This window comes from Bradyrhizobium sp. 154 (assembly GCF_023073875.1).
Classification (GTDB): Bacteria; Pseudomonadota; Alphaproteobacteria; order Rhizobiales; family Xanthobacteraceae; genus Bradyrhizobium.
In genome coordinates, this window is record NZ_JADPKG010000044.1 from 114087 (window position 1) to 170460 (window position 56374).

Consider the following 56374-nt stretch of genomic DNA (forward strand, 5'->3'; position numbering starts at 1 on the left):
GCTCCGCAGCGCAAGCTCGCCAACGAGAAGCCGAAGGGCGAGACGGTCGACTACGACACCCTGATTAAGTCGTGGCCGGCCACTCCGCCCAAGCGCGCGGAAGCGAAGTAAGCAGCGTCTCATAACAACGAAGGCCGGGAGCAATCCCGGCCTTTTTCTTTTTGGTGAGTTGGGCTCACTGCCTCCGCACCGTCACTGCGAGCCACCGGGTCCGCGCGAAGCGCGGCCCGATGACAGGCTCCGCGAAGCAAGCCGGAGTCTTTCCGCGGAGGCAGTCTGGATTGCTTCGTCGCTTCGCTCCTCGCAATGATGGAGAATGGGGCTACGGCGCAGCCTTACTCCGCCAGCTCAGCCGCGAGCGTCGGATAGTCCGTGTATCCTTTCGCGCCGCCGCCGTAGAACGTGGTCTTGTCCCAGTCGTTCAGGGCCGCGCCCTGCTTCAGCCGTTCGACCAGGTCGGGGTTGGAGATGAACGGCTTGCCGAAGGCGATGAGATCGGCCGCATTCGCGTCCAGCACCTTGTTCGCGAGATCGAAGCCGTAGCCGTTATTGGCGATATAGGCGCCCGAAAAGCGCTTGCGCAAGGACGCATAGTCGAACGGTGCGAAGTCCCGCGGTCCGCCGGTGGCGCCTTCGACGACGTGGAGATAGACCAGCTTGAGCGCGCTGAGACCGTCGACGATGTGATCGAACAGAGCTTGCGGATTGCTGTCGGAGATGTCGTTGGCAGGCGTCACCGGTGAGATGCGAATGCCGGTGCGATCGCTGCCGGCTTCAGCCGCGACGGCTCTGGAGACCTCAAGCATCAACCGCGCACGTTTCTCGATGGAGCCACCATAGGGGTCGGTTCGCTTGTTGGCGCCGTCCTTGGCGAACTGATCGAGCAGATAGCCGTTGGCGCCGTGGATCTCGACGCCGTCGAAGCCGGCTTCGAGCGCATTCTTCGCGGCGCGCTTGAAGTCGTCGATGATCCCAGGAATTTCGGACAGATCGAGCGCGCGCGGCTCGGAGACGTCGGCGAAGCCGCCGTTGACGAAGGTCTTGCCCTTGGCGCGGATTGCGCTCGGCGCCACGGGGGCTGCGCCATTCGCCTGGAGGTCGACATGCGAGATGCGGCCGACATGCCAGAGTTGGATGAAGATCTTGCCGCCGCGCTCATGGACGCGGTCGGTGACCTTGCGCCAGCCGGCCACCTGGTCTTTGGAATAGATGCCGGGCGTGTCCTGGTAGCCCTGGCCCTGCTGCGAGACCTGGCTCGCTTCGGTGATCAGGAGCCCCGCGGAAGCGCGCTGGCCGTAATAATCGGCCGCGAGCGGACCAGGTACGAACGTGCCGGGCGCAGCACGGTTGCGCGTCAGCGGCGCCATCACCAGGCGATTGGCCAGCGTGATCGGGCCGAGCTTGTAGGAGGCAAACAATTTGGTCGGACGGCTCATGGGAATGCTTCCAGGCAATGAGAGGTCACGAACACTTGTGCATCGCGATAACAGGCGCAAGGGAGGAGCCATACGGAAAGTGCAGGCGAGCTGCGCGGCGAGCTCTGCGCAGCATGGATCATGTGCAAATTCGGCCGCGGCGGCAGATTCGATCTCCTGCCGCAGCCGCTTGCATTGTCGAGGTTAGTTCGCGCCGAGGAAATCGCGCTTGCCGATTTCGACGCCGTTGTGGCGCAAAATGCCATGGGCGGTCGTGGCGTGGAAATAGAAGTTCGGCAGCGAAAACGAGCTCAGGAATTGCTGGCCCTTCATGGTGATGGATTTGTCCGGACCGGCCGGGAAGGTGACGTCCTTGACGTCGGCCCCTTCGAACTGCTCGGGCTTGAACGACTTCACGTAATCGATGGTCTTGGCCAGCCGCTGCTTCAGCTCTGCGAAGCTGGTCTCGGTGTCGGGCGTTGCGGGCACCTCGCTATGGGTGAGCCGGGCACAGCCCTTGGCGGCGAAATCGCTGACGAGCTGGACCTGCTTCGACAGCGGCAGCATGTCCGGAAACAGGCGTGATCCGAGCAGGACGCTGGGGTCGATCTTTTTGGCCGCACAATGTGCCTCCGCCTTGGTGAGCAGGCCGGTGAGGCTGTTCAGGATTTGCAAATAGGCGGGGACGACGGCGTCGTAGAAGGACATGTGATGCTCGCTTCAATGGGAGGGAATCTCAGGAGAAAACCTGAGCGACTCACATGGGAACGTCATGGAAAAATACAATCGCGGAAGCAGCTTGTGCGATGCGAAAATTCTCCTTCGATGGCTCGTGGTGCTTTAGCCGCCACATCTCTCGCTGTCATGCCGCGCGAAGGCGGACGATCCCGTACTCCGAGACGATTGTGATTGGGCAGAGGCGCTGCGGCGTACTGGATGGCCGGCCGGAGCCTGTCATCGGGCTCGCCGAAAAAGGAGACCCGGTGGCGGGGCATGACGGCGAGTTAGGCTCTCTTATCTCACCATGCCCGCCGGCTGCGCCTGCGCCGTGCCGCCGCGCATGCGGGCCAAGAGCTCCGTGGTCGGCCAGGAATCGGCCGGCAGACCGTGCTTGATCTGCATCGCCTTGACGGCCGCGCGGCTCTGCTGGCCCAGCACGCCATCGATCTTGCCGACATTGAAGCCGGCACTCACCAGGAGCTGCTGCAATTCCTTGAGCTCGTTGAACGGCAGCTGCGCCACCGGCGCCGTTGGCTTGCGCATCGGCCGGGCGCCAGCGATGCGCGAGGCGAGATAGCCTGCCGTGGTCGAGTAGATCAGCGAGTTATTCCATTCGGTATAAGCCGCGAAATTCGGGTAGGCCATGAACGCCGGCCCAAAGCGTCCCATCGGCAGCAGCACGGAGGCGGCGAGATTGTCGTTCGGCAGCGGACGTCCGTCAGGGTAGGTGACTCCGAGCTGCGCCCATGTCGAGCGCGGCTCCCGCACGTTGAGATCGGTCTTGTCCCACGGCAGGTTTGGCGGCACCTTGATCTCCTCCAGCCACGGCTCGCCGCGCCGCCACTTCAATCCGTTGGCGATGTAATTCGCGGTCGAGCCGATCACGTCGGCTCCCGAGCGCAATAGGTCGCGCCGCCCGTCGCCGTCATAGTCGACGGCGTAGTTGACGTAATGCACGGGCAGGAACTGCGTCTGCCCGAGCTCACCGGCCCAGGAGCCGATCATCTCGTCGGGATGCAGATCGCCGCGGTCGATGATCTTCAGCGCGGCGATGGTCTCGTTGACGAACATCTCCGAGCGGCGGCAATCATACGCGAGCGACACCAGCGATTTCAGCGTCGGCAGGTTGCCCATGTTGGCGCCGAAATCGCTTTCCAGCCCCCAGAACGCGGCGATGACGGCCGGCGGCACGCCATATTCCTTCTCGGCGCGCGCGAATGCGGCCGCGTATTGCTTGATGTGCTGCTGGCCGTTCTGCATGCGATAGGGCGCGGCCATGCGGCCGGCAAATTCGGTGAAGAGCTGGCCAAACACACGCTGGCCGCGGTCACGGTTCACGATGCCCTGGTCGTAGATGAGATAGGGCGAAGCCTCCGCGATCGTGCGCTGCGATACGCCCGCAGCCATCGCCTGTTGCTTCACGTCGGCCAGGAAGCGATCGAAGCTCGCGCCATTGTGGCACGACGCCGCGCGCGGCGAGGGAGCCTTCGGCACTGCGGGCTTGGCGGGAGGTGGAAGCATTTGGGCCGAGGCGGTGGCGGAGCATGCGAGGAGCGCGACGGCCGCGATCAGAAATCGGGTCTGGACCATGGGGGTTCCGGCGGGGAAGGGGCAGGCGTGGATTCGACAGAAGTCTAGGCGAAGTGATGGCCTCAGGCCATCCTTCCTTGCCGCCCTTTCCATGCCCCGTCAGCCCAGGGAATACGAGCGGGCGTCGCACGAGGCCTAGCCGAACAGCCGCAGCAGCAGCGCCTTGCCGACCGGCAGCGCCCTCACGCCCCGATAGGCCCGAACATATTCGCCGGCATAGAACGCCCTGATCGCATGCACGCGCGTATCCATGCCTTCCTCGAAGCGCACGGCGAATCCATCCGCAGTCCATCGCACCACGATCGCCGCGATCGAGCGGCCATAGATCCGGCATTCGATCGTGCTTCCGGGCGCCGGCCGATCGGGATCGATCAGTCGGGCGCCGGTGATGGAGATGTCGGCGAGCCGCGCGAGATGCGACCGGCCATCCTGGCGCAGCAGGACCGGTTCATTGCGATTGAACCGCTCCGCCTTGCGCTTGCGCGGCTGCTCGATGCAGACGAAGCAGACCACGGTGAGAATGAGCGCGTTGTAAAGGCTCCAGGCCAGCGCCAGTCCGCCATAAGCGATGTTCTCGCCGCGAAGGTGCAGGATGAAGGCATAGGCGATGGCCGAGAGCGTGATGAGAAGGGCGGTGCCATAGAGCCGCAGCAGCGGCCATTCGACGAATCGTCTGTCGCGGTCGCCGCCTTTCGCGGTGACCTTGAATTTGTGACCTTTCGGCTTCAACAGGCCGGCCGCAACCGCCTTGAGCACGGCGGGCGCGGCGATGAGCTGCGAGACGTCCGTCATCATGGCGAGCGAACGGCCGCGCGACAGCCAGGCCATGCTGAGACCATTCCAGACATAGAACGGCAGGAAGACGCGCAATAATTCGGTGAGATCGGCCCGGACCGCCTTGATTCCGAACAGCAGGAACAGCCAGGGCACCACGAGGCCGGCCACCTTCGATGGGTAGACCGCGGCCCAGCTCATGAAGGCGTCGATCAGCGAGAGCCGATCGATCAAGGGCAGCCTTGAGTCCCGCGAGAGTGGTCCGCTGCGGCCGCGCACGATCTGCATCAAGCCGAGACACCAGCGGGCGCGCTGGGTGATGTATTCCTTCAGGCCTTCCGGCGCGAGCCCGATCGTCAGGCGCTCGTTGAGATAGATCGTGTTGAGGCCGCGTTCCTTCAGGCGCAGGGTGACGAGGTAGTCTTCGGTCACCGAGTCAGTCGGAAACCCGCCGATCTGCACCAGTCCGGTATAGCGAATGAGGGATGAGGTGCCGCAGCAAAACGCGACCCCCCAGGCGTCTTTCGCCGGCAGCAGGATGTCGAAGAAGAAGCGTTGCTCGTCGGGCCAGACGTCAGTCGCGGCAAGGTTGGTCTGGATCGGGTCGGGATTGATGAAGTGCTGCGGCGTCTGCACCACGCCGACCGAAGCATCGTCCATGAGCGAGATGGTGCGCGCGAGGAAGTCGGGCCGCGGCACGAAGTCCGCGTCGAGGATGGCCACGAAGTCGGGCCGCTCCGGCAGCGCGCCGACATGCCTGAGCGCATGGTTGATGTTGCCGGCCTTGGCGTGGTGGTTGTCGGGCCGCGTGAGATAATGGCAGCCGAGCTCGCGCGAAAGGCGCCCCAGCCAGGGCCGTCGGCCATCGTCGAGCACCCAGACGCGGTAGTTGCCGTACGCCATGCCGGTCGCGCCGATGATCGTGCGCTCGAGGATCGATCGTTCCTCGTTGTAGGTGCAGATGAAGACGTCGATCAACGGCGCGCGCGGGTCGGTGGCACGGCCATCGATCCTCGCCGCGCCCGTGCGATCGAGCGTCCGGCTCAGGAACAGCAGGGACAACGCGACTGCGACCAGCGAGGCCGCCTCCAGCAGCATGAAGGGATAGCCGATCACCGCATCAACAGTCAGATGCGGCGGCGGGAGCGTCGCCGTGACCCGCCAATAGAGATAGCGCAGCAGCAACGCCACCGACATGACGGCCAGCAGCGAGCGAGCCATCGTGCTGTCGCGCCTGAGCAGCGGCACGATCGCCATGAAGGCGCCGAGCGCAATCAGGCCAGGCGTCAGCGCCGTCGTCACGGCGTGGTCTCATGCCGGGCGAACACGACGCGGCCGGTGCGCCCCACGGTGCAAGCGCGGGCCGCAGCGTCGCGTGATGCCACGGTCACGCGATAGGGCTCCTTGCTCAGCGCATCCGGATTGATCGCGAGATTGGCGGGCGCGCCGGCGGCGCCGGTCAGATTGATCACGGTGCCGGAGATCGGCTCGCCGCCGTCATTCGGCTCGAAGGTGGCGCGGTCGCCGAGCTGCAGGTGGTTGTAGACGTTTTCGGTGACGTTGGCAGTGATGACGGCGCCGCTGCAATCGAGCACCTTGAGCAGGGGCTGGCCGGCCTGCACGTCCTCGCCCGGCGAGGTCATCATCTCCCAGACCCGCCCTGTGACCGGTGTCGTGATGTTGGCCTCTGAGAGATCCGCGAAGCGGACCTCTTCGACGATGAGCTCGTTGGCGAGCCAGGAGATCTCGGTGTCGATTCGTGCGAGGTCGGCTTCGAGGTCGCTGGCGCGCTGGCGCATCTCTTCCTCGCGCTGCACCGAGCTTGGCCGGTCGTTGTAGCTGTCGCCGAGGAACGAGCCGTTCTGTGCCGCGGCGAGCTCCACCTTGGTGGCGTCCAGCCGCTTGCGCGCACCGAGTTCGGTCTGCTGTGACACCGAGAGCTCGCGCGTCAGACGCGCCAGCTCGACGGTCGAAACGTTGCCGGATTTCGCTAGCGAGGAGGCGCGGTCGACGGCGGCGCTGGCCTCGTCGCGCCGCGCGGCGGCCGCCTCGATCGAGGTCTGGATCTCCGCAATGCGCGCCTCGAGCTGGAGCACGCGTCCGTCGCGGAATTGCGTCGCCTGCCGCGCAAGATCCTTTTGTGCGGCCTGGGCCGAGGCAAGCTTGGCAGCAAGGCTCGGCCGCTCGTTTTCAAGGCGCGATTTCTGCCGCCGGAGATCGTCGAGCCGGGTGCGATCGCTGCGCGAATTCACGACGCGCAGGACCACGGTTCCCGCGTCGAGCTTGGTCTGGTCGGTGATGCGCTGCGCAGCTGCCACACGGCCGCCGATCGGCGTACGCAAGGTGACGAGCCGGGAATTCAGCACCGCCTCGACGCTCGAATTCTCCCAGATCGCGCGTAGCGGCAGCCAGCCGAACACTGCGATGATGGCGAGCCCGATGGCAATCTTGGCCCCGCGCCGCAGATGGGGCCAGCGCGGCGGCGGTTCCGGCGCCGTTTGCGCATCGGGCGCGTGGCCGGGCTCGTCATTGGCGAACATCTGCTCGTACAGCGCCTCCTGCAAGCCCTTCGCGTCAGTCTTGCTCTCGTGAGGGGAGGGAGTGGATGCGGGGTCGACGGAAGCGGCGCGTGAGCGGTCCATCATGGCGGTCACCTTGCTGACGGGATGCCAACGGAACCGGTCAATGCACAAGAACCGTGCGCCGTGCCCGGTGAGCGCGGATTAAGCCAATGCTGCGCTTTCCAGGTTGCTAAGCGCCCACGTGTGTTTTTGCGTAAATCTCCGTCAAGGTTTAGGGGCGGGGGAAAGGCTGGCCGCACTGCCATCGATCTGCGGCCGGGCGACGCACGAACCTTGCGGTCACAGGCAGCATTCATACCTCGTTGGAGCCGGCCAGAGGCTCGCCCGCGGCCGCGCCAGGAGACGGCCATGAACTATCTTCGTACCGCAATGCTGCTCGCAGGCCTCACTGCCCTGTTCATGGGCGTGGGGTATCTGATCGGCGGTGCCTCGGGCGCCATGATCGCGCTCGTCATTGCCGCCGCGACCAATCTCTTCACCTACTGGAACTCTGACCGCATGGTGCTCTCGATGTACGGCGCCCATGAGGTCGACCGTGCCAGCGCGCCGGAGTTGGTCGGCCTCGTCGCCGAGCTTGCGGGCCGCGCCGGCCTGCCGATGCCGCGCGTGTTCCTGATGGACGAGGCTCAGCCCAACGCGTTCGCGACCGGCCGCAACCCGGAGAACGCCGCGGTGGCCGTCACCACCGGCCTGGTGAACCAGCTCAGCCGCGAGGAGCTCGCCGGCGTGATCGCGCACGAGCTGGCGCATATCAAACATCACGACACGCTTCTGATGACGATCACCGCGACGATCGCCGGCGCGATCTCTATGCTGGCGCAGTTTGGCATGTTTTTCGGCGGCAATCGCGACAACAACAACGGTCTGGGCATCGTCGGCTCGATCCTGATGATGATCCTTGCCCCGCTCGGCGCCATGCTGGTGCAGATGGCGATCAGCCGCACCCGCGAATATGCCGCCGACAATCTCGGTGCGCGCATCGTGGGACAGCCGATGTGGCTGGCGTCCGCGTTGGTGAAGATCGAGGGCGCCGCGCATCAGGTGCCGAACTTCGAGGCGGAGCGGAATCCCGCGACCGCGCACATGTTCATCATCAATCCGCTGTCGGGCCACGGCGTCGACAATCTGTTCGCCACGCATCCCTCGACCCAGAACCGCATCGCGGCGCTTCAACAGCTCGCGGCCGAACTCGGCGCGCGGTCAGCGCCGTCGCTCGGCGCTAACGAGAACTATCCGCCGCGAAGCCCGTGGGGCCGCTCCTCTTCGCGCGGTCCTTGGGGCTGATGCGGCACACCGGCTGGAAATTGCGCTCTGTTTTGTGACCTGGCGCACACAGGATCCCCGGCGCCGGTGTTAACATCCCGGCGAGACCACTTCTTCGAAAGGGGATGCGTGACCGGCCCTCTGCCGGTCACCGTCGAAGATGACCAGAGCTGCCGTACCATTGCTGATCGTCCTTTGCGTGCTTATTGGGCTGTCCACGCACATGGTCGTCAATTGCGGCGACGAGGACGATCCCGACATCTGCTCGGCCGTGATCGGCTTCTCGCCGCTGCGCGGCTCGCTGATCGCGTTCGCCTATGAGGGGCGCGGACGGATCGCGCTGCGCCATGGCGACTTCAGGCGGGCGATCGCCGATTTCGATGAGGCCATTCATCTCAATCCCAACCGCGCCTCACTCTATCGAGACCGCGCGCTGGCGCGCCGGCAGAACGGTGATCTGGAGCTTGCGATTGCGGATTATGACGAGGTGATCGCGCATGACCCCAAGCTCGCCGCGCCCTATCACCAGCGCGGTCTCGCGCTCGCCGCCAAAGGCGATCTCGACCGCGCCATCCTGAGCTACAACACGGCGGTCCGCCTCGACCCCTCGGACGCGCAGGCCCGCCTCGACCGCGGCTTTGCATTCCTCGCCCGCGGCCAGACCGACGACGCACGGGCCGATTTCGAGGCCGCGCTGGCGCTGCCGCCCGGCAAGGACGGCCGCACCCATGAGGCGGCACGTGCCAAGCTCGCCGAACTCGCCAGCGCCGAGCCGACTCGGCTCGCCGCGCCGAGAAGGTGAGCTGATTACTTCGCCTTCTTGGCTTTGGCCTTCTTCGCCTTCGCAGCCTTCTTCACCGGCTTCTCCTTCGCCGTCTTCTCCACCTTTGCCGCGGCCGGCGTGCTGGCGGCGAGGCGCATGGCGCGGGCGTAGCTGTCGGCGACGTTGTCCGCGGACATCTGGAGGCGCTTGGCGGCGGCGGTGGCCTGCTCCAGGGTGGCCTTGGCCATCATCTTGAAGCGGTCGCTGGTCTCCTTGCCCTTGGCCTTGGCGGCAAGGCCGTTGAAGCGATCCCGCCGCTGCTTGGCGCGGGTCATCAGGCCCGTATGCAGTTGTCTGGCCAGTTGCCGGATCACGACATCCAGGTCGGCGTCCGCCATGTTGTTCTATCCCCTTCGAAAACAATATCGATGCGGGCGGGACTATGCAGATCGGCCCCCACCTTGGCAATTCCCGCTGAGCCGCCATCCGCAGCTTCCGGTTTACAAAACAAAAAAGCCGCGCATTTTGCGCGGCTCTGATGTCATCTGGCGCAGGAAGCGCGACGTCAGCCTCACTTCAGCGAGGCGACCGGACCGCTTGGGGCTGCAGGGTCGGGGTCGAAGCCGAACACGCCGACCAGGTATTTGTAATAGTCCGGCAACTTTTCCTTGAGCGCCTCGCGAGACTTCGGATCGTGGAATTCGCTCTTGCCGGCCAGGAAGATGCTCGCGGTCACGGCAAAGAACTCCATGGGATTCTTCATCGCATAGGATTCCCTGGGCAGCAGGTCCTTGGACTTGGCCAGGACGTAATAGGCGATCACGCCCTTGTTGGCGTAGCCGTCCGGCAACAGCCGCGCGTGGTAGGCATGCAGGAGCTCGTGCAGCAGCACAGCCTCCTTCTCGTAACGCATCATGTCGGGCCGCAGCATGATCACGCCGAGCCCCGAATCGACCGCGAGATCGACCGCATTCGGATTGGTCCAGCGCTGCTTGTCCGGATCCCAGACCGTCAGCGTCCGGGGAGCGCTGCGCTGGATGTCCGGTGTGACCCTGCCGTAGCAGGCGGTCGCGGCACCTTCGTCGAGGCAGGCCAGCTCGCTCGCGACGATCGGAACGGTGTGGAAGAAGCGCAGCACGCGCGGCGACAGGCCGACGCCTTCGACCACGTCGATCTGGCTCTTCAGATTGCTGGTGAGCTTGTCGACATCCTTGCGGTCGCGATTCTCGGACAAATCGAACATGTAGCCGCGGTAGCTCTGGAAGCCCGGCGGCAGCGGCTGCGCTGCGTCAGTCGACGCATCGAGCGATCCGGCAATGGATGGATTGGCGAAGAGCGCGCCGACGATGGTTGCGGTCAGCAGCAACGCAATGCGCATGATGAACCCCCTGATCTCACCTCGCCCGGCAGGATAAGCCACCGTTGTTCGCGAAACGTGAGTGGGGCAAGACTAAGGCACCGATGTTGAGGCGTGCTTAATCCTTGGTTGCAGATCGCGGCGTCGGATTAGGGCGAGGTTAACCAAGCGTGGATCGGCGGCGCGCTTCGGCGTAACATCCACTCCGGGCACCAGGCCCTTACATCAGTAGCCGGAAGGAGGATGTCATGTATGCCGCCATCCGTCAGGCCAAGGCGAAAAGCGGGAGCGCTGAAGAGCTGGCGCGCCGCATCAAGGACGGCGCCGTCCCGATCATCAGCGACGTCGATGGTTTCCGCGCTTATTACGTCGTCTATGCCGGCGACGACACGGTGACCGCGATCTCGATCTTCGACAAGTTCGAACAGGCGGAGGAGGCGAACCGGCGCGCGATCGCCTGGATCGAGAAGGATCTGGCTCCGCTGCTCGCGGGACATGCGAGCGCTGCGGCCGGGCCGGTGATCGTGCATACGCTGGCGTAGGCGGCGGGGCGCGTTAGAGCTCTATCTTCAACTGGCATGCCCCGCCTTCGCGGGCGACGACAGGAGGACGTGGCGCGCGCCATTGGCCAAATGCACCCTGCGCCCCACTGCTCCCGGCTTCACAATTCCCGTGCATTCGAGAAGGCGAAACTCGACACCCGCCGCGTCGTCTCATCCAGGATCAGGGTGCGCGTGATCGGCGGCTCGGCACGCTGGGCGCAGTTTTCGCGCTCACAGAGACGGCAGTTGACGCCGATCGGCGTGCCCTCGGTCTTCTCCAGGTCGATGCCCGCAGCGTAGGTCAGGCGCGCGGCGTGACGGATCTCGCAGCCGAGGCCGATGGCGAAACGCGGTTGCGGCAGCGGGTGCGGCGCGACGGGGCGGCGCACCATCTGCGCGATCGAGAAATAGCGCGTGCCATCGGGAAGCTCGATCACCTGCTTGAGCAGGCGGTCCGGCGTGTCGAAGGTCGAGTGCACGTTCCACAAGGGGCAGGTGCCGCCGAATTTGGAGAACGGGAACGTGCCGGAGGAGAAGCGCTTCGAGACGTTGCCGGCATTGTCGACGCGCAAGAGAAAGAACGGAATGCCGCGCGCGTTGGGCCGCTGCAGAGTGGTGAGGCGGTGGCAGACCTGCTCGAAACCGGAATTGAAGCGCTGCGCCAGCACCTGGATGTCGTAATTGAGCGCCTCGGCCGCGGCGAGGAACGCCGGGTAGGGCATCATGACGGCGGCTGCAAAATAATTGCCGAGCGTGATGCGGAACAGCCGCCGCGGCGCGTCGTCGAGCGGGCCGGATCGGCCGATGATAGTCTCGAAATGCTGCGCGCATTCACCTAAGCCGAGCTGGAAGGCGAGCTGGAACGCACGGCCGGGCGGGTCGACCAGCTCGGAGATCAGGAGTTGACGGCGATGGCGATCGAACCGCCGCAGCGTCTCGCGCATCACGTCGACGGGCATGATGCGGGTCTGGATCGAATGCTTTTCGCGCAAGCGCGCGGCCAGCGCCGCGTAGAGCCCTTCGGCCGGCACGTTCAGCTCATCGCGAAGGTTTTCCGCGGCCTGCTCCAGCTCCGGGAAATAGTTGCGATTGGCCTCGATCAGTTCGCGTACGCGCTCGACCGGATTGGCCTCATAACGCGTGCCGACGTCGCGGTCGGCCATTTGCGCGGCCGCCAGCGTCTCGCCCTGGCGCGCTTCGGTATAGGCGGCATAGAGCCGTTGCAGCGCATGAGTCACGCCGGGGCAAAGCTCGGCGAGGTCGCGCAGCTCCTGCTTGGGCACGTCGATCTGGCGGAACAAGGGATCGGAGAAGATTTCGTTGAGCTCGGCGAAGAAGCGGTCCTCATCGGCAGTGGCGAGGTCGCGCAGGTCGAGGTCATAGGTCTCGGCCAGCCGCAGCAGGATCTGCGCGGTCACCGGGCGCTGGTTGCGCTCGATCAGGTTGACATAGCTCGGCGAGATCGAGAGCCCCTCGGCGATCTGGGTCTGCGACAGCCCCAATTGCTGCCGGATCCTCCGAAAGCGCGGGCCGACGAACAGTTTCTTCCCGGAGAACAGTTTCTTCCCGGAATCGACGGGCATTTCTCAGGACTCCGTAGGCATCAAGGACAGTCTTGATGACCTATAATTTACAAAATTTACAAAGTAACATGTATTACATGTTCTTATGTTACATGACATCACCAATAAGAAACAAGCCATCTATACGAAGTTTCTGTTTTCGCGTTTAGCTCCTGACACGCATTTCGCAATGCATTGTCAAGAATGTCGATGGCTCGCCATCGACCGCGAAAGGATCAGGCACATGAACTATCAGCCCCGCGGCATCAGCACCCTCCTGCGCCCGGCTTCGTATCAGAGCGAGATCGAGGCGGCTCAGGCGCTCCTTGAGACCCAGCCGACCTGGAACGGGGTGAAGGCCGAGGCCGTCGCACGCATGCGCCTGCAGAACCGTTTCAAGACCGGCCTCGATATCGCCCGCTACACCGCCGCGCTGATGCGGGCCGACATGGCCGCCTATGACGGCGACCCCACCAAGTACACCCAGTCGCTCGGCTGCTGGCACGGCTTCATCGCGCAGCAGAAGCTGATCTCGGTCAAGAAGCACTTTGGCAAGACCGATCGCACCTACCTGTATTTGTCGGGCTGGATGATCGCCGCGCTGCGCTCCGAGTTCGGCCCGCTGCCCGACCAGTCGATGCACGAGAAGACCTCGGTGCCCGCCCTGATCGAGGAGCTCTACACTTTCCTGCGCCAGGCCGACTCGCGCGAGCTCAACGATATCTTCCGCGCGCTCGACAAGGCCCGCAAGGAAGGCGACAAGGTCAGGGAGAAGGAGCTGATCGAGAAGATCGACAACTTCCAGACCCATGTCGTGCCCGTCATCGCCGACATCGACGCCGGCTTCGGCAATGCGGAGGCGACCTATCTGCTTGCCAAGAAGATGATCGAAGCGGGCGCCTGCGCGCTCCAGATCGAGAACCAGGTCTCCGACGAGAAGCAGTGCGGCCACCAGGACGGCAAGGTCACCGTGCCGCATGACGTCTTCCTCGCGAAGATCCGCGCCTGCCGCCACGCCTTCCTCGAGCTCGGCGTCGAAGACGGCGTCGTCGTGACCCGCACCGACTCGCTCGGCGCCGGCTTGACGCAGCAGATCGCCGTCAGCCACAGGCCCGGCGACATCGGCGACCAGTACAACAGCTTCCTGGATTGCGAGGAAGTGACGGCGGAGAACGCCAGGAACGGCGACGTCATCATCAACCGCAACGGCAAGATGATGCGTCCGAAGCGGCTGCCCTCCAACCTCTACCAGTTCCGCCCGGGCACCGGCGAAGACCGCTGCGTACTGGACTGTATCACCTCGCTTCAGAACGGCGCCGACCTGCTCTGGATCGAGACCGAGAAGCCGCATATCGAGCAGATCGCCAAGATGGTCGACCGCATCCGCAAGGTGGTTCCGAACGCGAAGCTGGCCTACAACAACTCGCCGTCGTTCAACTGGACCCTCAACTTCCGTTGGCAGGTCTACGATGCGATGAAGGAAGCCGGCAAGGACGTCAGCCAGTACAACCGTGCCGAGCTGATGAAGGCGGAATATGACGACACGCCGCTGGCGAAGGAAGCCGACGAGCGCATCCGCACCTTCCAGGCGGATTCGGCCAAGCGTGCCGGCATCTTCCACCATCTGATCACGTTGCCGACCTATCACACGGCGGCGCTGTCGACCGACAATCTGGCGCGGGAATACTTCGGCGAGCAGGGCATGCTCGGCTACGTCAAGAACGTCCAGCGCGCCGAGATCCGTCAGGGCATCGCCTGCGTGAAGCATCAGAACATGGCCGGCTCCGATATCGGCGACGACCACAAGGAGTACTTCGCCGGCGAAGCTGCCCTGAAGGCGGGCGGCGCCCACAACACGATGAACCAGTTCGGCTAACGCATCACGCACTTCGACAGGAGACTGACATGACCAAAGGCAGCAATTTCTGGGTGATCGGCGGCGAGTTCGGTTCGATGAACTTCCACAAGCTCGTGGAAGGCTCGGCTCAGGTCAAAGGTCCGTTCAAGACCCGCAAGGAAGCCGAAGACTGCTGGCGCGAGGTGTCGGAAGAGAGCCGCTACAAGGCCGGCGTCCGCTTCTCCATCGTGGAGGAGCCTTCGCGGGTCTCGGCCTAAGGATTCCGGCTGCCGATCTAACTAAGACGTCCAAGGACGGATGGTCCCATCCAGGCCTTAGCCTGGGTGGGATCGTCTGTTTTTGGCACAGGTGAAACGTCTGTGGGCGCCGTAAGTATCTGGAATTGTGGACCCTTTGCGGGCGCTGTGGTTGCTGATAGGTTAATTCCCGTGTTTGAGGACGAGGCCGACAATGTCAGAGCCCGAAACCAGCGGGATTCATCCCAGCCAGCCGCGCCCGGTGCGGCTGCGCGATGCACTGTTGCGCGCCCGGATCGAGGCCGCCGACCGGACCGGCGTGGTCGTCGACCTCAGAGATGCCGAGGTGGCCCGGCTGGAGATCCTCAACGACGCGCTCGATCCTCTGTTCGCGCAGGTGCCGGAGCAGATCGAGCTGTTCGACCGTGGCATCAGCCAGGGCGATACGCCGAGGCTCTGGATCGACGTCGTCGCCCACATCTTGATGGGGCGTGACAAGCGGATGTACCGCTTCGTCCAGGACACCCGCTTCGGCCGCATCGTGCTCGCCGAATCGCACGACACCGCCGTTATCGTCGAGGCCGTCACCGACTATGTCGCGCGCCGCATGATCGAGCGCGAGCGCGCGATGGTGGTGCCGCCCGAGCCGAAGCCCGCCGCCGCGCCGCCGCGCCGCTCGCGCGTGTGGCCGTTCCTGTTCGGCTTCATCCTCGGCGCCGCGGCGCTGTTCGGCCTCGCTGTGCTGGCCGCCTTGCGGAGCTGGTGAGGCTCTCTCCGTCGTCATTCCCGGGCATGCGAAGCATGAGCGCCGGAATCTACCGGGCCACAGCGCATGCGGGTGAATGGATTCTCTGATGCGCAATTGCGCATCAGAGCTCGCCTGCCGCGCGCCCCCGGAAAATGACGATGGCCTCAAATCAACCGCGCATGCTTGATCTGCCCGATCTGAAATCCAGCGCCCAGGCTCCGCACCGTCTGCTCGCAGCGCCAGCCGGAATTGTCCTTTTCGATTGTGAACAGGTTATACGCCGCCGCCGGGTAACGTCCGTGCGCGAGCGCCGAGGCGGAAGGCACGCCGAGTGCGGGAATGTTGCCGTTCGGGCCCTCGAACCACATCGTCGAATGAATGTGGTCGTGCCCGTGCAGAATCAGCTCGACGCCATGCCGTTTCAACAGTGCCAGCAGCTCGGCCGCGTCCGTCATCCGCTTCTGGCGCGCGACGGATCTCAGCGGATGGTGCACCAGCAGCACGCGGAAGACGTCTTCCGCCGCGAGCCGCTCGAGCACCTCTGCGAGGGCCGCGAGCTGATCGCGCCCGAGCGTGCCCGTCGCCATCAGCGGCAGGGTCGGCACCGCCGTGGACAGGCTGATCAGCGCGAGCGGCCCGCGCCGGCGCACGGCGGGGAAGGCTGCGGTATCGGGCGTATCCGCGGCGATGTAGTGCAGGAACGTCTCGCCGAAGCGATGGCGCGTCGCGCTGACATAGGCGTCGTGATTGCCGGGAATCGCGGTGACGCGGTCGGGCGGACCGACGCTTTCGAGCCAGGCCAGGGCCGGCGCGAACTCGGCTTCCAGCGCGAGGTTGACGAGATCGCCCGTCACGGCGATGTGGTCGGGCGCCTGGGCCTTCATATCGGCGACCAGCGCGTCGAGCACCTCGCGGCGCTGGTATTTGTGCCGGTTGCGCGTCCAGTTGATGTAGCCGAGCGCGCGCTTGCCCGCGAGCTCGATCAGCCGCGGCTTCGGCAGTGGCGGCAGATGCGGGTCGGACAGATGGGCGAGCGTGAAGGGGGCCATGGCGCGCGATTGCCTCGCTATTGCTCCGCTGTAATGGCAAGGTCGCAGCCAGCGCGCAAGCGCGGCTCGAAACGGGGCGTCAAGAAGGCCTGATGCGAGAACGTCTGAACAGCATTCGACGACAATGCGAGCCGCTGCTGCGGCGTCTCTTCCATGCCTATTTCCTGCTGGTCCGCGGCATGACGCTCGGCGTCCGCGCCGTGGTGCTGGACGCCGAGAATCGGGTGTTTCTGGTCAGGCACAGCTACGTCACCGGATGGTACCTGCCCGGCGGCGGCGTCGACTTCGGCGAGACCATGGCGCAGGCGCTGCGGCGCGAACTCAAGGAGGAGGGCGACATTGATCTCACCGGGGACGCCATGCTGCACGGCATCTTCCTCAACAGCCACGTCTCCCGCCGCGACCACGTCGCCGTCTACGTCGTCAGGCAGTTCAGCCAGGACCGCCTGCCCGGACCGAACCGCGAGATCGTCGAATGCGGGTTCTTCGCGATCACGGCGCTGCCCGAGGGGACCACGCCCGGCACACGGCTGCGGATCGCCGAAGTGCTGGACGGCAAGCCGCTGATTGCGACGTGGCGATGAGGGCGGCCCGTGCTGGTGCGTGAGGGTTGTCGTTCAACAGTGCAAACCGGCGAATCAGAACACCTCTCCCGTCGGCGCTGAAAAAGGAACTGAGCATCTTTGCTGCCCGATGGACCGCGCTGCGTTCAGGTGCTATCCCGCGCGCTGACATGAGCGATCTCTCACTCACCATCCTTCCCGAGGCCGCCGGCGACGCTCAGGCGATCGAACGGCTGCACGAACGCACCTTCGGCCCCGGCCGCTTCGTGCTCAGCGCCTACCGCATCCGCGAGCATGTCGACCATCTGCTCGAATTGTCCTTCACCGCGCGCGTTGGGACGCTGCTGGTCGGCTCGGTCAGGCAGTTGCCGATCCTGATCGGCGACACGCCGGCGCTGCTGCTGGGGCCGCTCACCGTGGAGCCGCCGTTCCGCGACCGCGGCATCGGCCGTCTCCTGATGGAGCGCGCGCTGAAGGACGCCAAGGAAAAAGGCCACGCCATCGTGCTCCTGGTCGGCGACGAAGCCTATTACAGCCGCGTCGGCTTCAAGCCGGTCGCAAAGGGCCGCGTCACCATGCCGGGTCCGGTTGACCCCGCCCGCATTCTGGTGTTCGAGCTCGTCGACGGCGCTTTCGAAGGCGTATCCGGGCGGGTTGCGCCGGACTGGAGCAAGGCGCGCGGGTAGGTGCTACGACGCTGTGAATGGGAAGCGCAGCGGCAGTGCCCATACTCTGTCATTGCGACGGCGTGAACCAGCCGGGCGAGGCCAGCCGGGGCCGCTGTGGGCCCCGACTGTATGAGCTTAGAACTTGAAGTTCGCGAATGCCCGCACGCCAATGCCGGGCATCAGCACCTCGTCCTTGGTGTAGGAAACCGAGTTGCGGATGTTCTCGTTGAGGAGATTGTTGCCGACGATGCCGGCCATCATTTCGCGCGCGCCGAACCAGTTGCGGTCGAGCTTGGTCTTGTAGCTGACCTCGGCTTTCAGCAAATTGTAGCCCGCTGTCGGCGTCTCCGCGATCACCGCGACGTTGTTCTGCGCGAAGGCGTGCAGCAGGTTGACGCGCATCAGCCAGTTGTCGTCGCGCCAGAATACGCCGCCGCCCATTCTGAGCGGCGGAATCCGCGGCACGTTGGTGCCGTCGCTGAAGGTGGCGCGGACGAAGTCGAGCTGGTTCTCGATGCCCCAGATGCCGCCCTGGAAGGCGCCGACGTCGAGCTGCGACTGGAATTCGCCACCGCGGAAATTGGCATTGCGTTGCGAATAGACCGCCTGGTTCAGCTCGCCATCTGGTCCCCCGCAGGACGCAAAGTCGTCATCGCAGGACACGCCGGTGAGGCGGCGATAGATGAAATTGTCGAAATGCGTGTAGTAGACCGTCGCCTCGAACCGGAACGGCCCCGTCGCCCTGCGCACGCCGACCTCGATCGATTTCGCGGTCTCGATGGTGAGGTTCGGATTACCGATGTCGAACGTCGCGGTCGCGTCATGGCCGCCGCGTGAAAACAGCTCGGCAGCCTTCGGCGCGCGCTCGACATATTGCGCGGTGAGGCTGCCGACCATGCCACCCGGCAGGTCCTGCAGCAGACCGATGCTGCCGCTCTTCGGCGTGAAGGACGGATTGCGCGCGATCGCCGTCTGCGGCGTGCCGTCGGGCAGGTAATCGGCGGGGAAATCAGGCGTCGTGCCGTGCAGCTCGACATGCTCGATGCGACCGGCGATCTGTGCCCGCGTCGCCTCCGTGAACTTGAACTCGTTGAAGGCGTAACCAGCAACGCGCGTGCTGTTGTTCGGGTCCCACAGGCCGTTGAACAGCGTGCCGGGATTGTCGGGGCTCGGCGCACTCAATTCCTGATGTCCGACCTGGAAGCCGAGCGCCGTCGTCACCTCGGCGAAGCGGGCATTGAACGGCATCAGCTGCACCTCGGTGCGGATCTCCTGCTCCTTGTTGGTGAAGGTCTGGCGCACGCCGTCGCTGTTGGGGTTGCCGGGATCGGCAAGGCCGATCTCGTTGTGCCGGTAGTCGGTCGCGCCGGCCCAGAAGCGGACCGCGTCGATCGCGGCCGCGTCGGGGTGGTACTCGCCTTTGACGTTGATCTTGGTCTGATGTGCGTCGATCCGCGTGTTGTGGTCGGCGCCGTCGATGCCGGGGATGTGGTAGAGCGAGTCGTTCTGCGTGATCGATGCGCCGATATAGCCGCCCTGGAAGAAGTAGGAGCCGCCGATCGAGGCGCCGTCCGAGCGCGTCGCCGAGTTGGGCTGACGGCCGTTCACCGGGCGCGACTGGTCGGTCAGATAGGGATAGCTCGGGATATAGTAGTCGGAGGTCGTGCGGCCATAGGCGTCGGCATGGAATGCAAAATTGCCGCCGCCCGTGTCGAGCAGCACGCCGCTCTCGACGCCGCGATCGACCGAGCTGAACGCGGTGCGCGTCTCGGCGGTGACGCAAGGAGCGGTCGCGGCGCTCGCGAGCGGGGCCTTGGCCGGCATGCCATAGCTCTGGAATGAGGGCGCGCACGCAGGCATCGCGTCCGGAATCCGGTTGTTGGTGGCGCTGACGACGCCGCCGATCGAGGTCGAGCCGTAGCGCAGCGCCGCCGGCCCGCGCACCACTTCGATCTGGTTGGTGGCGAGCGGATCGACCGGGACGAAATGGTCCTCACCGAGATCGGAGGCGCCGCCGGCATTGGTGCCGTTCTCGACGATGCCGACGCGGTTGACATCGAGACCCCTGATGATCGGCCGGCTGGAGGCGCCGGGTGCGAAGCTCGAGCCGGTGATGCCGGGCTTGGAGAACAGGAGATCGCCGAGCTGGCCGCCGCCCTCGCGGCGGATCTCCTCGTTCGGCACCACGGTGACGGTAGCGAACTGGTTGGTCACAACAGGCAGCACGCCCTGCTGCGGCGCGGCGGGCGCGGACGCCGCGGGCGTCGCTTCCGCCGTTTGTTGGCGGCTGCGCACTCGCGCGGTCCGCGTGCCGCGGCCTGCGGTGCGGGAAGGCACCACCGCTCTGCGCACGATCGGGCTCGGCGCCGTCACGGTGACGGCGGGAATCTCGGTCGACGACTTGTCCTCGGCCGACTGGGCCAAGGCTGGTGTGGCGGCGGCCCCGAGCAGGAGCAGGCTTGCTCCGCCAAGACGCTGCGCGCGTCGCGATTGAAATGACATGGTCCTGATTCCACTCAGGCGCCGTCCGCATGATTGTATTGTCTGCTGATCGGAGGCGGCCTGCCGTCGCGGTGCGACGGAATTCGACTTCAACTTCTCCCCAGGCATTCGCCGACATTTAGCGAGGCTGGGCGTGATCAAGCGTTGGAGGTCAGGACGCGGGAGGGGCGCGGGGCTGGAATGCCGTGCCGGCGGATTTCAGATGGATGAATTCGGCGCCGGTGGTGCGGTGGAGCAGTTCGATCGCTTGCGGCAGCAGCAGCACGGGCGACGTCGCGAACACAATTGTGCCCGCCATCGCGACGACGGCGCAGATCGCGCAATTGTCCTCGCCCGGATGCTCGCGGTCGGGACCGGCCGGCGATTGCGTCTGGACTGCGGCGCGGCCCATCGCAGCAGCGCCCTTGGCGCTGTCCTTGGCGCCGTCGGTCTGCTGGAGCGAGGATTGGGCGAGGGGCGCGGCCCGCGCGAACCAGTGGCTGTGGCCGAACGTCAGCGCGAACTGCACCAGCATCGCGAACAACGCGAGCCGGGCAGCATGCCTCACATTCGACCGAAACCATTTCATCCGAAAACGCCCCACACCGCGCGGCCAATCCCCTGCCATCGCGGCGTTACAATGTAACATCGCCCGATCGGACGGTGGATGTCAACGCCGGCCGGATCGGCGCACGCAGGGCCGCGAGCCGATGTGTCGTTCCGGCAACTAGAGTGGGATGGAATTTTAGTTGAACTGCGCGCCCAGAACTCGAAGCACCTCTCCCCGCGGGGGAGAGGTGAACCCCGAACACCAACCGAGCCTAATTTTTTCGCGCTCCAGGAGATCAGCGCCCTTCGCGGACCCAGGTCGCGGCGAAGGCGCCGAGCAGCAGCAGCAGGCCGATCACCCCGGCGAAGATCGGCAGCACACCGACGCCTTTGACGACGCTGGCGTCGCGCATCCGCACGCCCATCCAATTGTCGCCGTGGAAGACGCTCGCAGAGCGCACCGGCAGGATGCGCGGCAGCTCGACGCTGGTGCCGTCGACCACGCGCACGGCGTTGCCGCCGGTCGCCTGCGTGAGCGGCTTCAGGGTTTCGGCGGTGGAGGTGACTTCCGAAAACTCCTTCGGATTGGTCGGGCCGACATTGATCAGCGCCTTCAGCGTGCCGTCGGTGGCCTGCCACAGGCCGAGCTCGTTCGCGGGCAGGCTGGCGCGCCACTCGCCGGGATCGCCAGGGCTGAGCGTCAGGTCGTGCGACACGCCCGACGGCGAGGTTACGTTCACCGGCTGGACGCTGTCTGACATGGTCTGGCGCACCACGACGAGATCCTTGCCCTGCACCTGAAGGCGCAGCGCTTCTTCGTCGAGATCCGGCTGCTTCATCAGCCAGTGCGACATCCGCCTGAGCAGGTCGAGATGCGGGCCGCCGCCCTCATAGCCGCGCGCCCACAGCCAGATGTGATCGGACAGCAGCAGCGCGACGCGGCCCTCGCCGAAACGCGACAGGAACAACAGCGGCTTGCCATCGACGCCGGTCATGACCGGCGGGTTGATCGCATTGCGGGTGTCGACGGTGCGGAAGAATCGGCTCCAGCGTGGCGGCTCGCTGGCGGAGCCCTCCAGCCCGCGTGTGACCGGATGGCGTTTGCCGATGTCAGACAGGTGCGCATAGAACGGCTTTTCCGTCACGCCGACCGGCTCGGCCGGCAGCACCGAATCCAGCGGCGTGCGCCAGATGCTGGTGTTGGAGGCGTAGTCAGGGCCGGCCGAGACCAGCACCGCGCCGCCCGAGCGGACATAACGTGCGATGTTGTCGAAATAGGCGATCGGCAGCACGCCCTGGCGAGCGTAGCGGTCGAAGATGATCAACTGGAATTCGTTGATCTTCTGCTGGAACAGCTCGCGGGTCGGAAACGCGATCAGCGACAATTCGTTGATCGGCGTGCCGTCCTGCTTCTCCGGTGGACGCAGGATGGTGAAATGCACGAGATCGACGCTGGCGTCGGACTTGAGCAGATTGCGCCAGGTGCGTTCGCCGGAATGCGGCTCGCCCGAGACCAAGAGCACGCGCAGCTTGTCGCGTACGCCGTCGATGGCGACAACCGCGCGGTTGTTCACCGGCGTCAGTTCGCGTTCGAGGGGCGAAGCCTCGATCTCGACGATGTTCGGGCCGGCATGCTTGATGTCGACGTCGACGCTTGCGGCCTGGCCGCTCGATAGCGTGCGCTCGTTGATGACCTCGCCGTCTCTGCGGACCGTGACCTTGGCGCGCTCGCCGGTGACGCCCTGGTCGTCGAGGCGGTAGCTGATGGTCTGGGTCTGCCCGACGATGCCGAAGCGCGGCGCCGCCGTGATTGCGATGCGGCGGTCGCGCTCGTCCTTCTGCCCGGTCACCAGCGCATGCACCGGCGCCTGGAAGCCGAGCGCGGTTGCGTTCGCCGGAATGTCATGGACCCGGCCGTCGGTGATCAGGAACGCGCCGGCGACGCGGTCGACCGGCACGTCCGACAAGGCCGAGGCGAGGGCGCCGAACAGTTTCGTGCCGTCGGTCTCGCCGTCGGCCTGTCCGGCATCGACGACGCGGACTTCGAGGCCCTTGATCTTCTTCAGGCTGTCGACCAGCGCCTCCTGCGCCTGCGCGGCCTCGCGATTGCGGTTGCCGAAATTCTGGCTCGGACTCTTGTCAACGACAACCGCGGCGACCGAGGTGAGGGGATCGCGATCCTCCCGGGTGAAGGAGGGATTGGCGAGCGCCAGCAGGAACAGCGCCAACGCGGCGACGCGCACGGCCGCCCCCCGCGCGCGCGCCAGCAGCAGCACCAGCGCGACCACGACGATCGCGGCCAGGGCGAGCCAGAGAACGATCGCGGGAACGAGCGGCGTGAACGCGATGCCGTAATTCATATCGATCCTATTGCCCCAGCCGTTCGATCAGCGCCGGTGCGTGCACCTGGTCGGCCTTGTAGTTGCCGGTCAGGGTGTACATCACGATGTTGGCGCCGGCGCGGTAGGCGAATTCGCGCTGGCGGGTGTCGCCGCCAGTCACTGGCAGCATGGCCTGGCCGTCGGGCCGCACCGCCCAGGCACCGGCAAGGTCGTTCGAGGTGATGATGATCGGCGAGACGCCGTCGCCGCCGCGCGCCGGACGCTGCGCGCTGTCCTCGTCCTCATCGCGCGGCAGGGTCTCGACCCAGGTCTGGCCGGTGACGAAGCGGCCGGGGAAGTCGCGCAGCAGGTAGAAGGTCTTGGTCAGCACGTGCTCGCGCGGCACCGGCTCGAGCTCGGGCACGTCGAGCGAGGACAGGATCTCGCGCAGCGTCTGCATGGCCGGGGTCTGCGCGGCACCGTTCGCGCCGGGCGGTGCTTCGATCGCATCGCGGGTGTCGAACAGCACGGTGCCGCCCTGCTTCATGTAGGCGTCGATCTTGTTGATGGCATCCTGCGGCGGCTTGGGCGCACCGGGCACGATCGGCCAGTAGATCAGCGGAAAGAAGGCGAGCTCGTCGCGCGCGGGATTGACGCCGACGGGATCGCCGGCCTCAAGCGCAGTGCGCTGCGCCAGGAACAGCGTCAGCCCGTTCATCCCCGCCTTGACGATGGAATCGACGTCGGCATTGCCTGTCACGACATAGGCGAGGCGGGTCTGCGACACCGCCTTCATCGCGAACTCGTCCGTGATGCCGTCGGCGCGCGAGGGCGCCGGCGAGAGCGACGCGAGGCCTGCAAGCACGATACCGAGCACGATCATCGCTGGCGCGGCGCGGCGGCGCAGCAGCGCGGCGATGCCGCCGCCGAGCAGAGCGACGATGACCGCGTCGATCAGGAACAGCGCAAGCGCCGTCGACAGCAGCCAGCCGCGCAAATCGCGCGGCTCGGCGTTGGTGTAGGTGGCGTGCCGGGCGCGCAGGCTCGCGGTGTTCAGGGCGGCGATACGGTCGGAGGCGGCAAGCGTGTTCACGGCGAGCGGTCCTTCGGCCGGACCATAGAAGCCCGGCGGATGATCGGGTGTGGCGCGGTCGCGATAATCCGCGGGCAGCGGTTTTGCGGTGGCCGGCGGCGGGCCGAAGGCGCCGAAGCCGTCGAGGATGTGCAGCGGCGCCACCGTCTCGGCGGTGGTCTCGGCTGCGACCCCGGCGCCGGGCTTGGCGGTGTAGCCGGACATGTCGACGACACGCCGCAGCATTTCGACGAAAGTGCCTGACATCGGCAGATCCGACCAGCGCATGTCGGCGCTGACGTGGAACAGGCTGACGAGGCCCTTGCCGCGATGCTCGCCGGTCACCAGCGGCGTGCCGTCCTCCAGCGAAGCCCAGCTCTTGGTGGCGAGCACCGCGTCGGGCTCGGCTAACACCTGGCGGCTCACGGTGACGTCCTTGGGGACCACGACGCCAGCAAACGGCCCGTCGGCGGCGAAGGAGGCGAGATGCTGCGGCTTCTCCCAGGTCAGGGTGCCGCCGAGCGTGCGGCCGCCCTTGCGCAGCTTGACCGGCACGAGATCGTCTTCGGCCTGCGCCAGGCGGGGGCCCGCGAACCGCACCAGCACGCCGCCCTGGTCGATCCAGGCGTTGAGGCGCTCCCGCAGCTCGGGCGCGATGGTGCCGACATCGGCCAGGATGATCATCGGCAGCTTCTGGTCGAGGAATTGGGTGATGCCCTGCTGCGGCGAGCCCCTGTCGGCGAGCCGCACGTCTGCGAACGGCGCCAGCGCGCGGGTGAGGTAGAAGGTCGGCGCCAGCAGCGGCTGCGCGGTTTCGCTGGTCGAACCCGAGACGATGCCGATGGCGCGGCGGCGCCAGCGCTTGTCGAGCAGCTGCACTGCGCCGGCGGAGCGCTCGCCGGATATTTCGAGCCGCGTGATGTCGTTGCGCAGCTCGACCGGCAGATCGAACGCTGCGTCGGTTTCCTTGTCCTGCGGGCCGAACGAATAACGGGCTTCTCCGATCGGCGAGGCCTTCTGGTCCAGCGCGCGCACGGTGCCGACGGCAATGCCACTGTCGGTGCGCAGCACCTTCACGGTCATCCTGGCAGCGGCGTTCTCGGCCGCGACCAGCGCCAGCGGCGCAGAGGTACCGCCTTCGAACACAGTCAGGTTGCGATCGCCGACAGTCTTGCCGAGGCCGGCCACGAATTCTTCGCCGCGGCCGGTGTCGACGCCGTCAGACAACCACGCGACCTCGCAGTCGCCGGTCGTTTTCAGGAAACGGTCGATTGCCGCCAGGGTCTCGACGCGATCGATCGAATAAGGCTTCGGGGCGAGCTGGCGCAGCGCCACGCGCGCCGCACCCGCCGGCATCAGGGTGATGTCGCGGTTCGGCTCCGACAGCGGCACCAGCGCGATAGCGCGGCGATCGTTGTCGGCGTTGGCGATCAGCTCATCGGCGGCCCTGATCCTGATGTCCCAGTGCGACGCCGCGCTCCAGCCATCGTCGAACATGATCATCAGCGGCGCCTTGCTGCCGGCGGCGCCCGTTTGCGGATTCCAGATCGGGCCGGCGGCGGCGAAAATGACGAGCGCCGCAGCTAGGAGCCGCAACGCAGTCAGCCACCATGGCGTCCGCGAGGGCGTCTCTTCGCGCGGCGCGATGTCGAACAACAGCCGCGTCGGCGGAAATTCGATCCGCCGCGGCCGCGGCGGCATCACCCGCAGCAGCCACCACAGCACGGGCAGGCTGACGAGGCCGATCAGGAGCAGCGGTTCGGTGAAGGCGAGCGGCAATCCTATCATGCGGCCGGCCCCGCCTTGATCGTCGCGATGCGGGCGCCCGACTTGCTCACCTGCATGCCGGCATGCAGGAACAGCAGCAGTTCGGCGGCCGAGCGGTCGGTCGCGTGCGTGGTGAACAGCCAGTCGAGCTTGTTGGTCTCGGCGCGGATCTGGTCGCGGTGCAGCGCGAGCCGCGCGGTGTAATCCTGTGCCCAGCTCTCGGCGCGGCCGGCGGTGATCACGCCGAAGCCTTCCGGCTCGACGAACTCGACGCGGCCGGAGTACGGAAACGACTCTTCGGCGGGATCGACGATCTGCACCAGGGTGCCATGCGCGCCGGAGCCGGACAGCCCTGTGAGCGTCGTCCTGATCTCGGAGATCGGAGACCAGAAATCCGACAGCACGATCGTCTCGGCGAGCGCCGACGGCACGAAGGACGGCGGCAGGCTGAGGCGTTCGGCGTCGTCATGCAGCATCGCTTGCGCCATCTTGTCGATCACGCTGCGGCTCGCGGTCGGCGCCATCAGTCCGGGAATGCCGACGCGTTCGCCGCCGGAGACGAGCAGCTCGGCCAGGGCGAAGGCGACGATCAGCGTGCGTTCGAGCTTGGACTCGCGCGCGGTCTTCGACGCGAAGGCCATCGAGGGCGAGCGGTCGGGCCAGATCCAAACCGTGTGCGCGGCTTCCCATTCCTGCTCGCGGACGTAAAGATGGTCGTCACGCGCCGAGCGGCGCCAGTCGACGTTCTGCGACGGCTCGCCCGAGACGAAGCGGCGGTATTGCCAGAAGCTTTCGCCGGAGCCGGCACGCCGTCGGCCGTGCAGGCCGTGGATGACGTTGGCGGCGATACGGCGGGCCTCGAGCACCAGGCGCGGCAGCGAAGCGGCGAGCGTACGGCTTTCGCCATCGGCACGTCGGATCGCGATGATCTCCCTCGCTGTGTGCCCGTTCTCTGCCGCCATCAACCAATCCGTGTCTTCAATTGCCGGATCACGTCCGGAATCGTGCGGCCTTCGGCGCGCGCCTGGAAGGTCAGCGCCATGCGGTGCTTCAGCACGGGCTCGGCGAGGTCGAGCACGTCATCGATCGAAGGCGCGAGACGGCCGTCGATCAGCGCACGCGCGCGCACGGCCAGCATCAGCGATTGGCTGGCGCGCGGGCCGGGGCCCCAGGCGATGAACTTGCCGGCTTCGCCGCTCTCCACGCCCGGACGGGCCGAACGCACCAGCGACAGGATCGCCTCCACCACAGAATCGCCGACCGGCAGGCGCCGGATCAGCCGCTGCGCGACGATCAGCGCATCGGCGCTCATCGAGCCCCTGGCCAGCGTCTCCTCGGCGCCGGTGGTCTCGAACAGGATGCGGCGCTCGGCATCGCGATCGGGATAGTCGACGTCGATCTCCATCAGGAAGCGGTCGAGCTGCGCCTCGGGCAGCGGATAGGTGCCTTCCTGCTCCAGCGGGTTTTGCGTGGCGAGCACGTGGAAGGGCTTGGGCAGGTCATGGCGCGCACCCGCAACCGTGATGTGCTGCTCCTGCATCGCCTGCAGCAGCGCCGACTGCGTGCGCGGGCTGGCGCGGTTGATCTCGTCGGCCATCAGCAGCTGCGCGAACACCGGACCCGCAATAAAGCGGAAGGCCCGCTTGCCCGCGGTGCTCTCATCTAACACCTCGGCGCCGAGAATGTCCGACGGCATCAAATCGGGCGTGAACTGGATGCGCTTGGCGTCCAGGCCCAGCGTGACGCCGAGCGTCTCGACCAGCTTGGTCTTGGCGAGACCGGGCACGCCGATCAGCAGCGCATGACCGCCGGAGAGGATCGTAACCAGCGTGTTCTCGATCACGCGATCCTGGCCGAAGATGACCGACGCGATCGCCTCCTTCGCCGCGCGAATCTGGCTAGATACCTGCTCGGCCGAACGGACGATTCCGTCTTCGAGTTTCTCGACACTTTCCGCCATTCGCTCGCTCCTTCAGCCTGTCACGCGGCTTGCCTGCGTCGTCACCTCGGCACATCGCGTCAGGTCATCACGCCGGATCATGGGCCTATGCTAGACTTGCAGGAAGGCCATGTATTCGTTGAATTAACCTATCCCCACCTTATCGGCTTCGGGTTATGTACGGCATCACGAAGTGGCGACCTCGCACATCGGATTAATCCGGAGTGGAACCGCACACCCGAAAACAACGTAGACCTGCACCAATCGTGCCAAGGACAAAGTCAGGGCAAACCATGGCGAACCAAGGGCAGAGTGCCGATCGCGGCCTTGAAGGGCTGACTGCCGCCGCCAAAAGTGCTGCCAATGCCGAAGGTGCCACGAAGGGGCTGCCTCCGGTGCATCTGTGGAATCCGCCGTTTTGCGGCGATCTCGATATCCGAATCGGCTCTGATGGTACTTGGTTCTACATGGGGACGCCAATCGGGCGTCACGCGCTGGTCCGCCTGTTCTCGACCATTCTCAAGCGCGAGGGCGACAAGCATTTTTTGGTCACGCCGGTGGAGAAGGTCGGCATTCGCGTCGACGACGCGCCGTTCATGGCGGTCGAGATGCTCAAGGAGCGCGAGGGTGGCCATCGCGTGCTGCGCTTCCGCACCAATGTCGACGACTGGGTGACCTGCGACGCCGCGCACCGGCTGCGTTTCGAGCAGGCGAGGGACGGCGGGCTGACGCCATACTTGCACGTCCGCGCCGATCTCTGGGCCAAGGTCACCCGCGCGCTCTATTACGATCTGGTTGACATGGGCGAGGAGCGGATGGTCGATGGCCAGCCGATGTTCGGCGTCGAGTCGGCCGGCGAATTCTTCGCCATGGCCGACGCTGAGCAGGTGAGGGCCGCGCTTTGAACAAACCTATCCTGCAGAACGATCCGGTCGCGCTCAGCGCGGCGGATTTCTTCGCCCGCTCCAGGGCCAAGCTTGATTTCGACGTCCCGCCCGGTCTCTATGATCCGAACATCATTCCCGCCTCGGGCGATCCCGGCACCGACAGGATGCTCGAGATCATCGCGCGCGAGCAGCCGGTACGGCCGGCGGCGGTCCTGATCGCAGTGGTCGACCATCCCGAGCCGACCATCCTGCTGACGCAGCGCTCGGCGCATCTGAACGACCATGCCGGCCAGATCGCCTTTCCTGGCGGCAAGATCGACGCGACCGACTCCTCGCCGCTCGATGCGGCGCTGCGCGAGGCCGAGGAGGAGATTGGGCTGTCGCGCGACTTCGTCGAGCCGATCGGCTATCTCGACCTCTACGGGACCGCGTTCGGCTTCCGCATCCTGCCGACAGTGGCCAGGGTGCGGCCGGGCTTCGAGCTCACGATCAATCATTCAGAGGTTGATGACGCATTCGAAGTGCCGCTATCCTTCCTGATGAACCCGGTGAACCATCAGGTGCACAGCAAGGAATTCCGCGGCATGGAGCGTTCCTATTACGCGATGCCATTCGCGGAACGCTACATCTGGGGTGCGACGGCGGGAATGCTGCGTGTGCTGTATGAGCGGATCTATTCGTCATGATCCGGACGGTTCTGACCGAGATCGGAATCTTCCTTATTCCCTTTGCCATCTATGCGCTGTTCCTGGCCGCCACCCGATCCGGCCTGTTCGCGCGATCGTCCTGGCCGGTCACCATCGTTGCGCGCCTTGCCCTGGTGGCGATCGCGCTGGTGATCGCGGGGCTGGTCGGCCTTGCACATTTCTCCGGCGCCGGACCGGACTCGACCTACGTTCCCGCGCATATCGAGAACGGCAAATTCGTGCCGGGCACGGAAAAATAAGGGCTGGACGATGAGCGCGGAGCCGTTACTCGCCAATGCGCCCTGGCTGACCGCAGGCGGGACCGGGCGCGTCCTGCGATTGCTGGGCGCGAATGGCGAGGAGGCGCGGGTGGTCGGCGGCGCGGTGCGCAACGCGCTGCTCGGTCTCTCACCCGGTGACATCGACATCGCGACTACCGCGTTGCCGGACGAAGTGATGCGGCGTGCCAAGGCCGCCGGCATCAAGAGCGTGCCGACCGGGATCGACCACGGCACCGTCACGCTCGTCATCGACGGGCATCCCTATGAAGTGACGACGCTGCGCGAGGACACCGAAACTTTCGGCCGCAAGGCCAAGGTCGCGTTCGGCCGCGACTGGGTGAAGGATGCCGAGCGGCGCGACTTCACCATGAACGGCCTGTCCGTCGATGCGGGCGGCGTCGTGCACGACTATGTCGGCGGGATTGCGGATGCCAGAGCGCGCCGCGTGCGCTTCATCGGCGATCCCGGCCAGCGCATCGCCGAGGACTATTTGCGCATCCTGCGTTTTTTCCGCATCCACGCTGCCTTCGGCGCCGGCGAGCCAGACCGCGACGGCTATCTCGCCTGTATCCGGGCACGCGCGGGCCTTGCGAACCTCTCGGCCGAGCGGGTGCGCATGGAGATGCTGAAGCTGCTGGTCGCCGGCGGTGCATCCGCGGCCGTGCTGGCCATGGCGGAGGGCGGATTGCTGCAGGCGCTGACCGGAGGCGTGGTCTATACGGGGCCGCTGTCGGCGATGATCGCAATCGAGCGCGAGCTCGGCCTCACCGCAAGCAGCACGCGGCGCCTGGCCGCGCTGACGGTCGCGGTGACCGAAGATGCCAAGCGCATCGCCGCGCGCCTGCGGCTCTCCAATAGCGAGACCAAGGCGCTGGATTCGATGGGGCATCGCTGGTGGCGCTTGGCCGCCAAGAACGAGCCGAAGGCGCGGCGGCTGCTCTACCGGCTCGGCGCAGAGCGCTATCAGGAACGCGTGTTGCTGGCCTGGGCCCGGGCCGGTGGCGACGTCGGATCGTCGCGCTGGCGCGCGCTCGCCGAGCTGCCGCAGCGCTGGACTGCGCCGAAATTTCCGTTGAAGGCGGCCGATTTCATCGCGCGCGGCATGGCGGAAGGACCTGCGCTCGGACATGTCTTGACGCTCGCCGAGGACGCTTGGCTTGCGGCGGATTTTCCACTAGAGCAAGCCGCGCTCGCTGCCATCGCCGATCAAGCTGCCGCCCGCGTCCGCCGCGACGAGAGAACGTGACCATCGTTTCAGGCTTCGCCGACATCCCGATTTACCAGCTCCTGCTGGTAGCAACGATGGCGTTGTTGGCTTCGATCATCGGTGGTCTTGCCGGCTACGGCACCGGCGCTTTGATGCCGCTGGTGCTGGTGCCGATGGTCGGCGCTGAGCCGGTGGTGCCGATCATCGCGATCTCCGCGATCTTCACCAATCTCAGCCGCGCGATAGCTTACTTGCGCTATGCCGACCGCCGCCGCGCTCTGATCGTGCTCGCCTGCGCGGCGCTGACAACCGCGCTCGGCGCCTACGGTTACACGCGCCTGACCAATGCGGGCGCGGCGCTCGTGATCGGCACCATGCTTATGCTGAGCGTGCCGCTGCGCCGCGTGCTGCGCCGCCGCGAGGTCAGGATCGGCGACACCGGCCTTGCCGCCGGCTCCATCGGTTACGGCGTGCTGGTCGGCGGCACCTCGGGCTCCGGCGTGATCCTGCTGTCGCTGCTGATGGCCGCCGGCCTCGAAGGCGGAGCCGTGATCGCGACCGATGCGATGATCTCGCTCGGCACCGGCCTGATCAAGATCTCGGTGTTCGGCCTTGCCGGCGCGGTGACCGCGCAGGTGCTCGCGCTTGCGCTGCTGATTGGCGCGATTGCGATCCCCGGTGCGTTCCTCGCAAAAGCCTTCGTCGAGCGGATGCCGGTGTACATCCACACCGCGATCTTGGACGTCGCGGTGATCAGCGGCGGACTGGTGATGATCTCTGCCGCTGCAAGGCAGCTCGTCGCGTAGATGACCCCGGCCCAATTGCCGCGCCTGGACCGCGGATCACCTCGAATGCGAGGACTAGCGCGTCTGATAGAGATAACCGGCGCGCTGGCCGCCAATTTCGTGTCTGCCCCGCCAAAAAGGGGTAGAGTGCTCAAGGGTCACATCTGAGGAGCAACAACATGACCCCACCCCCCGAGCTGGTTCCAGCTAAGATCGACCGGCATGTCTTCGCGATCATGCCCGACACGATGCCGCCCCGGGATCCCGATGACGACGAAGAGGATGAGGAGGAAGAGGAGGAAGAGGAGGAAGAGCAAGACGAGGACGAGAACCAAACCGACGAACCGCCGGTCGTGCGCGAGCCGGATGAGGACTAAGCAGGACGCCTAGACGTAGCCTGAGCTTCGGTGAGTGCGTTCCTCGGCCTAGGTGCGGCACGCCGGTGCGTCCGGCGGCTTTCAGAGTCGGTCTGATTCCGAGAGCACCGGCAGACGCTGGATGGGCCACGGTTCTCGGCGCAGCAATCTAGCGGCGTTCGCGGGTAGAGGAGATGAGCATGACTCTCATATGGCTTGGTGTGCTCCTTGTTTTCGGCGGCGTACTCCAAATGGCATTTCAGCCCATCTGGCGAGGCCGATTCAGCGGTGGGAAATGGCTTCGCTCCGGGCGTGACACGCTGGAGCCTGAAAGGCCCGGTAGCGGCTTCGGCGTCAAATCGAACTGGCCCGGACTCGTGATGGTCGCGCTTGGCGGCGTTTTTTTGCTGGCCGGAGCTGCCTTCTGAGTTGAAAACGAATGCCGCGGGCGTTTGGTTATCTGCCGCACCAACGTGCCAGAGCCATCTCTTCCTGGCCCTAAGCTGCCCAACGCGCGAGCCGTTGCCATGTCGGCTGATCGAGGGAGACCGAACATCGAGCGATGAACGTGCTGACCGCAGCTTTTAACCCTGTTCAGACCTCGCGGGGCAAGCTTACCGCCTGCGCGTCTTGGTACCTCATAATGGTTAGCTCCCCCCACGAACGCGAACTGGACTTCACTTGGCGGGATCATCCCTCGACACACGAACCCAAAGAGGAGACTCCAAGATGCGTAAAATCCTTTTTGCGTCGCTGTTCGCCGCCGGTTTGGTACTGCCGGCATGGGCTGAGGACGCGGGCACGATCAAAGTCCACAGCGGGTGGAAATTGATCCAAGAACGCGTAGACAAAGGATTTGCCTACGGGACCCTGTGGGGGATCACCTTCAACGACGCTGGCAGCGGTCCTCTGCACATGGCACCTGCTTCTGGGACGTATAGTCTTACACAAGAGACCGGTAAGGGTGAGGGCGAACTCACTTGGGGCACCGGCGATGACCAACTAAAGGGGCCGTTTACCATCACGGTTACTGACGGTAAGGCAAAAGGCGAGAACACCGTCAAGGGAACTGGAAAACTTTCCGGAATAACCGGCGGCCCATTTGAGTGTGCTTTTGTGGGCAAGCCCGAAGATCAGCAGGCGTGGTGTACGGAGGTGTTTAATCGGAAATAGGCGGCACGATCTTCTCAATTCTTCGGTAAGGGCCGGTCCTCACCATGTCTGCCGGTCCGCTTGCCGCCGCTGACCCGGCTGTTAATTGATGCGGTGCATGAGTCGGGGTGATGCCGGATCGAAATGGTGGAGCGACGGCCGGTTTTGCTTCACAAGCGGCACAGTGCAGCCGATCATCTGCCCGCTATGGCTTACTCTCTCGGAGAGGCTGCATGGGTCAGTGAAACTTATCGCCACGATCCAGTTTCGCAACAATTTGCGCGATCCGTCTGGCGCGCGTCTCGGGCTTCCTCGCTGTATGAAGGCGATAGTAGATTGAATAGAGATTTCTGCGATCGAGCGTCGCGAAGAACGCTTTCGCCGCAGGCATGTCCTCCAAGGCGTCAAGAAAGTCTTGCGGGATAGTCATGTCCGCTGAGCCCGCGTATGCGGTGTCCCATCGTCCATCCGACTTGGCCGCTTCGACCTGAGCCAATCCAGCGGGAAGCATCCGCCCTTCAGCGATCAGGGTTGTTGCGTGACGGCAGTTCTTGGCCGACCAATTGGAATTCACCTTCCTCGGGGTAAGTCGTTGCAAGTACGACGTGTCGTCGAAAGGTTTCATCTGGCCATCGATCCAACCGACGCGGATGGACTCAATAACGCAATCGTTCCACGTCACAGACGGCACGCCCGTGTCTGATTTGAAGATCCGCACCCAGAGTTCGGTCGCAGTGCCATGGTGCTTCTCAAGCCAGTCCCCAAGCTTGGATGTGTTCTTAAATGCCAACGGGGCTTGCTGCTTTTTGCGAACCATAGGCAACTCTACCACGTAGGCAGCAAAGCCTCCATCTGCGGACAACAAAGCCCAGTGGCAAGCTCTCTTGGCTGAGGTCTGTTGTGGCCCTAAACTGCCCAACGCGCGCGGCGTTGCCATTTCGGCTGTTTGAGGGAGACCGAACGTCGAGCGATGGACGTGCTCGCCTGCGCGGCGCTGACGACCGCGCTCGGCGCCTACGGTTACACGCGTCTGACCAATGCGGGCGCGGCGCTCGTGATCGGCACCATGCTGATCCTGAGCGTACCGCTGCGCCGCGTGCTGCGCCGTCGCGAGCTCAGGATCGGCGATACCGGCCTTGCGGCCGGTTCGGTCGGCTACGGCGTGCTGGTCGGCGGCACCTCGGGCTCCGGCGTGATCCTGCTCTCGCTGCTGGTGGCCGCAGGCCTCGAAGGCGCCGCGGTGATCGCTACCGATGCGATGATCTCGCTCGGCACCGGCCTGATCAAGATCTCGGTGTTCGGCCTTGCCGGCGCGGTGACCGCGCAGGTGCTCGCCTTTGCGCTGCTGGTCGGCGCGATTGCGATTCCCGGTGCGTTCCTCGCAAAAGCCTTCGTCGAGCGGATGCCGATCCACATCCACACCGCGATCCTCGACGTGGCGGTGATCACGGGCGGACTGGTGATGATCTCTGCCGCTGCAAGGCAGCTCGTCGCGTAGATGACGCCGCTCACCGGGGATTGGTGCATGGACCGGGGATCGAACTTCCTCCGAGCGTGTACTCACAAAAGTCGGCTTCCGAGCCCAAACCGAAAGTCGCCCCGCTTGGCCATCATCGGCGGCTTATGGCCCAACCGAGACATTGGCGCCTTCCGATAAGGTTCGTCGCGCCACGGCGTGGAGCTCGTGCCTCTGGAGAGTAGCCTATCTTCCCGGACCTGCTCTGGCCTTCGGATACTCGCTCCTTTGGTGTCGCCACAATTGCTGTGCTCGGCCGACGCTGGTGGGTTGCGGTCAGGGACGCGCGCAACGACTTGTGGCGTCCTAAAGGACGCCCTGCAATGCTTTCGGTCAAATTGGACGCGACCTAAACGCGCACGCCCGCCCAGGTCCCATTGCGTCCCATTGCCACTAATTCCCGGAACGACTGTCCACACTGGTGGTTACCTGCAAGCCGTTCGCTCGCTCACCAGCAAAGGAAGTCGGCGCTTGCTCGACCTCTGGTACAAGAACGCCGTGATCTACAGCCTCAACGTAGCCACCTACAAGAACGGCAACGGAGACGGGATCGGCGATTTCAAGGGACTAACCGAGCAGCTCGATCATATCGCTCAACTCGGCGTAAATTGCCTGTGGTTGCTTCCATTTTATCCCAGTCCCGGACTAGACCACGGCTACGATGTCACGGATTACTACAACATCGCGCCGGCACTCGGAACGTTGGGCGATTTCGTCGAATTCAGTCATCAGGCCCGACTGCGCGGATTGCGGCTGATAGTCGATCTTCCCATCAATCACACTTCGGACAGGCACCCATGGTTTCAGCAGGCTCGCGCCGACCCGTCGTCGCCGTTTCGGGAATATTACGTCTGGTCAACCAGCGAACCCGAAAATAGCACAGAAGGCGTCGTATTTCCCGGGTTTCAACTCAGCGTCTGGACTTACGACCTCTGCGCGCGCTCGTGGTATTATCACCGGTTTTACCAACATCAACCTGACCTCAACATAGCCTGCGCTGCCGTCCGCGAAGAAATCTTCAGGATCTTCGGCTTCTGGCTTGAACTCGGTGTTTCGGGATTCCGAATAGACGCTGCACCGTTCGTCGTGGAGGAAATACGTCCAGATCGTCCGGCGAAGCGTCGGTATGAGTTTTTCGCCGAGCTCCGCAATTTCCTGTCCTGGCGCAAAGGTGATGCGGTGTTGCTGGCGGAAGCAAATGTAGCTCCCACGGAGCTTCAGCATTATTTTGGCGATGGATCGCGGATCCACATGCTATTTGCGTTCCTACTGAACCAGCACTTGTTCCTTGCACTTGCACGGGAAAGTGCCGAACCGCTGCGGCGCTGCATGAGCCAGCTGCCCCGAATTCGCACACTGGGCTCAATTTCTACGCAATCATGATGAGCTGGACCTCGGCCGTTTAACTTCTGAAGAGCGTGACGAAGTTTATGCTGCATTCGCTCCAACCCGCAAAATGCAGCTTTACGGACGGGGAATTCGGCGGCGGCTCGCCTGCATGTTCGGAAACGATCGCCGCCGCATCGAGCTGGCATTCAGCCTGCTGTTCAGTCTTCCTGGTACACCGGTCATTTACTACGGCGACGAACTGGGAATGGGCGACGATCTGACGCTTCCTGAGCGATGGCCTGTCCGTACGTGCATGCAATGGACGGACGACGAAAACGCCGGATTCTCCACGCGGCCGGGGAATCGTTTGCTTCATCATGTGATCCGCGAGGGCCAATACGCACCAGCCAACGTGAATGCGATTGCCCAGCAACGCGACCCGGATTCGCTGTTCAATTGGTTGCGGCGTCTGGTCGAAATGCGCCAGTCGTGCCCGGAGATCGGCTGGGGTGAATGCACCGTACCCGAAAGCAACTGTCCCGCTGTCTTGATCCAACATTTCGTTTGGCAAGGCAAATTCGTGCTGGTGCTGCACAATTTATCACAGACGAGCTGCAGCACGGAGATCTGGGATATTCCGAAGGGACGGAAGCTGACCGATATATTCGGTAACCGAATTTACGATCCAACCTTACCGCCGACGCCACTCTTATCGAGCTTGATGGCTATGGCTATCGGTGGTTTCGCCTCGACTGAGCCAGTGAGCAGCATCCTCGGCGATTACGCCCGCTCGCCGATGCTGCGGCTGGCATTCTTTGGGCGCAGGGCCGCCAATGAACACTGGAAGCGGCTGAACTTTGTTGAACGATCTCTCGCAGCTAACCTCATCGATAAGCCCCACGGCAAGAGGGCCTCGATTGAGGCCCTTTGCGGAGAGCACCGCCTAGCACCAGCTTCAGTCGGCGGGATCAAATCCGCCGTCACCCCATGAGCGCCCGCCGATCAATTCAGCCGGCACTCACGGTTGGAAATGTTCTGATGCGCCGCCTGGCGTTACAGGCCACCTCGTCCTTCCCAGTAGGTGGGTGTCCCATAATACCGGTGGGTTCGTGTTTCCCAGTCTCGATCCTGCAAGGAATCATCGCTGAACTCAGGCGCGTCCCTCAGCTGTTGCTCTGTGATGTTGGTTCGAAAACCGCCAAGCGACGTGTCATAGGTCAGAGCACTCCAGGGAATGGGGTAGTGGCTATGACCCAAGCCAACAAATCCGCCGAAGCTCATGACTGCATAAGCCACTCGGCCTGACACCTTGTCGATGATGAGGTGATCAATCTCACCGATATTCGTCCCATCTGCTCCATAAACCTCGGTTCCTTGAATGTCCTCGCTTGAGATGCAGTGATGATCCGGATGAGCTGTTGCGCGGGCCATGACTTTGCCTCCTTGATAGGTGGTTTTGCCCTCTTAACTCGGCCGCCACGGGGGCGTTCCTACCTTAGAACATCGTGTCGCAGCTCGATCACCAACCGAACCACGGCTCATATCGGTTGTAAAAACCTAGCCCTGGTCGCTCCGAGGGGCAGGCGGTGCGTGCGATGCGTATGGCGTCTTCCGGCCTTCTCCGCCGTGAGCCGAGAAGCGCCAAGTACGATCCTGGTTCGTAACAGGGCTGAAACAAGCGCGCCGGTAGACTGTGCGTTGGCGAGAGGGGCTTCGGAAAGCGGGCTTGCCCGAATAACCCGCTGCGCGGTGACCGCTTCTGCGTCCACAGCTGAATAGGTCGATAGCTCAGCGCAGACCTACTACCGGAGCCAGATACGACCTTACTGTTGTGATCTCAAACCGAGATTTCTGACCCGAAGCACATGAGCCTTGGGAGGGTACACGACAGCCGAACCCGTCGAACTGCGCCAGGCACTGACAGGAGCGCATCGACATTCATGTGAGTTCTTAGCCGGTGTTTCTGACCGCCTCAGCCAGAATGGCGTAAAGCTGCTGCTTGCTGAGTTCCTTGGGCTGCGGCCTCTTTGCCGTACTCGACGACACCTTCTGTGCGACTGGACGGGCGCAGGCTGCCGATGATGTCGGCCTCAGTTTCGGGGGCGGCCTTATCTTGGGCCGTGCCGTAGGCGGCTTGCGGCCGCGCTTCAGGCTCAGACGGGTTAGCATGCCGCAGACTGCGTTACGGCTGCACCCGAGACGGCGCGCAATCTGCGCCGCGCTCTGTCCTGCGGACCAGAGCCTTTTGAGCAGCGCTATGTCTTTCGCATCCCAGCCCATGGGAGATACTATAGCGCCGACTGCCAGATGCAGGCTAGTCTAGTCATCGTCCGGCTCGCGCACGACTGCTGGTTCGTCAGCGTCATCTTCTTCATCGTCGTCTTCGTCCTCCTCATCCTCCTCGTCGGGATCCCGGGGCGGCATCGCGATGCCCATAAGCATCAGCGGTGTCCAGCCGATCGCTGTGGTGGAAAATGCTTCGGAGGTGTGTTGCTTCATGTCGTTGCTGCTCCTCGAAAAGCACGCGCAGTCGAATATTCCTGACGGGCGGCACACGGATGTTCAGGGTGCGATCGTTGCAAGCCCGAGGGTGACACCAGGTCAATGACCAGAGCAGGGGGCGGCATCCGCCACGCAACTGGTGATGTTTGCCGCTACTTTATGCCCGAAGACCCATCAGACTCGATGTTCACCAAGACCTCGCCGGTGGTGACTTCGGGAACCCCAAGATCGAGATCATGCAGACTCGCCTGCACAAACGCCAGTATCTTGGCGTTCGCTGCGTTGGCGCTCTCCCGGTCGTCAAATATCATCACGGCGATACCAACGCCGTCGCCCGCATCCAGCACATGGTAAGATCTGAATCCGTGCGATTGCCTGAGGATCTCACCTACGCCGCTCTTGGCGCGACGAGCGGCGTCCGCCACCGAGCGAACCTTGGTGTACTTGCGAATGACCATGTACATGGGGCCACCACGCGCTACACGCCCCCTCGCATCAAAGCATATCGGCCCCGGTCGGACTAGGGCCGACTTCCGGGACGGGCCACAGCGTCCGGTTGGGCGGACTGGGCGACGCGCCTTTTCCAATGAGCCATCCTCGCCCCGCGAGTGGGGGCGAGGTGCTGAGGCTCAGGAGCCCTCGAACTTGAACGATACGTTGAGCTTGGCGCGATAAGCCTCGACTTTTCCCTTGTCATCCAGTTGCATGTCGAGCTTGACGACCTCTGCAATGCGAAGATCTCGGAGAGATTTTGCAGCTTGCTCGACCGCATTGGCGGCCGCCTTCTCCCAGGAGTCGGTGCTGGTACCGACCAGTTCAATGACCTTGTAGACGCTATCGGGCATGTCGTCCTCCTATTCGGTAGGAGCAGGAAATCTAACACCAGAATATCGATGCTGATACGTCTCGGGCATGCTCCCGGAGCCGGGAAGGGACAAACTGCATTTGGCGAGGGCGGCTCTTGGCCGAGCTAACCTGCCGTACCAGCGTCATTATGTCCGCTCAGAGCGGGTCGCCGGAAAAGGGTCCTGTCGGCTGTCACTTTCCTGTTTGACTCCTAGAGATATCGGAGGTTTGGCGCGCGGGGGGCGGGCATCTTTGTTGCGAATCCAGGGCAATGCGTTTGCTGGCGGAGGCGCAATTGCAATAGGGTTCGCATAGAGCGGATGCACTCGACCACCGCAACGCGCTGTGAGCGGCGGGATCAATGCAGTGCACGCCGACAATCGCGCGCACGCTTGAGGTCGGCCGTTTCGGTTCCTTCGTCAAACCAATCGCAGATCGGTTCTAGCAGCGTGCGCGCCTCATCAATCCTTCCTTGCCTCCGCCAGAGTTCTGCGAGGCTTGTGGCGGCGCGCAACTCCAAGGATTTGGCGCTTTGACCACGCGCCACTTCAATGGATCTCCTAAGATGAGACTCGGCGTCGCCGACTTTCGATGGGACGAGCGATAGGAGAATTTGGGCTTTTTGCCGGTGCAATTCCGACTCCCATGCCCTGCCTGTCACATCACCTACGCCGGCCAGAAGCCCCTCGATCAATGATAGTGCGCGTTCATTCTCGCCGACCTTGGCGTCAATCTCTGCCAGCCAGCTATTCATCATTGGCAGCATGAAACCGACACCGTTTTGCCGCGCTTCATCGATTCCCAGTGCGATGTCGGATCGGGCCTCCTCGATCCGGCCAAGCTCGCCGACAGCCCGGCCTCGAGAAATTCTCGATAAAATCGCGTACAGCGAAAACCGCTGTTCTTGTGACATTTCAAAGCTGCTCTGTGCGTTTTCGAGAGCGCGAGCGGCGTCCCCGCGCAGCAGGTGCACGACAGAGGTCATGTAATGAGCAAATGCCACTGTGTACGGGTGAGCAAGATCCTGAGCCAGGGCGAGCGCTTCTGATACGCGCGAAAGGGCTCGATCGGGATAGCCGAGAAACCACAAGTCCCAGGACTGAAGCAGCAGTGAAGCCGCTTGAGGCTCCACCACGTAAAGCTGATGAAGAGGCTGTCTTCCTTCGCTGATCGAGAGCCTGATCGTCTCTTCGAAATGGTTCGCTGAGGATTGGAAGTCCCCGATGGTCAACAACGTGCTGCCCATCACTCTGTGAGCCACCATCGCCAGCACGGGGTCAGACAAGTCTCGTGACCGCAACAGAAACTCATCGGCCATGCTGAGGGCCTCATCATTCCTTCCACCCATCCATGAGTGTCCCCACAACCCAAACAGGGCCTGGAAATATTCAGGGATGTCGCCGAGACGCAGGCATAATGCGCGGGCTCTGGAAAACGCTTCGCGTGTTTCCGTGGAGGCATATCCTTTGACGGCGATAAGCGGTATCCCCAGCGCCAATTGAACCTCGGTCTCTTGTTTGGTCCGCTCGGGGGTTTCGGGCAGCGTTTTCAGAAGCTCAAGCGCACTTCGAAAACTGGCAATCGCTTCGATGTTGGCGGAGTGCGCGAGTGCGCGCTGCCCGGATTTGAACCAATAACGGATAGCTGCACTGTGATTGCCTGCTTCCTGATGATGATACGCCAGGACTTCGGTCTGATTTTCCGCAAGCTCCGGAAACTGATGCTCCAGGACTGTGGCGATCTCGGCGTGGATCTGCTGTTTTTTGCTCCTGAGCAGGGAATCGTAGATCGCATCGCGCAGCAACACATGTTTGAACGCGAACCGGAGGGAAGGCGAAATGTCGACTCGATATACGATGTCAGCCTGTTCGAGCAGCGAGAGTGCTGTCAGCATTTTATCTTCGTCGAGTTGCGATACAGCCGACAAGAGATCATAGGAGAACTCGCGCCCAATCACCGCCGCAATCATTGCAAGTTTGCGACTTGGCGCAACGCGGTCGAGCCGCTCCATCAATGCGTCACTCAGCGTGTCCGGAACCCTGAGCAATGCAGCTTGTGCCGTCCGCTCGGACGCACCTCGACCGAGTACAGGTGCGCTCAACATACTGTTTGTCAGTTCCTCGATGTACAGCGGGACGCCATCGGCTTTTTCGATAATCTGGTCCAGCAGCGGTTGAGGCATTCTCCCGCCCCTCAACAGACCTCGAATCATCGCCTTCACTTCCGCCTGCGATAGTCGAGTCAGCGAGTGCACGGAGATATTCGCATGAGTGATCCACGCAGGGCGGAACTCCGGCCGGCAGGACACGACAAGCAGCACGCGGGCGTGGCCGATCCGGCTGATAATCAAGTCAAGCAGCTCAACCGTCGACGGATCGAGCCAGTGTGCATCCTCAAAGATGCAGAGCGTCGGCCCTTGGACGGAGAACGCCAACAGCATATCGACAAGCGTGCTTATGGTTCTGTTCTTTATTTGCTGCGGGGTCAGGCCGGATAGTTGGAGGTGATCATGCACGGGGATGGATAGCAGTCTGGCGACCAGCAGGACCGGCCCGGTGGAATTATCGGGAAGGTAAGCCCTGAGCTTGGCGAGCTTGTCTGCATCAGGCTCGCGCGCTGTTATTTGGGCCAAATGTTGGATCTGCTCGATGACGGGGAAGAACGCGCTCTGATTGTGGTAGGGCGAGCACTGATGATGCAGCAAAATATGCGGTTCCTGCTGAATATGCGATTTCAACTCGTGGAGCAGCCTCGACTTTCCGACTCCCGGGATGCCCGAGAGGAGTATGACTTGGCCATCACCCTCCTTGACCTTCTGCCACCTGTCGAGCAGCAGGCTCAGTTCGCTTGAGCGTCCAATGAGCGGAGTTAGAGAGCCCGCATGCGCAGCCTCGAAGCGGCTGACCGTGTATTTAGCCGCCAGCACGCGATACAAATGAACGGGCTGAGTCACACCCTTGAGTTCCTGGATCCCCAGGTCCTGAAAATCAAAAGCCGCCGATATGAGACGCCTCGTTGTCTCTGAGATGAGTACCGTATCTGGAGCGGCAAGGGCCTGCAGGCGCGCCGCAATGTTCGGCGTCTCCCCCACCGCGTCCATCGACCACCTGCCGCTGTCTCCAATGTCACCGACAACAACCGGTCCAGAGCAAACACCCACTCGACAAGACAGAGGAACCGGACCTGAAATCTTCGGGACCCCGGACGCGATCTCCAGTGCGGCGTGAACAGCACGAATGGCGTCATCCTCGTGAGCGGAGGGCCAGCCGAAAAATGCCATGACGCCATCGCCGAAATAGCGGGCCACCTCACCGCCATACCGCCCGATCGCGGTGCTGCATTCCTCACGGTATGCGTCGATGAGTTTTTGGAGATCCTCAGGGTCCAGCTTCTCCGAGAGCTGTGTAGAAGCCACAAGGTCGCTGAACAGCACCGTGATCTGACGGAATTCAGGTTCGCGATGCTGCGCAACGGAGGGCGACGCCGCAGCCACTCTTGAACCCACAAGCGTTGCGCCGCCGAGCTGGCCTGAAGCGGTCAAGGCTTCAATCGCCCTAAGCAGCTTCTTGCGGTGGCCTAAGGACGAAACTCCAATTTGCTTGAGATCATTTTCCGTCAGGTCCGGAAGGACGGAATACTCGATGTTGTTTTCCGCGAAGGCTTGGGCGTACTCGCCTAGACCGTGTCTGGCCAGCCACTCGGCTAAGTCGGTGTTTGTCCTCGTCATCGAAGAGGTCCTCCTCTTAACCGCCGTAGGACCCCTTATTCTATCTCACCACGGAGGCGCCGGAACAGTGCGTGGTTGCGCGCTCAGGCCCAGCAAAACCGCGATGATGTCGCGCTGTTCCGCTCAAGCCGCGGGGCGAGCGCTGCAATCTTCGTCTTCTGAAGGCCCTGAACTGAGACCGTATGGGAGCGCTTCTCCGATCGCCTGTCGAAGCTCGTCGACCATTTCGGCTTCGGATTTATGGAGTTCGTGATTATAGCCTTCCGCCAGGATCAGGGCCGATTCATACGTCTCCTGAACGACTGCGATACGGTCATTCGCAGGAAGGGACGCGACGAACTCGATGGTATCTTTGACGTGTGTGGCCTCACTCCCGAGAGAGCTGTGGCTTCTGAGGAAGCGGGTCGCATCGACGCCGTCCGGACACAGCGCCTGGACCTTCTCGACGTCCGCCTCCTGCTTGAGCGCGGCGATGCGCTCCAGGCAGTAGGAGTACCCTATACAGCCGATCGGGTAGTCCTGCGAGCAAAGGTCATCAAAGCGCTTGCAGAGCGGCTTGATCCCCTGCGGGATGAAATTGGTGACGAGTCGCTCGGCTGGTAAACCGAGCGCGCGCAGGTCCTTGAGCGCGAGGCGATCGTGACCAGACTCCTCGCGTGCACGTTCTTCAAGGTAGGCAGCGACCTCGGGCCTGCCCAGCTCCTCGAAGCGGCTGGCGGCGCGCCGCAGATTTCGAGGCGTATCGACAGAGGTGTGATAGGCGCCGACCAGGGCCACTACATAGCCGGTGAGCGTCTGCTCCGGACGCGCGAGGCGTTTTTCAATCGCGGCAAATCCGAGATTGATCGCGCCGTCGAGCAGCCCGATCGTGCTGCCCGCCGTACCCATGCCCATCATCGGCATCGCGAATGGATCTACATTCCCTTTCGTCCCACCCGTCGTGTGGAACCAAACCTGTCCGGAGTCGCGAGCAATGATTGAAATATCACCCGTGACGTTGACCCACTCCGTCCTCAACCGCGTCATTAGAAACCTCCCAACCTGCAGTGCTCAGCAGGACCGTCTGTCTGCCGTTGCCACTTCGGACAGCTTCAAGCTGGAGACGGAGCGCGCCGCCCCTCGAACCGAACGGTAACAGCGCTAGATACCGTTGGGTGTACAAGACATCAGCAAGCGAGCCGTTTCCAGAAGTGACTGGCCGGGTCGAGGGGTCACGCGGCTTTTGTTCGGCAGCACAAAAACGACTTCATCAGGGTTTTGCATCGTGTAGTGACTATCGTGCTCTTCTTCCGTGATGATGACCGCGCGGTTCAGATAGATACCTCGCGCCGCGAGTGCGACTTTGGCTCGGTTCGCGGCGGCGGCTGTCACGGTAGTGTTGTCCGCCTCCCGTTCCAGCAACGAATTTCGGAAATCGTCTTCGACCCACGCGTCGACGATCAACTGTGCGAGGGAATCGTTGGGGCCGAAGGAGAAGGTTGGAACCGTCACCTCTGTCGGAGCTGCCGCGCCTCTCAAAACGACATTCTTTTTAATGGCCATGATCAGCCCTCCTTCATTAAACAGGCTCGGCATCTCGCCGCCCGCATCTTTTAAATGCAATATATTTTTTGCAGTTTAATTGTATAACCTTAGGATGGCAAGTTAGAATAGCGAGCACTGCCGCATGCTTATAAGTCCATCGTGCCAGTCCGGGGGACCACGCTGGCGATGGTTTCGGTTTGATCAGCTCCAAACGAATTGGAAACAAAATTTAAATATCGAGCGCGCCTTTAACGGGCGCTGCGATTTAAACGTCGGCCGATTGCGGCACGCTTTGTTGCTCGAAATTGGGAATGCATAGGCCCCCGGCCTCTCCAATCTTCCTCCATTCGGAGCTTGTCGAGAAATTGGTCGAAGTCCTATCCAAAAGCGCGAGGCCAACGACGAGCACTCGCATCTGACCAGCGCGCGCTCTTAGGTGTGCTTATTCCTCGTCGTCCTCGTCTTCATCCTCGTCGTCTTCGCCGTTCTCTTCCTCTTCCACCTGCACGAGCGTGGCCAGCGGCAGCGTCTCGCGGAACAGATCGCCTTCCATGCCCATCCAGAGGCAGAGCACGTCGTTCTCCTTCACCTCCGCAACCGTTAGCGGCTGACCGCCGGATTTCAGCATCACGACATCGCCGGCCTTCAATTCCATGGATTGTCCTTTCGAGTTGATCGACCCGGACGCGAGGCTAGCAATTTGTCATGACATCCGGAAAACGGCGGATGAGACCGCGCGTGCCGTGCAGAAACGCTCAGATGCCGGGGCCGCTGGCTAGGGGCCCTTCATCGCAAAGGCCGCGACGATGCCATCATGCCCCTGTTTTGCCCGGCGTGTCAAAAGGATTTCGTAAAAATCGAAAGTTGAGTTTGCGTTTGCCGTAAGTCCTTGAATTCGCAGCAGCGCCTACTGTGCATGGGGTTGTTTTTCGATATTTTTGTTTTCGCCTTTGGTTACTCCGGCAGGAGCTCGGTCAGCGAACGGATGATGCGGTCGGGTCGGACGATCGAGCCTTCGGGCAGGCCGTCGCCATGCACGTCGATCCAGATCGAATAGATGCCGAGGCGCTGCGGCGTCACGACTTCCCATTCCAGATTGTCGCCGATCATCCAGGTGTCCTTCGCGGTGACGCCGAGCGCCTCCATCGCATGCAGATAGGCGCGCTCCTCGGGCTTGCCGAAGCCGTGCTCGCCCTCGATCTGGATGTGGTGGAAGCGGTGCGCGAGCTCGAAGCGCTCGACCTTGGCGCGCTGGGTGTCGGCGGCGCCGTTGGTCACCAGCGCGAGCTTGATGCCGAGCGCCTTCAACTGGTCGATCGCCGCATGCGCACCGGGAAAGACGAACATCTCCTCCTCGCGATAGGCGGTGAAACGGTCGGCGAGGCGAATGGCGAGGTCATCGGGCAGGGCGCGATGGCCGGCGGCCGCGAGCGCGGCAAAGCCGCCCTTGACCGTGAGGTGGCGGGCCTCGGCAAGCTTCAGCCGCCATGCGGCTTCCGCGTTGGCCCAGAAGTTTCGCGCGAACGTCAGCACCGCGGTCGCCACCAGCGGCGGCGGCAGCGGCGCGAGTTCTTCGGCGAACTCGGCCGTGATCGTATTCCAGGCGATCTCAGGCCGGCCATAGGCCGACAGGATGGTGTCGTCCATGTCGATCAGCATGGCGCGAGGGAGCGGCGGCATTGCAAGCTTCATGGCCATTTCACTTCCGGCGGCAGCGACGAAAGGATCGAATCCACGTTGCCGCCGGTCTTGAGCCCGAAAATGGTGCCGCGGTCGTAGAGCAGGTTGAACTCGACATAGCGACCGCGCCGGATCAATTGCTCCTCGCGATCCGCAGCGGTCCAGGCTGTCGCGAAATTGCGCCGGATCAGTTCGGGATAGATCTGCAGGAAGGCGCGGCCGACATCCTGGGTAAAGGCGAGGTCGGCGTCCCAGTCGCCGCTGTCGTGCCAGTCGTAGAAGATGCCGCCGATGCCGCGCGCCTCCTTCCGGTGGGGCAGGTAGAAATATTCGTCGCACCACTTCTTGTACTTGTCGTAATCGGCGACGCTGCTGTGCTGGTTGCAGGCCTGTTTCATCGCGGCGTGAAAGGCGATGCTGTCGGCATCGTCCTGCGTGCGCCGGCGCTCCAGCACCGGCGTCAGGTCCGCGCCGCCGCCAAACCAGGCTTTGGTGGTGACGACGAAGCGCGTGTTCATGTGCACGGCGGGCACGTGCGGATTGCGCAGATGCGCGATCAGCGAGATGCCGGAGGCCCAGAATTTTGGATCCTCCGCGGCGCCGGGGATTTGAGCACGAAATTCAGGGGCGAATTCGCCATGCACCGTCGAGCAATGCACGCCGATCTTCTCGAACAGACGGCCATGCATCATCGACATCACGCCGCCACCTCCGGCCGCGCCGGAATGATCGGTGCGCTGCCAGGGGGTGCGCTTGAAACGGCCGGCTTCGCCCGGATAGAGGCTTGGCGGGACGTCCTCTTCCAGCTGTTCGAAGCTCGCGCAGATGTCGTCGCGCAAGGCTTCGAACCACGCGCGCGCGCGGGCCTTGCGGTCTTCGATCAGGGTCGGATCCATTATCGCGGTCATTTCGTCAGCCCTTGCGGACGCCAAACAGGTGCGGCTCTCGTTGCAATTGTCGCCGTGGATGCTGACGCGGGTGAGCTTTGCATCTGTCCGTCTACCAAACCTATCTGATGCCGAGCGACTTATGCGTCTGCACGCTGAGCCGCCATTGCGGATGGCGCAGGCAATAGTCGATCGCGCGTGCGGTGTTCTCGGCGACCTCGGGTCCGTCCATCGGTTGGAGCGAGAAGCGCTCGAAGGCGAGGCCCTCGAAGGTCTCGGGCGGGGCGAGCACCTGCGGATAGACCAGCTTCAGCTCATGGCCGCGCCGCAAAACGAGCTCGCTGCCGCCCTTGGGGCTGACGCAGATCCAGTCCAGCCCCTCGGGGGCTGCAATCGTGCCGTTGGTCTCGACGCCGATCTCGAAGCCGCGGGCGTGCAGCGCGTCGACCAGCGCGGCATCGACCTGGAGCAGCGGCTCGCCGCCGGTCAGCACCACGTAGCGGTTGTCGGCCGATGCGATCCATTGCGCGGCGATGGTGTCGGCGAGTTCCGCGGCCGAGCCATAGCGGCCGCCGAGCGTGCCGTCGGTGCCGACGAAATCCGTGTCGCAAAATTTGCAGGTCGCCTCGTTGCGATCCGCCTCGCGGCCGCTCCAGAGGTTGCAACCGGCAAAGCGGCAGAACACGGAGGCGCGCCCGGCATGGGCGCCTTCGCCTTGCAGGGTCAGGAAGATTTCCTTGACCGCGTAACTCAAGTCTCTCTCCTCAATCGTTTGGGCCTTCAGGGGTCCGGAGCTGACGCAGCGCCTCGCCGGCGGCCATCGCCGCACTCATGGCCACATTGAGCGACCGCAGGCCGGCCTTGATCGGAATCACCAGCCGCGCATCCGCGGCCTCGAGCACCGCGTCGGTGACGCCGGCGCTCTCGCGCCCGAATAGCAGGATGTCCGACGTCTGGTAACGAAAATCACGGTAGTCGGTCGCACCTTTGGTGGTGAACAGCAGCAGGCGACAGCCTTGTGCCGCACGCCAGTCCTCGAACCTCGCCCAGGAATCGTGCCTGACGATGCTGACATGGTCGAGGTAGTCCATTCCCGCCCGGCGGAACGTCCGATCGGAAGCGGGGAACCCAGCCGGCTCGATGATATGCGCGGCCACGTTCAGACAGGCGCAGAGCCTGAGAATCGTGCCGGTGTTCTGGGGAATGTCGGGCTGGAAAAGAGCTATCTGCATGGGCTGTGCGGGGCTGGTTGCGGCCGGAAATGTCTCAATAAAACATCGCTCGTCCGGGAATTCGTGCATTGCACGCTCCCGCGCCGATAGCGGGCTTGCGCTCGCCCGGCAAGGGTGCCAATAGAACGATTCTGGACTGCTGTTTCACCTGTTTAGGTGCGAGCACGCAAAGTTCTGCCGCCGCGGGGGGGCCGCGGGCGCCGGCAGCCTTTCCGGGGACCTCATGGGCGCCCCCCGGAGCGGTTCCACCGGCCGCATAAGAAGAAAGGGTTGGAATCGTGACGACAGCGTCTTCGGCGGACCATCCGACACGCCGTGATTTCTTATTCGTTGCAACGGGGGCCGCCGCAGCAGTAGGGGGCGCGGCCGCGCTCTGGCCCTTCATCTCGCAAATGAATCCGGATGCCTCGACCATCGCCGCCGGTGCGCCAATCGAGGTCGATCTCAGCCCGATCGCCGAAGGCCAAGACATCAAGGTGTTCTGGCGCGGCAAACCGATCTACATCAGCCACCGCACCAAGAAGCAGATCGACGAAGCGCGCGCCGTCAACGTGGCGAGCCTGCCCGATCCGCAGAGCGACGAGGCCCGGGTCAAGTCCGGCCACGAGCAGTGGCTGGTCGTGATCGGCATCTGCACCCATCTCGGTTGCATCCCGATCGCTCATGAAGGCAGCTACGACGGCTTCTTCTGCCCCTGCCATGGGTCGCAGTACGATTCGTCCGGCCGCATCCGCCAGGGGCCCGCGCCCGCGAACCTGCCGGTGCCGCCGTACCAGTTCGTTTCCGACACCAAAATCCAGATCGGCTGAGCCTCGGACCGACGTCCGAAGCTTCGTGCCGTCTCGTCGTACTATTTCCTCAGGATCGCATCATGAGCGGACCATCCGACTACCAGCCGAGCAATCCGGCCCTGCAATGGATCGAGCGGCGTCTGCCGATCTTTGGTCTCATCCATTCCTCCTTCGTCGCCTATCCCACCCCGCGCAACCTGAACTATTGGTGGACCTTCGGCGCCATCCTCTCCTTCATGCTGGGGATGCAAATCCTCACCGGTGTGATCCTGGCGATGCACTACACGCCGTATGCCGATCTCGCCTTCAAGTCGGTCGAGCTGATCGTCCGTGACGTCAATTACGGCTGGCTGCTGCGCAACATGCACGCGGTCGGCGCCTCGATGTTCTTTGTCGCCGTCTACGTCCACATGTTCCGCGGCCTTTACTACGGGTCGTACAAGGAGCCGCGCGAGGTGCTGTGGATCCTCGGCGTCATCATCTATCTGCTGATGATGGCCACGGGCTTCATGGGCTACGTGCTGCCTTGGGGCCAGATGAGCTTCTGGGGCGCCACCGTCATCACCAATCTGTTCTCTGCCATTCCCTATGTCGGCGAGAGCATTGTGACGCTGTTATGGGGCGGCTATTCGGTCGGCAACCCGACGCTGAACCGCTTCTTCTCGCTGCACTATCTGCTGCCGTTCCTGATCGCGGGCGTCGTCGTGCTCCACGTCTGGGCGCTGCACGTCGCCGGACAGAACAACCCCGACGGCGTCGAGCCGAAGACGGAAAAGGACACGGTGCCGTTCACGCCGCACGCGACCATCAAGGACATGTTCGGCGTCACCTGCTTCATGCTGCTCTACGCCTGGTTCATCTTCTACATGCCGAACTATCTCGGCGATGCCGACAACTACATCCCGGCGAACCCGGGCGTGACGCCGCCGCACATCGTGCCGGAATGGTATTACCTGCCGTTCTACGCGATCCTGCGCTCGATACCGAACAAGCTCGCGGGGGTCATCGCGATGTTCGGGGCGATCATCATCCTGTGCTTCCTGCCCTGGCTCGATAGCGCCAGGACGAAGTCATCGAAGTACCGTCCGCTGGCCAAGCAGTTCTTCTGGATCTTCGTTGCGGTCTGTATCCTGCTCGGCTATCTCGGCGCGCAGCCGCCGGAGGGCATTTACGTCGTTGCCGGCCGGGTCCTGACGTTCTGCTACTTCGCCTACTTCCTGATCGTGCTGCCGCTGCTCGCGCGCATCGAAAAGCCGCGACCGGTACCGAATTCGATCTCGGATGCGGTGTTGGCCAAAACCGGGAGCAGGTCGACCCCGATGGTGTCGACCGCGATAATGCTGGCGCTCGCCGGTTCGTTGTTCGCGGGCTCGATCGACAGCGCGAAAGCGTCCGAGGGTGGCGACCAGCCGCCGTCAATCAAATGGTCGTTCTCGGGCCCCTTCGGTAAGTTCGACCGCGGCGCGCTCCAGCGCGGCCTGAAGGTCTATAAGGAGGTCTGCGCCAGCTGCCACGGCCTGTCCTACGTCGCCTTCCGCAACCTCGCCGAGCCCGGTGGGCCCGGCTATTCGGTGGCGCAGGCCTCGGCGTTTGCTTCCGAGTACAAGGTCAAGGATGGCCCGAACGATGCCGGTGACATGTTCGAGCGTGCGGGCCGGCCGGCGGACTATTTCCCCTCGCCATTCCCGAACGAGCAGGCGGCGCGTGCCGCGAATGGCGGCGCGGCGCCCCCGGACCTGTCCCTGATCACCAAGGCGCGTTCTTACAAGCGCGGCTTCCCCTGGTTCATCGTTGACTTCTTCACCCAGTACCAGGAGCAGGGTCCGGATTATGTCGCGGCCGTGCTTCAGGGCTTCGAGGACAAGGCCCCCGAGGGCGTCACCCTCCCGGAAGGCTCCTATTACAACAAGTACTTCCCCGGCCACGCCATCAAGATGCCGAAGCCGCTCAGCGATGGCCAGGTCTCCTATGACGACGGCTCGCCGACCACCGTGGCGCAATATGCCAAGGACGTCACCACGTTCCTGATGTGGACCGCCGAGCCGCACATGGAAGCGCGCAAGCGCCTCGGTTTCCAGGTGTTCGTGTTCCTGATCATCTTCGCGATCCTGATGTACTTCACCAAGAAAAAGGTCTGGGCCGACTCGCACTGAGCGGCGCGAGCCGAAACGGGAGAAGAAGCCCCCCGCGAGGGGGCTTTTTTTGGATGGTCAAGGGCTCGCGCTACGCGCGTCCTGGAATGACGCGAGTGTGGATTGCGCCGCGCGCTCTCAGCGGCCAAAATACCGCCAATCGCTCCCTCAGAAAACGCGTCGGAGGACACCATGGGAACCACCATCACCTTCAAGCGCCCGGACGGCAAGGACGCCTCCGGCTATCTCGCCAATGCCGCGCGCGGCAACGCGCCGGGCGTGGTCGTGATCCAGGAATGGTGGGGCCTGTCGGACCAGATCAAGGGCCTGTGCGACCGCTTCGCGCTCGCCGGCTTCGATGCGCTGGCGCCCGATCTCTACAAGGGCAAGGTGGTGCCCTATCACGACACGGACAGCGCCAACAACGAGATGAACTCGCTCGACTTCATGGACGCCACCACGCAGACGGTGCGCGGCGCCACGCAATATCTGTCGCGCAACGGCGCCAAGGTCGGGCTAACAGGCTTCTGCCTCGGCGGCGCCGTCACCATCATCGGCGCGACCAAGATCCCGGAGCTCGCGGCCGGCGTCGTGTTCTACGGCATCCCGCCGGAGCAGGCGGCCAAGCCCGCCGACGTCAAGATCCCGCTCCAGGCCCACTTCGCCAACAAGGACGATTGGTGCACGCCGGAGCTGGTCAATGGATTCGAGAAGGCCATGAAGGCTGCCGGCAAGTCGCTGGAGCTGTTCCGCTATGACGCCGAGCACGCCTTCGTCAACGAGCAGCGCCAGGCCGTGCACGACCGCGAAGCCGCCGAGCTCGCCTGGGGCAGGGCGACGGAGTTTTTCCGAAAACATCTGGGGTAGGTGGAGCGCCATCAGTCGCGCCACATTTTCGATGTCCCGGCGAAGGCCGGGACGCATAACCCCAGGAGGGGTTATGGCGCGAGCTTGTAACCACTAGTCTTCGTCAAACCAATTCATGTGGCTATCGATCCCGGCCCTTCGGCAGGATGACGGCGGAGGTCGAAGTCGGAGCGCCCCGTATCCCACAGCGCTGACCATCAGGCGGCCACCACGTGACCGCCCTTGACGGCGCCCCCGCGCCATGGTGAGTATCGACCCCATGAGCACCGCCGTCCGCGCAGCCCGTCTCTGGTGGCGCACCTCCTAACGAGGTGGCCGGTGCGATTTTCCTTTCCTAAATCGTCTGAGGTCGCCCACGCAGTGCGGCGGCCTGATCGTTTGTCCTGTGTGGCGTTCCCTCGGCAAGTCTCGTAAGAGGACCACATGAACAGGACAGTCTTTGCCCTCCCGCCCAGAAGTGACTACGTGACCCGTGCAGGTCTTGCGATCACGCGCATGACCGAGCAGTTCACCGGCGGCGCGAGCCGGCTCGACGATCTCGTCAGCCTGCTCGACCGTCGCCGCGGCGTGGTGCTGTCCTCGGGCACGACCGTGCCTGGCCGCTACGAGAGCTTCGATCTCGGCTTCTCCGACCCGCCGCTGAAGCTCGAGACCGTCGGTGTCAATTTCAAGCTGGAGGCGCTGAACGGCCGCGGCCAGGTGCTGATCGCCTTCCTCGCTGAGGTCCTGCGCGAGCCCTGCGTGGTGATCTCGGAGAAGACGGCGACGCGCCTTGCCGGCCACATCATCCGTGGCGACGCCCCGGTCGAGGAGGACCAACGTACCCGGCGTGCCAGCGTGATGTCGCTGGTGCGCGATCTCGTCGCGGCCTTCTCCGCCAATGACGACGGGCTGCTCGGCCTGTTCGGCGCGTTCGCCTACGACCTCGTGTTCCAGATCGAGGACCTCGTGCAGAAGCGGCCGCGCGAAAGCGACCAGCGCGACATCGTGCTCTACGTGCCCGATCGCCTGCTGGCTTATGACCGCGCCACCGGCCGCGGCGTGGTGCTCACTTACAATTTCGCCTGGAAGGGCAAGTCTACCGAAGGCCTGCCGCGCGAGACCGCCGACAACCCGTATCTGAAGACGCCGCGGCAAGGATTTGCCGATCACGCCCCCGGCGAATATCAGGCCACGGTCGAGACGGCGCGCGCAGCCTTCGCCCGTGGCGATCTGTTCGAGGCGGTGCCGGGGCAGCTCTTCGCTGAGCCCTGCGACCGCTCGCCGGCCGAAGTGTTCCAGCGCCTCTGCGTCATCAACCCGTCGCCTTACGGCGCGCTGATGAATCTCGGCGAGGGCGAATTCCTGGTGTCGGCCTCGCCGGAGATGTTCGTGCGCTCGGACGGACGCCGCGTCGAGACCTGCCCGATATCAGGCACGATCGCGCGCGGGCTCGATGCGATCGGCGACGCCGAGCAGATCCGCCAGCTCCTGAACTCGGAGAAGGACGAGTTCGAGCTCAACATGTGCACCGACGTCGACCGCAACGACAAGGCGCGCGTCTGCGTGCCCGGCACGATCAAGGTGCTGGCGCGGCGGCAGATCGAGACCTACTCAAAGCTGTTCCACACCGTCGACCACGTTGAGGGCATGCTGCGTCCCGGCTTCGACGCTCTCGATGCCTTCCTCACCCACGCCTGGGCGGTGACCGTGACCGGCGCGCCAAAGCTCTGGGCGATGCAGTTCGTAGAAGATCACGAACGCTCGCCGCGGCGCTGGTATGCCGGCGCGATCGGCGCGGTAAATTTCGACGGCAGCATCAACACCGGCCTCACCATCCGCACCATCCGCATGAAGGATGGCCTCGCCGAGGTGCGCGTCGGCGCGACCTGCCTGTTCGATTCCGATCCCGCCGCCGAAGATCGCGAGTGCCAGGTCAAGGCCGCCGCGCTGTTCCAGGCGCTGCGCGGCGATCCGCCGAAGCCGCTCTCGACCTTCGCGCCCGATGCAACCGGCTCGGGCAAGCAGGTGCTGCTGATCGATCACGACGACAGCTTCGTGCACATGCTCGCCGACTATTTCCGACAGGTCGGCGCCAGCGTCACCGTGGTCCGCTATGTGCATGCGCTCGACATGCTCAAGCAGAAGAGGTGGGACTTGCTGGTTCTGTCGCCGGGCCCCGGCAGGCCGGAGGATTTCGCAATCAAGACGACCATCGATGCGGCGCTGGAGAAGAAGCTGCCGGTGTTCGGCGTCTGCCTTGGCGTGCAGGCGATCGGCGAATATTTTGGCGGCGAGCTCGGGCAGCTCACCCATCCCGCCCACGGCCGGCCCTCGCGGGTGCAGGTGCGCGGCGGGCGGCTGATGCGCAATCTGCCGAACGAGATCGTCATTGGCCGCTATCACTCGCTATTTGTCGAGCGCGACAGCATGCCCGAAGTTCTGAGCGTGACCGCCAGCACTGAGGACGGCGTCGCCATGGCGCTCGAGCATAAGACCCTGCCGGTCGCCGGCGTGCAATTCCACCCGGAATCGCTGATGTCGCTCGGTGGGGAGGTGGGTTTGCGAATTGTCGAGAATGCGTTCCGGCTGGATGCGGGAGCGAATTGAGTGCAGGATATTTCATATTCGTCATTCCGGGGCGGCTCGAAGAGCCGAACCCGGAATCTCGAGATTCCGGGTTCGCGCTTTGCGCGCCTCGGAATGACAACTGAGATGTGAGACACCGATGACCTTTGACCACGATCTGAAGGCCAGCGTCCGCACCATCCCGGACTATCCGAAGCCAGGAATCATGTTCCGCGACATCACCACGCTGCTCGCGGACGCGCGCGCGTTCCGCCGCGCGGTCGACGAGCTCGTCAATCCCTGGGCCGGCAACAAGATCGACAAGGTTGCCGGCATGGAGGCGCGCGGCTTCATCATCGGCGGCGCAGTGGCGCATCAGCTCTCGGCCGGATTCGTGCCGATCCGGAAAAAGGGCAAGCTGCCGCACACCACCGTGCGCATCGCTTACTCCCTCGAATATGGCATCGACGAGATGGAAATGCATGTCGACGCGATCCAGCCCGGCGAGCGCGTGATCCTGGTCGACGACCTCATTGCCACCGGCGGCACCGCGGAAGGCGCGGTGAAGCTGTTGCGCCAGATCGGCGCCAATGTCGTCGCCGCCTGCTTCATTATCGACCTGCCCGAGCTCGGCGGCGCTGCCAAGCTGCGCGCCATGGACGTGCCGGTGCGCACGCTGATGACGTTCGAGGGACATTGAGCAATATTAGGCTTGGTGATTCCAGGCTACGACCGCTGCAGGATCAAGCTGAGTTCGAGTTCGCGGAACGCAATGTAATTCCGCCGGGTCCACTGGTGCAGCTCGGTCGAGGCGTCCTTTTCCTGGCGCAAATAGCCGGTGAAGGAGAAGTTCAGCCGGTCGATATAGGTCTTGAGGAAGCCCGGCAGCGCCGGCAGTCGGAACAGCCGGCCGCCGGCCATCGCGGGCGGCAGCTCGCCGCGCACGATATATTCGTTGTCCACCGTGATCAGGTTCACGCGCGGGATTTGCCCGCGCAGCATCTCATGGCCCCGCGCCGAGGCGCGGTCGGTATCGGCGACGAACAGGATCTGAGGCGCGACGTGGCGGCGGGCCGCCTCCTTAAGCAGGCCGATCTCCTCGGTCATTTTGAAGAACTCGTCGAAGGCGTGGAAGCCGAGGTCGATCACCTTGGCAAGGCCGTCATCGACGATGACGCGGTCCATCAGCTGCATCTTGCCGTAGGTGTCGATCACGTCCGCGGTCTCGGTGACAGCAGGCAAGTAATCGAGCAGCGACGGCTCCTTCAGGTTGACGTCAAAGGCCGCGACGTTACCGTTCTTGAGCAGCAAGAATTCGGCGAGCAGCCGCGCCAGCAGGGTCTTACCGACCTGCGGGCGGGGCGAGCATATGATGTAGACGGGTGTCGCGGGCATCACGAACTATTATCTGAGCGAACTCGCCGCCCAATCCAGCCGTATCAGCCTCGCTTGCGCAACTATTTTTCGCTGTTGCGGGTGGCGGATTTCGAACCGACGATGTCGGTCAGCCGGATCCGGTCGAACTCGCTCCAGACATTTGCCAGCCAGTGCCGGACATAGCCGCGCAGCACGAACGAGTAGTTCGCGGCGTCGTCGTTGAGGCCCTTGTTGGCGACGAACT

General features: G+C 63.8%; 55 protein-coding genes and 1 pseudogene (2 of these 56 only partly in view). 25 read left to right on the forward strand and 31 right to left on the reverse strand.

Translation table 11 applies throughout. The features are described from left to right. Positions 1-111, forward strand: partial view of an ABC transporter substrate-binding protein gene (locus IVA92_RS10410; protein WP_247279676.1) — the end only. 1632 nt of this gene lie to the left of the window's left edge; the window shows 111 of its 1743 coding nt (coding positions 1633-1743); the start codon falls outside the window, past its left edge; the stop codon is at positions 109-111. Positions 112-335: 224 nt separating this feature from the next. Here the strand turns inward: IVA92_RS10410 and IVA92_RS10415 are convergent, their stop codons facing one another. The 5 genes from IVA92_RS10415 to IVA92_RS10435 all read right to left on the reverse strand — a co-directional run bounded on the left by IVA92_RS10415 (position 336) and on the right by IVA92_RS10435 (position 7144). Then, the gene (locus IVA92_RS10415) at positions 336-1436 is read right to left on the reverse strand and encodes an alkene reductase (protein ID WP_247279580.1); all 1101 of its coding nucleotides are present in this window, start codon (positions 1434-1436) and stop codon (positions 336-338) included. Positions 1437-1619: 183 nt separating this feature from the next. Then, on the reverse strand, positions 1620-2123 hold the full coding sequence (locus IVA92_RS10420) for a DUF1993 domain-containing protein (protein ID WP_247279581.1): 504 nt from the start codon (positions 2121-2123) through the stop codon (positions 1620-1622). 306 nt (positions 2124-2429) lie between these two features. Then, positions 2430-3725 carry a lytic murein transglycosylase gene (locus IVA92_RS10425; RefSeq protein WP_247279582.1) on the reverse strand — a complete coding sequence of 432 codons (1296 nt, stop codon included), beginning with the start codon at positions 3723-3725 and terminating at the stop codon, positions 2430-2432. 135 nt (positions 3726-3860) lie between these two features. Beyond that, entirely contained in the window at positions 3861-5801 is a 1941-nt protein-coding gene (locus IVA92_RS10430) for a glycosyltransferase (RefSeq protein WP_247279583.1), read from the reverse strand. Continuing rightward, the gene (locus IVA92_RS10435) at positions 5798-7144 is read right to left on the reverse strand and encodes an HlyD family secretion protein (RefSeq protein WP_247279584.1); all 1347 of its coding nucleotides are present in this window, start codon (positions 7142-7144) and stop codon (positions 5798-5800) included. The genes IVA92_RS10430 and IVA92_RS10435 overlap by 4 nt, the downstream gene beginning before the upstream one ends. A gap of 285 nt (positions 7145-7429) precedes the next feature. Between IVA92_RS10435 and htpX the strand changes: the two genes are divergently transcribed. Both htpX and IVA92_RS10445 read left to right on the forward strand, forming a co-directional pair. Continuing rightward, positions 7430-8365: a zinc metalloprotease HtpX gene (htpX, locus tag IVA92_RS10440; protein ID WP_247279585.1), complete on the forward strand. Its 936-nt coding sequence runs from the start codon at positions 7430-7432 to the stop codon at positions 8363-8365. A gap of 139 nt (positions 8366-8504) precedes the next feature. Then, the gene (locus tag IVA92_RS10445) at positions 8505-9146 is read left to right on the forward strand and encodes a tetratricopeptide repeat protein (RefSeq protein ID WP_247279586.1); all 642 of its coding nucleotides are present in this window, start codon (positions 8505-8507) and stop codon (positions 9144-9146) included. Between the two features lie 5 nt (positions 9147-9151). Here IVA92_RS10445 and IVA92_RS10450 read toward each other — a convergent pair whose 3' ends face one another. Both IVA92_RS10450 and IVA92_RS10455 read right to left on the reverse strand, forming a co-directional pair. After that, positions 9152-9505 carry a hypothetical protein gene (locus IVA92_RS10450; protein ID WP_247279587.1) on the reverse strand — a complete coding sequence of 118 codons (354 nt, stop codon included), beginning with the start codon at positions 9503-9505 and terminating at the stop codon, positions 9152-9154. Between the two features lie 173 nt (positions 9506-9678). Continuing rightward, a complete protein-coding gene (locus tag IVA92_RS10455) occupies positions 9679-10485 on the reverse strand; it encodes a hypothetical protein (protein ID WP_247279588.1) in 807 nt (268 codons plus the stop codon). A gap of 227 nt (positions 10486-10712) precedes the next feature. Between IVA92_RS10455 and IVA92_RS10460 the strand changes: the two genes are divergently transcribed. Next, positions 10713-11006: an antibiotic biosynthesis monooxygenase gene (locus IVA92_RS10460; RefSeq protein ID WP_247279589.1), complete on the forward strand. Its 294-nt coding sequence runs from the start codon at positions 10713-10715 to the stop codon at positions 11004-11006. Between the two features lie 119 nt (positions 11007-11125). Here IVA92_RS10460 and IVA92_RS10465 read toward each other — a convergent pair whose 3' ends face one another. Next, entirely contained in the window at positions 11126-12589 is a 1464-nt protein-coding gene (locus IVA92_RS10465; protein ID WP_247279590.1) for a short-chain fatty acyl-CoA regulator family protein, read from the reverse strand. 223 nt (positions 12590-12812) lie between these two features. Here IVA92_RS10465 and IVA92_RS10470 point away from each other — a divergent pair, with 223 nt between their 5' ends. The 3 genes from IVA92_RS10470 to IVA92_RS10480 all read left to right on the forward strand — a co-directional run bounded on the left by IVA92_RS10470 (position 12813) and on the right by IVA92_RS10480 (position 15428). Beyond that, positions 12813-14444, forward strand: coding sequence for an isocitrate lyase (locus tag IVA92_RS10470; RefSeq protein WP_247279591.1), 1632 nt, complete (start codon positions 12813-12815; stop codon positions 14442-14444). Between the two features lie 29 nt (positions 14445-14473). Next, positions 14474-14683, forward strand: a complete 210-nt coding sequence (locus IVA92_RS10475) for a hypothetical protein (protein ID WP_247279592.1) — start codon at positions 14474-14476, stop codon at positions 14681-14683. A gap of 193 nt (positions 14684-14876) precedes the next feature. Beyond that, positions 14877-15428, forward strand: a complete 552-nt coding sequence (locus IVA92_RS10480; protein WP_247279593.1) for a hypothetical protein — start codon at positions 14877-14879, stop codon at positions 15426-15428. A 146-nt stretch (positions 15429-15574) separates the two neighbouring features. Here the strand turns inward: IVA92_RS10480 and IVA92_RS10485 are convergent, their stop codons facing one another. Next, positions 15575-16459, reverse strand: a complete 885-nt coding sequence (locus IVA92_RS10485) for a metallophosphoesterase (RefSeq protein WP_247279594.1) — start codon at positions 16457-16459, stop codon at positions 15575-15577. A 92-nt stretch (positions 16460-16551) separates the two neighbouring features. Between IVA92_RS10485 and IVA92_RS10490 the strand changes: the two genes are divergently transcribed. Both IVA92_RS10490 and IVA92_RS10495 read left to right on the forward strand, forming a co-directional pair. After that, entirely contained in the window at positions 16552-17043 is a 492-nt protein-coding gene (locus tag IVA92_RS10490; RefSeq protein ID WP_247279595.1) for an NUDIX domain-containing protein, read from the forward strand. 149 nt (positions 17044-17192) lie between these two features. Then, on the forward strand, positions 17193-17708 hold the full coding sequence (locus IVA92_RS10495; protein ID WP_247279596.1) for an N-acetyltransferase: 516 nt from the start codon (positions 17193-17195) through the stop codon (positions 17706-17708). Between the two features lie 117 nt (positions 17709-17825). Here the strand turns inward: IVA92_RS10495 and IVA92_RS10500 are convergent, their stop codons facing one another. From IVA92_RS10500 to IVA92_RS10525, 6 genes are all read right to left on the reverse strand, one after another. Further along, positions 17826-20192: a TonB-dependent receptor gene (locus IVA92_RS10500; protein ID WP_247279597.1), complete on the reverse strand. Its 2367-nt coding sequence runs from the start codon at positions 20190-20192 to the stop codon at positions 17826-17828. Between the two features lie 151 nt (positions 20193-20343). Further along, positions 20344-20760 (reverse strand): DUF2946 family protein, encoded by a 417-nt coding sequence (locus tag IVA92_RS10505; protein WP_247279598.1) that lies wholly within the window; start codon positions 20758-20760, stop codon positions 20344-20346. 256 nt (positions 20761-21016) lie between these two features. Next, positions 21017-23080 (reverse strand): hypothetical protein, encoded by a 2064-nt coding sequence (locus IVA92_RS10510; RefSeq protein WP_247450112.1) that lies wholly within the window; start codon positions 23078-23080, stop codon positions 21017-21019. Positions 23081-23087: 7 nt separating this feature from the next. Further along, positions 23088-25901, reverse strand: a complete 2814-nt coding sequence (locus tag IVA92_RS10515; protein WP_247279600.1) for a DUF4159 domain-containing protein — start codon at positions 25899-25901, stop codon at positions 23088-23090. Continuing rightward, a complete protein-coding gene (locus IVA92_RS10520) occupies positions 25898-26842 on the reverse strand; it encodes a DUF58 domain-containing protein (RefSeq protein ID WP_247279601.1) in 945 nt (314 codons plus the stop codon). Before IVA92_RS10520 ends, IVA92_RS10515 begins: the two co-directional genes overlap by 4 nt. Next, complete coding sequence (locus IVA92_RS10525) at positions 26842-27840, reverse strand: MoxR family ATPase (protein WP_247279602.1); 999 nt, start codon at positions 27838-27840, stop codon at positions 26842-26844. The genes IVA92_RS10520 and IVA92_RS10525 overlap by 1 nt, the downstream gene beginning before the upstream one ends. Positions 27841-28112: 272 nt before the next feature. Between IVA92_RS10525 and IVA92_RS10530 the strand changes: the two genes are divergently transcribed. The 8 genes from IVA92_RS10530 to IVA92_RS10565 all read left to right on the forward strand — a co-directional run bounded on the left by IVA92_RS10530 (position 28113) and on the right by IVA92_RS10565 (position 33194). Beyond that, a complete protein-coding gene (locus IVA92_RS10530; protein ID WP_247279603.1) occupies positions 28113-28724 on the forward strand; it encodes a DUF1285 domain-containing protein in 612 nt (203 codons plus the stop codon). Then, positions 28721-29392 carry a CoA pyrophosphatase gene (locus tag IVA92_RS10535; protein WP_247279604.1) on the forward strand — a complete coding sequence of 224 codons (672 nt, stop codon included), beginning with the start codon at positions 28721-28723 and terminating at the stop codon, positions 29390-29392. The genes IVA92_RS10530 and IVA92_RS10535 overlap by 4 nt, the downstream gene beginning before the upstream one ends. Continuing rightward, positions 29389-29652, forward strand: a complete 264-nt coding sequence (locus IVA92_RS10540; protein ID WP_247279605.1) for a DUF6111 family protein — start codon at positions 29389-29391, stop codon at positions 29650-29652. The genes IVA92_RS10535 and IVA92_RS10540 overlap by 4 nt, the downstream gene beginning before the upstream one ends. A 10-nt stretch (positions 29653-29662) precedes the next feature. Continuing rightward, positions 29663-30919, forward strand: a complete 1257-nt coding sequence (locus IVA92_RS10545; RefSeq protein ID WP_247279606.1) for a CCA tRNA nucleotidyltransferase — start codon at positions 29663-29665, stop codon at positions 30917-30919. Next, positions 30916-31686 carry a sulfite exporter TauE/SafE family protein gene (locus IVA92_RS10550; RefSeq protein WP_247279607.1) on the forward strand — a complete coding sequence of 257 codons (771 nt, stop codon included), beginning with the start codon at positions 30916-30918 and terminating at the stop codon, positions 31684-31686. The genes IVA92_RS10545 and IVA92_RS10550 overlap by 4 nt, the downstream gene beginning before the upstream one ends. A 158-nt stretch (positions 31687-31844) precedes the next feature. Then, positions 31845-32042 (forward strand): hypothetical protein, encoded by a 198-nt coding sequence (locus IVA92_RS10555; protein WP_247279608.1) that lies wholly within the window; start codon positions 31845-31847, stop codon positions 32040-32042. 179 nt (positions 32043-32221) lie between these two features. Next, positions 32222-32449: a hypothetical protein gene (locus IVA92_RS10560; RefSeq protein WP_247279609.1), complete on the forward strand. Its 228-nt coding sequence runs from the start codon at positions 32222-32224 to the stop codon at positions 32447-32449. A 301-nt stretch (positions 32450-32750) separates the two neighbouring features. After that, positions 32751-33194 carry a hypothetical protein gene (locus tag IVA92_RS10565; RefSeq protein WP_247279610.1) on the forward strand — a complete coding sequence of 148 codons (444 nt, stop codon included), beginning with the start codon at positions 32751-32753 and terminating at the stop codon, positions 33192-33194. Between the two features lie 217 nt (positions 33195-33411). Here IVA92_RS10565 and IVA92_RS10570 read toward each other — a convergent pair whose 3' ends face one another. Further along, complete coding sequence (locus tag IVA92_RS10570) at positions 33412-33990, reverse strand: YdeI/OmpD-associated family protein (RefSeq protein WP_247279611.1); 579 nt, start codon at positions 33988-33990, stop codon at positions 33412-33414. 144 nt (positions 33991-34134) lie between these two features. Between IVA92_RS10570 and IVA92_RS10575 the strand changes: the two are divergent. The 3 genes and pseudogenes from IVA92_RS10575 to IVA92_RS10585 all read left to right on the forward strand — a co-directional run. Continuing rightward, a pseudogene (locus tag IVA92_RS10575) lies at positions 34135-34671 on the forward strand (sulfite exporter TauE/SafE family protein); the annotation flags it as partial. Positions 34672-35160: 489 nt separating this feature from the next. Further along, the gene (locus tag IVA92_RS10580) at positions 35161-36072 is read left to right on the forward strand and encodes an alpha-amylase family glycosyl hydrolase (protein ID WP_247279612.1); all 912 of its coding nucleotides are present in this window, start codon (positions 35161-35163) and stop codon (positions 36070-36072) included. A 115-nt stretch (positions 36073-36187) separates the two neighbouring features. Next, positions 36188-37009 (forward strand): alpha-amylase family glycosyl hydrolase, encoded by an 822-nt coding sequence (locus IVA92_RS10585; RefSeq protein WP_247279613.1) that lies wholly within the window; start codon positions 36188-36190, stop codon positions 37007-37009. Between the two features lie 62 nt (positions 37010-37071). Here IVA92_RS10585 and IVA92_RS10590 read toward each other — a convergent pair whose 3' ends face one another. The 13 genes from IVA92_RS10590 to IVA92_RS10650 all read right to left on the reverse strand — a co-directional run bounded on the left by IVA92_RS10590 (position 37072) and on the right by IVA92_RS10650 (position 48416). Then, positions 37072-37449, reverse strand: coding sequence for a PRC-barrel domain-containing protein (locus IVA92_RS10590; protein WP_247279614.1), 378 nt, complete (start codon positions 37447-37449; stop codon positions 37072-37074). A 519-nt stretch (positions 37450-37968) separates the two neighbouring features. Continuing rightward, complete coding sequence (locus tag IVA92_RS10595; protein WP_247279615.1) at positions 37969-38298, reverse strand: GcrA family cell cycle regulator; 330 nt, start codon at positions 38296-38298, stop codon at positions 37969-37971. Positions 38299-38337: 39 nt separating this feature from the next. Next, positions 38338-38517, reverse strand: coding sequence for a hypothetical protein (locus tag IVA92_RS10600; RefSeq protein WP_247279616.1), 180 nt, complete (start codon positions 38515-38517; stop codon positions 38338-38340). A gap of 155 nt (positions 38518-38672) precedes the next feature. Next, positions 38673-38984 (reverse strand): hypothetical protein, encoded by a 312-nt coding sequence (locus IVA92_RS10605; RefSeq protein WP_247279617.1) that lies wholly within the window; start codon positions 38982-38984, stop codon positions 38673-38675. Between the two features lie 165 nt (positions 38985-39149). Further along, a complete protein-coding gene (locus tag IVA92_RS10610) occupies positions 39150-39365 on the reverse strand; it encodes a dodecin family protein (RefSeq protein ID WP_027529685.1) in 216 nt (71 codons plus the stop codon). A 359-nt stretch (positions 39366-39724) separates the two neighbouring features. Then, the gene (locus IVA92_RS10615) at positions 39725-43093 is read right to left on the reverse strand and encodes an adenylate/guanylate cyclase domain-containing protein (protein WP_247279618.1); all 3369 of its coding nucleotides are present in this window, start codon (positions 43091-43093) and stop codon (positions 39725-39727) included. A 123-nt stretch (positions 43094-43216) separates the two neighbouring features. Continuing rightward, complete coding sequence (locus IVA92_RS10620; RefSeq protein WP_247279619.1) at positions 43217-44119, reverse strand: hypothetical protein; 903 nt, start codon at positions 44117-44119, stop codon at positions 43217-43219. Positions 44120-44233: 114 nt separating this feature from the next. After that, positions 44234-44635, reverse strand: a complete 402-nt coding sequence (locus IVA92_RS10625) for a hypothetical protein (protein WP_247279620.1) — start codon at positions 44633-44635, stop codon at positions 44234-44236. Positions 44636-45059: 424 nt separating this feature from the next. Beyond that, positions 45060-45272, reverse strand: coding sequence for a DUF2158 domain-containing protein (locus IVA92_RS10630; protein ID WP_247279621.1), 213 nt, complete (start codon positions 45270-45272; stop codon positions 45060-45062). Positions 45273-45571: 299 nt separating this feature from the next. Further along, positions 45572-46315: an HAD family hydrolase gene (locus IVA92_RS10635; RefSeq protein WP_247279622.1), complete on the reverse strand. Its 744-nt coding sequence runs from the start codon at positions 46313-46315 to the stop codon at positions 45572-45574. After that, a complete protein-coding gene (hemF, locus tag IVA92_RS10640) occupies positions 46306-47193 on the reverse strand; it encodes an oxygen-dependent coproporphyrinogen oxidase (protein ID WP_247279677.1) in 888 nt (295 codons plus the stop codon). The genes IVA92_RS10635 and hemF overlap by 10 nt, the downstream gene beginning before the upstream one ends. A gap of 112 nt (positions 47194-47305) precedes the next feature. Next, positions 47306-47938, reverse strand: coding sequence for a 7-carboxy-7-deazaguanine synthase (queE, locus tag IVA92_RS10645; RefSeq protein WP_247279623.1), 633 nt, complete (start codon positions 47936-47938; stop codon positions 47306-47308). 10 nt (positions 47939-47948) lie between these two features. Then, positions 47949-48416 carry a tRNA (cytidine(34)-2'-O)-methyltransferase gene (locus IVA92_RS10650; protein ID WP_247279678.1) on the reverse strand — a complete coding sequence of 156 codons (468 nt, stop codon included), beginning with the start codon at positions 48414-48416 and terminating at the stop codon, positions 47949-47951. Positions 48417-48694: 278 nt separating this feature from the next. On the opposite strand from IVA92_RS10650, the gene petA reads away from it, so the two are divergent. From petA to IVA92_RS10675, 5 genes are all read left to right on the forward strand, one after another. Beyond that, the gene (gene petA, locus IVA92_RS10655; RefSeq protein ID WP_211407456.1) at positions 48695-49225 is read left to right on the forward strand and encodes a ubiquinol-cytochrome c reductase iron-sulfur subunit; all 531 of its coding nucleotides are present in this window, start codon (positions 48695-48697) and stop codon (positions 49223-49225) included. Positions 49226-49287: 62 nt separating this feature from the next. Beyond that, entirely contained in the window at positions 49288-51360 is a 2073-nt protein-coding gene (gene fbcH / locus IVA92_RS10660; RefSeq protein ID WP_247279624.1) for a cytochrome b/c1, read from the forward strand. A gap of 171 nt (positions 51361-51531) precedes the next feature. Continuing rightward, positions 51532-52206, forward strand: coding sequence for a dienelactone hydrolase family protein (locus IVA92_RS10665; protein WP_247279625.1), 675 nt, complete (start codon positions 51532-51534; stop codon positions 52204-52206). 423 nt (positions 52207-52629) lie between these two features. Then, the gene (locus tag IVA92_RS10670) at positions 52630-54795 is read left to right on the forward strand and encodes an anthranilate synthase component I (RefSeq protein WP_247279626.1); all 2166 of its coding nucleotides are present in this window, start codon (positions 52630-52632) and stop codon (positions 54793-54795) included. A gap of 118 nt (positions 54796-54913) precedes the next feature. Continuing rightward, on the forward strand, positions 54914-55453 hold the full coding sequence (locus IVA92_RS10675; RefSeq protein ID WP_011085277.1) for an adenine phosphoribosyltransferase: 540 nt from the start codon (positions 54914-54916) through the stop codon (positions 55451-55453). A gap of 26 nt (positions 55454-55479) precedes the next feature. On the opposite strand, the gene IVA92_RS10680 is transcribed toward IVA92_RS10675, so the two are convergent. Next, complete coding sequence (locus tag IVA92_RS10680; RefSeq protein WP_247279627.1) at positions 55480-56148, reverse strand: hypothetical protein; 669 nt, start codon at positions 56146-56148, stop codon at positions 55480-55482. Between the two features lie 62 nt (positions 56149-56210). Then, positions 56211-56374 carry the final stretch of a hypothetical protein gene (locus IVA92_RS10685; protein WP_247279628.1) on the reverse strand. Its footprint extends 589 nt past the window's final position, so the window shows 164 of its 753 coding nt (coding positions 590-753); its start codon lies off the right edge, out of view; its stop codon occupies positions 56211-56213.

Bases quoted from the DNA above. Each gene is read 5' to 3' on its own strand.
- IVA92_RS10595 (WP_247279615.1), bottom strand. From the start codon at position 38,298: ATGGGCTGGGATGCGAAAGACATAGCGCTGCTCAAAAGGCTCTGGTCC.
- htpX (WP_247279585.1), top strand. From the start codon at position 7,430: ATGAACTATCTTCGTACCGCAATGCTGCTCGCAGGCCTCACTGCCCTG.
- IVA92_RS10670 (WP_247279626.1), top strand. From the start codon at position 52,630: ATGAACAGGACAGTCTTTGCCCTCCCGCCCAGAAGTGACTACGTGACC.
- IVA92_RS10565 (WP_247279610.1), top strand. From the start codon at position 32,751: ATGCGTAAAATCCTTTTTGCGTCGCTGTTCGCCGCCGGTTTGGTACTG.
- IVA92_RS10435 (WP_247279584.1), bottom strand. From the start codon at position 7,144: ATGATGGACCGCTCACGCGCCGCTTCCGTCGACCCCGCATCCACTCCC.
- IVA92_RS10620 (WP_247279619.1), bottom strand. From the start codon at position 44,119: ATGACGCGGTTGAGGACGGAGTGGGTCAACGTCACGGGTGATATTTCA.
- IVA92_RS10600 (WP_247279616.1), bottom strand. From the start codon at position 38,517: ATGAAGCAACACACCTCCGAAGCATTTTCCACCACAGCGATCGGCTGG.
- IVA92_RS10570 (WP_247279611.1), bottom strand. From the start codon at position 33,990: ATGGTTCGCAAAAAGCAGCAAGCCCCGTTGGCATTTAAGAACACATCC.
- IVA92_RS10525 (WP_247279602.1), bottom strand. From the start codon at position 27,840: ATGGCGGAAAGTGTCGAGAAACTCGAAGACGGAATCGTCCGTTCGGCC.
- IVA92_RS10495 (WP_247279596.1), top strand. From the start codon at position 17,193: ATGAGCGATCTCTCACTCACCATCCTTCCCGAGGCCGCCGGCGACGCT.
- IVA92_RS10460 (WP_247279589.1), top strand. From the start codon at position 10,713: ATGTATGCCGCCATCCGTCAGGCCAAGGCGAAAAGCGGGAGCGCTGAA.
- IVA92_RS10610 (WP_027529685.1), bottom strand. From the start codon at position 39,365: ATGCCCGATAGCGTCTACAAGGTCATTGAACTGGTCGGTACCAGCACC.
- IVA92_RS10445 (WP_247279586.1), top strand. From the start codon at position 8,505: ATGACCAGAGCTGCCGTACCATTGCTGATCGTCCTTTGCGTGCTTATT.
- IVA92_RS10680 (WP_247279627.1), bottom strand. From the start codon at position 56,148: ATGCCCGCGACACCCGTCTACATCATATGCTCGCCCCGCCCGCAGGTC.
- IVA92_RS10675 (WP_011085277.1), top strand. From the start codon at position 54,914: ATGACCTTTGACCACGATCTGAAGGCCAGCGTCCGCACCATCCCGGAC.
- IVA92_RS10425 (WP_247279582.1), bottom strand. From the start codon at position 3,725: ATGGTCCAGACCCGATTTCTGATCGCGGCCGTCGCGCTCCTCGCATGC.
- IVA92_RS10555 (WP_247279608.1), top strand. From the start codon at position 31,845: ATGACCCCACCCCCCGAGCTGGTTCCAGCTAAGATCGACCGGCATGTC.
- IVA92_RS10625 (WP_247279620.1), bottom strand. From the start codon at position 44,635: ATGGCCATTAAAAAGAATGTCGTTTTGAGAGGCGCGGCAGCTCCGACA.
- IVA92_RS10490 (WP_247279595.1), top strand. From the start codon at position 16,552: ATGCGAGAACGTCTGAACAGCATTCGACGACAATGCGAGCCGCTGCTG.
- IVA92_RS10455 (WP_247279588.1), bottom strand. From the start codon at position 10,485: ATGCGCATTGCGTTGCTGCTGACCGCAACCATCGTCGGCGCGCTCTTC.
- fbcH (WP_247279624.1), top strand. From the start codon at position 49,288: ATGAGCGGACCATCCGACTACCAGCCGAGCAATCCGGCCCTGCAATGG.
- IVA92_RS10465 (WP_247279590.1), bottom strand. From the start codon at position 12,589: ATGCCCGTCGATTCCGGGAAGAAACTGTTCTCCGGGAAGAAACTGTTC.
- IVA92_RS10630 (WP_247279621.1), bottom strand. From the start codon at position 45,272: ATGGAATTGAAGGCCGGCGATGTCGTGATGCTGAAATCCGGCGGTCAG.
- hemF (WP_247279677.1), bottom strand. From the start codon at position 47,193: ATGGATCCGACCCTGATCGAAGACCGCAAGGCCCGCGCGCGCGCGTGG.
- IVA92_RS10420 (WP_247279581.1), bottom strand. From the start codon at position 2,123: ATGTCCTTCTACGACGCCGTCGTCCCCGCCTATTTGCAAATCCTGAAC.
- IVA92_RS10470 (WP_247279591.1), top strand. From the start codon at position 12,813: ATGAACTATCAGCCCCGCGGCATCAGCACCCTCCTGCGCCCGGCTTCG.
- IVA92_RS10500 (WP_247279597.1), bottom strand. From the start codon at position 20,192: ATGTCATTTCAATCGCGACGCGCGCAGCGTCTTGGCGGAGCAAGCCTG.
- IVA92_RS10480 (WP_247279593.1), top strand. From the start codon at position 14,877: ATGTCAGAGCCCGAAACCAGCGGGATTCATCCCAGCCAGCCGCGCCCG.
- IVA92_RS10605 (WP_247279617.1), bottom strand. From the start codon at position 38,984: ATGTACATGGTCATTCGCAAGTACACCAAGGTTCGCTCGGTGGCGGAC.
- IVA92_RS10560 (WP_247279609.1), top strand. From the start codon at position 32,222: ATGACTCTCATATGGCTTGGTGTGCTCCTTGTTTTCGGCGGCGTACTC.
- IVA92_RS10590 (WP_247279614.1), bottom strand. From the start codon at position 37,449: ATGGCCCGCGCAACAGCTCATCCGGATCATCACTGCATCTCAAGCGAG.
- IVA92_RS10545 (WP_247279606.1), top strand. From the start codon at position 29,663: ATGAGCGCGGAGCCGTTACTCGCCAATGCGCCCTGGCTGACCGCAGGC.
- IVA92_RS10450 (WP_247279587.1), bottom strand. From the start codon at position 9,505: ATGGCGGACGCCGACCTGGATGTCGTGATCCGGCAACTGGCCAGACAA.
- IVA92_RS10585 (WP_247279613.1), top strand. From the start codon at position 36,188: ATGTTCGGAAACGATCGCCGCCGCATCGAGCTGGCATTCAGCCTGCTG.
- IVA92_RS10530 (WP_247279603.1), top strand. From the start codon at position 28,113: ATGGCGAACCAAGGGCAGAGTGCCGATCGCGGCCTTGAAGGGCTGACT.
- IVA92_RS10615 (WP_247279618.1), bottom strand. From the start codon at position 43,093: ATGACGAGGACAAACACCGACTTAGCCGAGTGGCTGGCCAGACACGGT.
- IVA92_RS10665 (WP_247279625.1), top strand. From the start codon at position 51,532: ATGGGAACCACCATCACCTTCAAGCGCCCGGACGGCAAGGACGCCTCC.
- IVA92_RS10485 (WP_247279594.1), bottom strand. From the start codon at position 16,459: ATGGCCCCCTTCACGCTCGCCCATCTGTCCGACCCGCATCTGCCGCCA.
- IVA92_RS10475 (WP_247279592.1), top strand. From the start codon at position 14,474: ATGACCAAAGGCAGCAATTTCTGGGTGATCGGCGGCGAGTTCGGTTCG.
- IVA92_RS10510 (WP_247450112.1), bottom strand. From the start codon at position 23,080: ATGAATTACGGCATCGCGTTCACGCCGCTCGTTCCCGCGATCGTTCTC.
- IVA92_RS10520 (WP_247279601.1), bottom strand. From the start codon at position 26,842: ATGGCGGCAGAGAACGGGCACACAGCGAGGGAGATCATCGCGATCCGA.
- IVA92_RS10650 (WP_247279678.1), bottom strand. From the start codon at position 48,416: ATGCAGATAGCTCTTTTCCAGCCCGACATTCCCCAGAACACCGGCACG.
- IVA92_RS10515 (WP_247279600.1), bottom strand. From the start codon at position 25,901: ATGATAGGATTGCCGCTCGCCTTCACCGAACCGCTGCTCCTGATCGGC.
- IVA92_RS10505 (WP_247279598.1), bottom strand. From the start codon at position 20,760: ATGAAATGGTTTCGGTCGAATGTGAGGCATGCTGCCCGGCTCGCGTTG.
- IVA92_RS10635 (WP_247279622.1), bottom strand. From the start codon at position 46,315: ATGGCCATGAAGCTTGCAATGCCGCCGCTCCCTCGCGCCATGCTGATC.
- IVA92_RS10415 (WP_247279580.1), bottom strand. From the start codon at position 1,436: ATGAGCCGTCCGACCAAATTGTTTGCCTCCTACAAGCTCGGCCCGATC.
- IVA92_RS10540 (WP_247279605.1), top strand. From the start codon at position 29,389: ATGATCCGGACGGTTCTGACCGAGATCGGAATCTTCCTTATTCCCTTT.